The organism is Nostoc sp., from assembly GCF_036917515.1.
Classification (GTDB): Bacteria; Cyanobacteriota; Cyanobacteriia; order Cyanobacteriales; family Nostocaceae; genus Nostoc.
In genome coordinates, this window is the sequence record NZ_JBALDE010000176.1 from 1 (window position 1) to 57671 (window position 57671).

Here is a 57671-nt window from a genome sequence, read left to right on the forward strand (position 1 = left end):
TTCTTTTTCCATTTTTTCTAATCTCCGTAGACTTACAGTATGGACAATGCACAGTATGAACCCTCTCCTCATCCCTTTATTATGCAACACCGGAATTTGGATTATCGCTGCCCGACTTCTGAAAAACCAAAATGCGAACAGACACCAAAATATTTCGTAAAATACAGCTGCTCCGTAATCATTAAACCAGTGATGGGCAGGTCCATTATAATACTTAAACAAAAATCCTATCGGTACAACGATAAGCGCAGAAATAATAATAAATATTGTTTGGTTACGGTATCGAAGCATTTTCTATAAACTAAAGACTATGCAAGATTTTAGCAGCGGAACGACTATAAGTCTCGGCTAGGTACTAGAGCAGAAAATATAAGTAAGATTTGGTTGAGGTTTGAATCTCCATTCAAATTTTCAAGAGTCTCCAATTTACGCATTCTGGTTTGGCTTCAGTCCCCTTTCAATCCTACATGGGCTATTGCTCCAAATAGAGATTTGGGATGTATTGATCTATAGGGAAGCAATATATAACATATTTATCACCACATAGCTTGGTGCATAAGTTTTTATCTAAAATTAGTACTTTTCTATCACTTTCGTTAGTACACAATCTGAAATATGTCTTTGAGATCAGCTTTTCTCTATTGACATTTGTTTAGATGGTTTTTGTGAGTATGCATAGACTAGCAAAAACCGCAGAGATCGCTAATTTCCAAAAAAGTATATAAAATTTATGTAAAGCTCAAGTGTTATTAAGCATAAAAATCTTCCAGATATAAATTAATTTTACTTATCTATTTAAAATTATTTCTTTAATAGATAAATGGTTTCTTGTAATTAAACATAATAGTTCTTTAACAAAAGAAATGATTTTGAAACCTAACTTAATGACAAACCCTATCAAGCTAAAAAACTGGCAATATTAACCAAACAAATCAGTAAATTTTAAAAAATATTTAATTTAATGTTTACACACATATATCAATGTATTATGAATCAAATTTATTAAGTATTTTGAAGATTTAGTAAAGAAGTTTGTGTAACCTTGTACTTCATGATAATTAAATAATTACAGTATGAGTTTAAAAAGTTGAAAAAAAACCAAAATATTTGACCTAATTACTTAATCATTTGCGTAATCAATTTAATGGATTATTAGGAAATAAATTATCTGATTTTTTAGGTATGCGTTTCGCTTGCAACCAAGGGCTGGCTTTTCGGATCAGCCTACAGTAAGTAGTTGGATATTTTCTCTTGAAAAGCTCCTAATTAAATTGTTAATGTTTTTTAACATGGAATTACGCAAATGACAAAATCTACATGGAATTGATAAATAGTTATTTGATTGATGCTGAACTTACATATTTAGTAAGAAATTTAGGAGAGATAATATGGCTTTCGGTACTACAAATCCTGACACGATAAATGGGAGTTCGGGAAATGATACGATAGTAGGTTGGGCTAGTGGTGGTAATGCCAATAGTACCTCCGGTAACGATATCTTGAATGGTTTGGCTGGTAACGATTCCCTCGCAGGTGGGACGGCGAACGACAGTCTAAGCGGTGGAGATGGGAATGATACACTTAATGGGGGCACAGGAAACGACACTTTAAAAGGTGGTGCTGGCAGTGACATCTTCAAAGGCAGTCAGGGTAACGACAATATTGATGGTGGAGATGGCGTTGATACTGCAGACTACAGTCAACTAGGTCAAACTATTACCTTGTCAGGTGTTGGAACCATTCAAAAAGCTGGGGGATTGGGAAAAGATCTACTCTTTAAAGTAGAAAAGGTTATTGCTAATGCTAAGGTTGCTAACAACACCATAGATGCATCCCAATCTTTGGCTGGGGTATTTATCACCGCTAACCTGCAAACCCAAAGTTTGTCTGCTAATAAGGTTCCTGGTTTGGGAACATTGTCATTTACCGCAGTCAACTTTGATAATGTCAGCGGCACAAATGGAAATGACAGCATTGTTGGCGACAACCAAAATAACCGATTATCCGGTAATAATGGCAATGACACACTTAATGGTGGTTTAGGTATTGACACTTTGAATGGGGGGGCAGGTGATGATAGTTACGTCGTTGACAATACTCTTGATATTATTACAGAGGCTGCGAATTCAGGCATAGATACCGTCCGGTCTTCTTTCAACTACACACTAGGAGCCAATCTGGAGAACCTGAGGTTGAGAGAAGGTGGCAACATTACTGGGACAGGTAACAGTCTTAACAACTTCCTTTTTGGTAATACTTCTAATAACACTCTAAACGGAAGAGTAGGTGATGATACGCTAGACGGTAGTAATGGCGATGATATCCTCAATGGTGAGGACGGCAATGATAGCCTACAAGGCGGACCGGGTAATGAAATACTCAATGGAGGATCTGGAAACGATATCCTCATCGGTACTTTTCCTGGTAGTCCGCTTCCACCCGGATTAGGAGAAACTGATACCTTAACTGGCGGGATTGGGGCAGATAGATTTATCCTGGGAGACGCTGTAAATATTTTCTACGACGATAACAACAGCGTAAATCCTGGTTTTGGGGACTACGCTACTATTACTGACTTCGACTCTAGCCAAGATCGAATTGAACTCAAAGGATCTTTACAGGACTATCGCCTGCAAGTTGTTGGCAGCAACACACGAATATTCTCAGACAAACCGGGAACAGAACCAGATGAGTTCATCGGTATTGTGCAAGGGGTAGTGGGTCTCACACTTAATAGTAACAACTTCACTTTTCTATGAGCAGGAAAACACTGGATAAACTACAAACAATACACTTGCCAACCCTGAAGGATTAGGTTGCTTATCATTAGGCTCAAACGTTAATCATTTCAGTCCAGTTAGCAACAGTTCAACCGGAGGGCAATCCCGATTTCGAGTTTTTTACATTTTCTTTAGCAAATCCAGGAACTATCACTATTAAGACAGTGACATCAGGAGATACAGTTCTGGGACTGTTTGACGATATTAGGATTAGGAATTTACTGCAAACGAACGACTATAGTAGCGGTAGCAATTCGTCATTAATTACCAGTTCCCTGAGTGCAGGTACGTACTACATTTCAGTGAGTAAATATGCTTTCTTACCTGAAGATGGCGGAACTTTCTCTGTTAGCAGTTCTAATCCTGATTTTTCTTATACACTAGGAGTCAGTTTTGCATAAAAACATTGTCAACTTAAGTGCGATCGCCTAATCCTGACTTGGCAGTGGATAATGTGTAAGGCGATCGCGCTTTTTGGTCTTATATTAGTTCAAAAGCCTCGGTTCATCTGAGTTATAATTCTGACGGCTGGTTTAATTGCAATTCTATGAAAGCTATTAATGCAAGCATAAATTTATAGGATATGGTAACTGAAAATCATCAATTAGACAGCGAACTAACCCTACACGACTCCTCGCAATCTCCCTTAACCGTTTGCGCGATCGCCAAAATTGAAGGTTAGTTGGATATTTCTTTTTTTTGCTAGTCCCTAAGCAGAAGTCATAGTAACAATTGCCACTATGACTTCTGCTGCGTTTGAGTATTTATGAGTCTTGATTTAAATTCCCAACTAAACCTTTGCTTCCAAAGATTTGAGTAACTCGGTATTCACACCCGACTCACGAGTCAGGGCAATTTTGCCAGTGCGGGCGATTTCTTTCAAACCAAATTTTTGTAATACTTGCACGATCGCTACCATTTTACCTGGATCTCCCACAACTTCTAAGGTGAGAAAATCTTCCGCCACATCCACAACTCGCGCCCGGAAAATCTGAGACAATTCGATTACTTCTGAGCGATTGCTGGTACTAGCATTCACTTTCAAAAGCATCAATTCCCTCTCCACACAAGGGGTTTCAGTAATATCCTGGACTTTTAAGACATTGACTAACTTGTATAGTTGCTTGGTGAGTTGCTCGATCACGCGATCGTCACCAGGGACAACCATTGTAATTCGGGAGACTCCTCCTTGTTCAGCAGGACCAACAGCAAGGCTTTCAATATTAAAGCCGCGACGCGCAAATAAACTAGAAATGCGGGAAAGAACACCCGCCTCATCTTCTACGAGAACTGAAAGGGTATGTTTCATCTTCGCCAACAGAGGCTAGAGCAGGAATTGAGCAACGCAGACACTAGCAAAAAGCAACGCTAGACCTACTACCGCACTAAATTTTCAGTGCGACCTCCTATTGTAAACTTAAGCGTTGCACTCATTGCATTCTCAATTGAGAAATTGTTTAGAAATCCTACCGCAAGCAAAAATTTCGTTGAACGTATATCTTTTTGTTGACAGATGCAGCATTTGTTGCAAACCTTTTATACTCAGATTTGATAAGCCTCTAATAGGAGACAAGGTTTTATGGGTTGGTTACAAAGATTGTTTGGATTGGAAAAACCTCAAAATGCAGAAGTAAATCCGGCCCCACAGGCTGTACAGGAAGCTCCTAGTAGTGAGGTTGCTAGTGCTACGCAATCAATACCTCCAGAACGTCTAGGATTAAGCGGAGAATATGACCAAAGTGGTTTAGCAAAGCGGGTAGCGTTGGCATTTGATGAAGATCCCCAACTCGACGATGTTAATACCCTTTGGGTGGCTCAGACGGGTAGCACTGTAGTGTTAAAAGGTAAAGTCCCCAGTCAAGAAATTCTCAACAAAATGATTTCTGTGGCGCGTTCTGTAAATGGTGCTACAGATGTTGACACTGACCAGGCGACGATTGGCTAGGTGTTAAAGGATTTAAAAGTATTGCTGATGCGATCGCTCCCATTGCATAACATTTAAGGAACAACCAATGGTTGGCGATGCCTGCGGCGGGCTTCGCCTACGCCAACCCATCTTTCAATCCAATCTAAAATCGCTTGGTTAACTTGTTCTGGACATTCATCATGAGGACAATGCCCTACATCTTCCAGATTTAGTAGTTCCAACTTCTCGTTATATTGGGCAAATTGGCTAGCTAGAGCTGGCGGAACAAACCGATCTTTTTGTCCCCAAATTAAAAGCATGGGAATTGTTAAGGTTGGTAATACCGTCTTTACACTAGGACTAAAATTAATTCCGATCGCCGCTTTGAACAAAGCACTAAACGCCCTCGCAGAACCTCGGTCTTGGGGAGGTTCTGCTAAAATTTCAATCAGTTCATCGGTAATCGCTTCTGGGTTAGCGTAGGCGAGACTAGCCCAGCGACGCAGCACCCCAGGACGGCGCACGAAGTTAAACACAGGTTTAAGTATCAACGGTGAAGCGACAACATTTTTAATTGCTCTAACAAGTGGGCGCAGCACAACAGGAATTGCTTCTTGTTCTAATGACGGATCTGGTAAACTCATCATCACCATACCCAGCAGCATATCCGGGTGGGCGGCGGCGGTGGCCAGCGATATCAGTGAACCGTTGGAATTGCCTATTAATATCGCTGGTTGACGGATAAATGTTTTCCAGAAATCGTAAACCTGCTCAACCCAGAGTTCAATGCTGTAATTAGCTGCGGCTTTTTCAGAAGCGCCAAAACCTAACATATCTATGGCGTAAACTGTGTGATGCTCACCCAACACCTCTAAATTATGTCGCCAATGACCAATGGAAGCGCCAAAGCCATGTAACAGAATTAGGGGTGTTGTATTGTGGTGATTTTGGCTAGGGCGAATGTAAGTATAACGCGTTTGCCAGCCACGCCAAATCCAATCTCTTTGATTACCAACCCGTTCCTGCCAGTGTACCGTAGTGGTCACACTTACCTCCGATTTATCAGCACTGAAATACCATTATAAGAATTGGGGATTGGGCGGGATACAGAGGGGAAAACTCTTTTTCCTATTCGTCTTCCCCATTTTCTATTTCCCATGCCCCATGCCCCATGCCCCATGCCCTATTTACCTAACAAATTGAGGCATAATTTCGGCAGCGGTGAATATTCCATAGATGCCGCGTTGGTGCAATTGTCTGCCAGCTTTGAGATAACCGAAAGCAGGGCCACAGACATTGGCTGCCATGCTGGTTTCATCTCCCAGAGTAAATGTATGGGTAGAAATCTTTCCTTCAAAGGTACGTCCTGTTACCTTCACATTGGTGCTGAGGGGCTTTTTGGGATTGCGGGTATCAACTACGCCACCAACTGTAACGCGATCGCGCCCTACTATCCCGGCTATCTCTAACATTACATCATCAGCGTGTTCCATATTTGTCAAGGTCAGCACGCCATTTGTTTTATCTAGTAGTGCTTCTACTTGGGCGTCAGTCATCGCCCTCGCAATTTCCACGGTGTAACCAGGCATGTGGCCGATGTCCTCCCGGACAGTGGCGCGGTAAGCTTCCCAGTTAGCAATTCCCACCCCAAAAGTAATTTCAACATGATGAATTTCGGCGTAGCTTTGGGCGGCTAAAGCTGCTGCTGCTGTTAACAGTCCAGGTGTAGCACCACATCCTGTCATGTATGTAATGCCGGCTGCTTGCAGTTCATCTTTCATCGCTAGGAGTTGTTCTACAGCAGTGGTGCGTTTAATTGCATCTACTAATACCCCATGCCAACCAGATTTGATAAATTCCTTGGTGACAGTGGGAATAAAATCATTTGGTAGATTAGGTAAAGCCAAAAAATACCCATCTACTTCAGCTATTTCGATTAAATCTTCAATACTTTGATTTGTTAATGTACCAATTGGCTCTAAATAACCCACCGAACCTTGGGACTGATAGATTGCAATGGATTCTTCAGTATTTAAACCGTCAGCTGCATAAGCGTAGCCTTTATGATCTGCTGCTGCAACTAAAATCATTTCTCGTTTGCCAGCAACTACCTTAGCGGCTGCTTGTCCGAGTCCGCCGAAACCCAGTACTCCCACACGTATCGCTGGCGAAATATTTAGAGAATTTTTGATTTGTTCAGAATTCATAGTCAATTCGTTAAGTTGAATCAAAAGCCTTGATTATTCGGCATCTCAGCTTCCGGCTGGTAACTGGTGGCTGATGGCTGATAACTCAAAGCTATAGAGATTAATTATGATTCATTATCCTGGGTTCTTTGGCTGGATATTGCAGATATTTATCTGTGAGCGATCGCTTTTGAGTTTTTTGACTGAAAATATACCAGATTTACAGCAATTTTCAGGTAAATAGACCACAGTGACTGAACCAACTGAAGGCATGATCTTCGGTAATGTAATTTACAGCAAGAGCCATTGCTTGGTCAAGTGAATCAGGAGTACGTGCCTCACAGGAACAAAGGAATTGCTTCAGTTTCGATAAACATTGCTCAATAGGTGATAAATCAGGAGAATAAGGCGGCAAAAACTTGACTTTTGCACCGACGGACTCAATGGCAATTCTGACACGCTCGGCATGATGAACCTTGAGGTTATCCATGACTACAATTGCCCCTTTCCATAGCTGAGGCAGTAAGACCTGGGTCACATAAGTAAGAAACACTTCAGTATTTGTACTTCCTGGTACAGTCATCGACGCAATCAGTTCATCGATGTTCAAAGCGCCAATCAAAGAAACGTTGCCACTCTTGCTTCTGGGGATACTACCCACGGCTCGTTCGCCATCAACGGCTCTGGCGACCAAGCCGCGCAGCGATTGACAAATTTATTCCCGCTTCATCGACAAATATTAAATTTCTGACATCAATCTGATCTAACCAACGCTGATAGTCATGTCTTAACTCTTGCACTCTGGGCGTATCTTGCTCGCTGGCTAACGACGCTTTTTTTTACAGCGTAAGCTTAATTTTTCTATCGCACGATGCATTGTCGTGATACTCACCCTAATCCCTGTCCTTTCTTGATAGCGAACGCATAGTTCTCTCAACAACAAATCATTTTTCTCCTCAACCAGAGATTGGATAAGCGATAGATGCTCGGTTTGAATTGTTGGCTTTTGGTATCCTCCACGCCGTTTGGCTTCAATTTGTCCACTTTGGCGATAATGACGCAACAGATTTCGCACAAATGACAAACTGACCTTGAATCTTTGAGCCAATTGACGTTGAGACCCTTCCTTTGCTTCCCAAGCTTTAATCACGCGACGACGCAAATCACCTGAGTAAGATACTGGCATCGAATCTAACAATTACTTTACTCCCAGTTTACCCTAGTTTGTGGTTCAATTACCTGAAAATTGCTGTAAAGCAATGGTCGCAACTGGCAACCTAGAACGAAAGCTTAAGAATACTGACTAAACTTGACGCTTTGACAAAATAGAGTTTCTGGGGCGATGATGCAAACACTCATCAAAGCGATCGCTTAAAATAATTTGTAATTAATAATGACCCTCAATAGCGTCTCTTAGTTTTTATTCATATTTCTTTTCTCTTGCCTTCTCTTATAAATTATTGGCAACAGAACCATTTCAAGGTTTTAATTCACTTGGTTGTAGTAATAGTTTGGTTAATTGTTTTTGGAGGAATTAGAAAATTAGATAATAATCAAAAAATTCAGAACACTAAGGTTTAAGGAGGCAGGAGGCAGGAGGTAGGAGTAGGAGTCAATAATGCTTGGTTAAGGCTAAAACTTGATGCCTGTATTTAGCACCACTAAATCTGGGACAACCTTCCTCAGCCCCGTTTTTCCAACAACCGCAGAACTTTTTATTAGCGATCACACCACAAATCTACTAGTATAGAGTAACACACTCTAAGGCACAATCAGCACTGGGCAAGGTGAAAGGTTAATCACGCGACTTGTAACACTATCATCCGCTCCCTCTTCAGTCAAACCTAGTCCGCGACAGCCCATGATAATTAAATCTGCCCCGATTTCATCAGCAACATCGCAGATCGTAAAAGCTGGTTTGCCTCGCCTTTCCAGGATTTCAGACTGAATTCCTTGCCCAGAAAATAAAGATTGGGCATTTTCCAGCAGTTTAGCAACTACCTCTGGCGACACCATCGGATCATCGGCACTAGGCGCATCTGGAAGCGGTTCTTCTACCACAGACAGCAGCACCAAGCGACTGCTGTACTTTTTAACTACGTTGGTAACAACATCAGCAGCTTCTCGCGTTTCCCGGCTTTGATCGATAGGAAATAATACCGTCTTAAATATATCTGTCACTTGGGTACCCCTGACTCCGGTAAAATCTTGATGGTTCTACTTTCAAAACAATAACAAAAAGGCAATCAGGAGAGTTTGGTGTGTCCAAAAAAAGTTTAGCAAGTTTATCTTCGGCTGATATCTCTGGGAAACGTGCCTTAGTGCGGGTTGACTTTAATGTGCCTGTGGACGATCAAGGCAACATTACTGATGATACTCGCATTCGCGCTGCTCTACCAACCATCCAAGATTTGACGCAGAAGGGAGCTAAGGTCATTCTCACCAGCCATTTTGGCCGTCCCAAGGGTGTGGATGATAAATTACGCCTAACTCCCGTTGCCAAGCGTCTGTCTGAGTTACTCGGGCAAGAAGTCATTAAAACTGATGACTCCATTGGCGATGATGTTGCAGCGAAAGTTGGCGCGTTGCAAAATGGCCAAGTGCTGTTACTAGAAAATGTACGTTTTTACCCAGAAGAAGAGAAAAATGACCCAGAATTTGCGAAAAAATTGGCAGCTAATGCTGATTTTTATGTAAATGATGCTTTTGGTACTGCACACCGCGCTCATGCTTCTACAGAAGGCGTGACTAAATTCCTCAGCCCTTCTGTAGCTGGATATTTGGTTGAAAAGGAATTGGAATATCTGCAAAACGCCATTGAAAATCCCCAACGTCCTTTGGCGGCAATTATTGGTGGTTCCAAAGTTTCCAGCAAAATTGGCGTAATTGAAACGTTGCTGGAGAAGTGCGACAAGCTGATCATCGGCGGTGGGATGATTTTCACATTCTACAAAGCCCGTGGTTTGAATGTTGGTAAGTCATTGGTGGAAGAAGACAAGCTAGAACTAGCGAAATCTTTGGAAGCTAAAGCTAAGGAACGGGGCGTTACCTTCTTGTTACCCACGGATATCGTATCAGCAGATAAATTTGCTCCCGATGCTAATGCGACAACCGTCAGCATTGAGAACATCCCTGATGATGGTATGGGTTTGGATATTGGGCCAGACTCAGTAAAAGTTTTCCAAGAAGCCCTTGCAGATACCAAAACAGTAATTTGGAACGGACCAATGGGTGTGTTTGAGTTTGATAAGTTTGCGGCAGGTACAGAAGCGATCGCTCATACCCTCGCCGAAATCGGTAAAACTGGCACAACTACCATTATTGGCGGTGGCGACTCAGTAGCGGCTGTGGAAAAGGTTGGTTTAGCCGATCAAATGAGCCACATTTCCACTGGCGGCGGCGCTAGCTTGGAGTTACTTGAAGGCAAGGTATTGCCTGGAATTGCAGCTTTAGATGATGCTTAAGAAAATTAGCTCTTAAGCTACTGAAAAAAATCTAGTAGTTTTTGACAATTGTAGTAAGGGTGCGGTATACCGTACCCTTACTGTATTTATTAGCATTTTTGGCAACCATACCACCAAAATTGTGGAGGTGAAAGTGTAATGGCAAGAATTGAAGAAATTTCAGTCAAAAACTATAGGGTTTTGCAAAATATTACCCTAAAAGATATCAAACCTTTTTCCGTTTTTCTTGGCCCTAATGGTAGTGGTAAGACTACTTTTTTTGATGTGATAGGTTTTCTTTCAGATTGCCTTACTACTAATGTTCGCAAAGCCTTAGAAAAGCGAGGAAGATTTCAAGAAGTTATCTCCCGTGATTGTCAAGATCAAGAAATTGAAATTGTCATTAAGTATCGGGAAGATAATAAATCTCCTAAAATAACCTATACAGTTGCTATTGCTTTACAAAATGGAGCGCCAATTGTTTCAAGAGAAACTCTCAAATTGAAGCGCGGTTCTCATGGCAAACCATTTGATTTTCTGAAGTTTGAAAATGGTGGAGGTGAAGTAATTAGTGGTGAAGAGCCAGAAATTAATGACAAAAGAATTCACTATCAAATGGATGACCCTAGTTCCCTGGCTATTAAAACTATAGGTCAATTATCAGATAACCCACGCATTGCTAGTTTGCGCCGTTTTATTGAAGAATGGTTTCTTTCTTATTTCATACCAGATCAAGCTCGTCAGCTAGGGACTGCTGGTGCAATGGAACATCTTTCTCGTGAAGGAGACAATATTGCCAATGTAGTTCAATACCTTGCTGATGAACATCAAGAAACTTTATCCAAAATTTTGAAGTTACTGGCTAGCCGTGTTCCCCAGTTAGAAAAAGTGGAATCGGAGCAAACAATTGATGGCAGACTAGCTCTTTTATTTAAAGATGCACCTTTTAGTAAACCATTTTTAGCAAGGTTTTCTTCAGATGGCACACTAAAATTACTAGCATATTTGATATTATTAAATGATCCTAATCCTCCTCAGTTACTTTGCATTGAAGAACCAGAGAATGGACTGCACCATCAACTTCTTGATTCTTTGAGTGAGGAAGCTCAGGCTTACTCGCAACGCGCACAAGTATTTATTTCTACGCACTCCACATTTTTTGTTAACACAATAAAAGATGCTAAACAACTCTGGATTTTCCAACGTGATGATAATGGTTATGCAACTGTTAAAAGGGCTGATAAAATCCCTGATACTAAATATTTTATAGAATCCCAAGCAGGTTTAGGTGATCTTTGGTCTGAGGGGTATTTTAGAGAACTAGCTTAGTAGTAGTAGCAATTATGCATATAGAGTTTTTAGTAGAAGAACCTTCAACTGAAGTTGCTTTAAATTTTATTGTTCCGAAAATCATAGGTGATACTCATACGCTGAAAATTCATAACTTTCAAAATAAAGATAGACTTTTAAAAAGACTGCCTGAGCGGATGAAAGCTTATGCTAACTTTGTGCCTGATGACTGGCGGATCGTGATTATAGTAGATGAAGATAGATGTGATTGCCAAGAATTAAAAAGGAAACTTTGTGATGCTAGCAGTGTTGTGACTAAACACAAAGGAAATATTGTTCTCCATAGAATTGCTGTAGAAGAACTAGAGTCATGGTTTATAGGTGATGTGACAGCAATTAGGGCTGAATATGAAAAGATTCCTGTTTCTTTATCCCAGCAAGCCAAATTTCGGAATCCAGATACTATCAAAGGTGGTACATGGGAGCAACTAGATAAGATACTAAAAAAATATGGCTATGAGACAGGTTTACAAAAAATCGACTTTGCTGAGAAAGTTTCTCCGCACATGGATGTAGAAAACAACCTCTCTAAAAGTTTTCAGATTTTTCGAGATGGACTAAGAAATATCATAAAATAAAATTTATCCGCCAGGCACTTGCTTGCACTAAATTACACAAATTTAGAAAAAACTGTGGAAACTAAATGGCTGGAATGGGCACAAAAGTTACAAGCGATCGCTCAAAATGGTTTGACTTATTCTGAAAATCCTTTTGATATCGAACGTTACAAACAATTACGAGCGATCGCCACAGAAATCATGGCGAGTTGCTCAAATGTAGAACACAGCTATGTCCTCGATTTATTTAGCCGTGAACTAGGATATGCAACTCCCAAAGTTGATGTACGGGCAGCTATTTTTCGTGACGATACTATATTGTTAGTCAAAGAACGAATAGACGGCTGTTGGACTTTACCTGGTGGATGGGCTGATGTTGGCGAGTCACCCAGTGAAGCAGTTGTGAAAGAAGTATATGAAGAATCGGGATATCAGGCACGCACTATTAAACTTTTAGCAGTGTATGACAGAAACAAACAGGGACATCCACCATTACCGTTTTATGTCTACAAGCTGTTTTTTCACTGTGAACTTATTGGTGGTTCTCCATCATCAAGTATTGAGACTGAAGAAGTAGGTTTTTTCCCTGAAGGTGCGTTACCAGAACTTTCTCTCGGACGTGTGACACCAGTACAAATAAATCGACTTTTTCAACATTATCGCCAATCAGATTTACCGACAGACTTTGATTAGTAGCTACTTCGATATTTAATATACTTTGCTAAATTTTTTAGGTAAGATATTACTACATAAATTTCCTAGCTACACTAATTAACTAAGTAGGAAAATATAAATAAACTTAACTATATCAGTCAAGAGCACTATAGCTAAAAACCTCTTCCCTCCTGCCTCCTGCCTCCTGCCTTGTCTTAATTTATTTATGTCACTCTACTTATATAGTTTGCTGCCAAAATAAATGCATAGCAATGACTCAAATTACTCAACAACCACACCTAATCCAGCACCATCCAAGACTCGGAATTGAAGTCCTGCGCGGTTGCAATCTTAACTGCCTCACAAATCTAGAGTCGCGTGAATTAAAAGAATCACTTTGGAAACATGGCGTTGTAGTCGTCAGACAGCAACAGCTTACCGCAGAACAATTAAAAGAATTTGCCAAGCAGACTTTTGGCGATTTTATGTTTGGCGGCCCTCCAAAAACATTAGATCCCGATCTTAGTCCAGACTTACAAAGTCAATATGTTTATATATTGGGCAATCCTAAAGGGCCAGTTCCCGATCGCGTCGGGGAATATGCGTGGCAATGGCATCATGATAAAGATGGTCTCCCCAGTATAGAGGGACTAGATATGAACGCACTATATGTTGTGATGCTTTATGGAATACAAGTGCCGGAAGGTGTAGATGGCCAACCTCATACTACCGAGTTCCTCGATATGGTAGAAGCTTACAATAACCTAGATCCTCAACATCAGCAGCAATTAGAGCAGATGTCGATGTATCACTTGCCACCAATGTTTTCTAAAAAACCCAATGTAGAGACTGATATACCGAGGAAACTGCATCCGATTGTGTCCACTCACAAAGTCACTGGTAAAAAGGGATTATATTTAGGTTCGGACACTGCGATCGCAGTTGGTATGGAAGATCGACCAGAAGAAGCAAAACGTTTCTGGGAAGATTTGTTTGCGACTGTTCTAGACTGCACGCCAGTCTACTCCTATATTTGGCAGCCAGGAGATATTGTTTTTTGGGACAACTCACAGGTGATGCACAGAGGAAGACCCTACGATCCAATGAAGCACCAGCGAATTGCGTTGCGTTTAGGTGTAGTAGAGACAGGTTGAAAGACATTACTATAGCAAGGGACTGGGGGACTGAGGACTGGGTGAAAAGTCTTCGTCTTGAAAAGTTTAGATGCGTGCGGCGGGCTACGCCAACGGCAAAAGCCGCTGCTCCGACGCCAATACAAACTTCTGACTTCCGCCTTGCGGTACTATGGCGTTGTCTCAGGAGTTGGTATTGGTGTAGGTTCAGGTTCAGGTGTAGAAGTTTCTATAGGCGTGGGTATTGGCTTTGGTGTTGGCGTGGGAGCTGCTGTTGGCGTGGGAGTTTCCGTGGGAGTTGCTGTTGGAAATGGGAGAGGAGTGGGATTTTCTGCTGTAATAGTGAGTTGATAATCTACTGGTTTCGTTGCCGTGGAAACCACGACAAACTCATAAAATCCATTTTCTGGTAATTTAGTTGACAAACTACGCTTGGTAGAATCTTCTAAAAACCGAATTTTTCCAGAAGGTGAATAGACTGATAACAAAACTTGAGAATTTGCTTCTAGCTTCAAGTCTAGAGATTGGTCTTTGGCAAGTCCAGCAATGAATACTTTACCACCACCAGGTTGGAGAGTACCGTTGACTGTTTTGCCAGTAGCCCCCGGATCGAAGACAAGTTTCTGGAAAGCGCTACCGTCAAGGATTGCACTGAGTCGATCGCTAACAAATCCGTACCAAACTTGTCCAATGGGCTGACCTTTGAAATTTTTACCCCGCTGCTCAGGAAATACACTCAAAAAAGCCGCATCTCCTAAATCAGACAAAGAACGACTACCAACGTTGATATTGTTGACTTCCACTTTCCAGCGATCGCGTTCAGCAGTTGTGTAAGTTCCCAGTTTTTGGCGTGCATTATTACTCAATGGTGCAAGCTTTTCTAGTAATTCTGAAGCTGTTTTATCCCATTCTGCACGCAAACTTTCATCTTCAGGGCCATTACCGAGAGTACGTCCCCGTAAACTGGGATTTCTGTCCCAAAAAACTTGATTCACCAAGTTCACGTAGAAGTTAGAGTCGATACCCAACTGTTGACGGCGATCGCTTAATCTTTCTTTGCGTTCTCTTTCTGCTGGCGAATATTGTGCTAAAGGATCGGTTGGTTGTTCGCTAGTTGGAGTAGGGCTGGCTGTAGGATTAGGTTGGACTTGCCCGACATCGCGCCTGCCATTCAATCCCCACCAAATTAATCCCACACTACCAACTACTAGCGCCGTCACCAGGAAGGTTTTTGTTGGTGTCCACCAGGAGGAAGAGGGGGAAGATGAGGGATATGAGGGGGATGGAGAAGGTGGGGGAGGTGGGGAGACGGCAACGGTGGCGGATGTGGGTTGTGGCGGAGTGGGATATTGAGTTGGCGGATAGTTCGCTGGGGGTGAGTTGAGGGCTTGGAGTACTTGACGGGCTGATTGATAGCGATCGCTTGGTCTAGGAGATAGCATTTTATCTAATACCTGTGCCAAATTTTGACTCAGATTAACTTCCCGTCGCCATTGCCAACTGAGAGTATAGGTATCAATTAATTCTTGGGGTTGTTTCCCTGTCAGTAAAACCAACATTGTTGCTGCCAAAGCATACAAGTCGCTGTGGGGAGATACTAACCCTGTTTGCATTTGTTCTGGGGGCGCAAATCCGATTTTACCTAATAGAGTTGGTGCTGGTGGAGGTGCAACCATACCAGGTTGGTAATATTCGGAAGCCACGGTTGCTACTACTTGTTTGACACCGCCAAAATCAATTAAAACTGGCAGTTTGTCAACAGTGCGAAGCATTAAATTATCTGGGGAAATATCTCGATGAATTACTCCTAGAGAGTGAATGTATTCTAAAACTGGCAAAATTGAAAGCAGAAGAAAGCGTATTTCCGTCTCTGTAAAGCGCAGACCCTGTTGTATACGACTATTTAACAAAGAATTGTAAGTTTCCCCTTCTACATAATCTTGCACCAAAAACAGATATTCTTTGCCCCCTAAATTTAGCCGTAGCAGTTCCCGAAAGCGGGGAATTTGAGGATGTTGCAGTTTATAAAGAACACTCGCTTCTCTTTCAAAGAGTTCTTCAGCTTTTTGGACAACGTAATCGGTTTGAACTTGGGGTGAAAATTCTTTTAAAACACAAAGTTCTCGGAAACGGTTGACATCTTCAGCTAAATAAGTACGTCCGAAGCCACCTTGGCCAATTTGACGCACGATCGCATAACGATCGCCTAAAGTCTGTCCCGCTTGTATACTATAACTCATGGGCGCATCCAACAAATTTTCACCACACTGAAGACAAAAGCGACTAGCTGGGGAATTTTCATGTCCTTTAGAACAATATATTTTAGTCATTTGTCATTTGTCATTTGTCATTTGTTACTCTTCCCCAGTCCTCTTATTTGCCAGATTGTATTTTACTAACTCGATCGGCTGCGATCGCATACCAAATTTGACCAAAAGTCTGTTGATTGAGTTTCTTACGCTCTTGCTCGGGAAACAACCGATCAAATTTTTCATTTGTGTCTTTAGTCAATTGATCAATTGTATAGTTTCCAAACTGCCCCGATCGCGCTTGTCGTCTCCATGTATCGTAATCTTTTTGACTATAGTTCCCCAATTTCTGACGAGCTACTGTACTTAGGTTAGCCTGGTCTAATTTATCCAATAAATCATTAGCAATACCAGACCATTCATTTCGTAAACCAGCGTCTTCAGGTTTAGATGTCAGGCTACGTCCTTTTAATTCTGGTTTTTTTGTATAAAATAAATCATCTACTGTGCGAATAAAAAATCCTTCAGTAATTTCTAGCTCTTGACGACGACTGATAATTTTCTGGAGGTTGCCATTTTTTCCTTTGTCGCTACCTGGTTTACCACTGGGATTGGGAAACTGGGGAATTTGCGGTAATGAAATTGATGGGATAGTAATTGAAGTTACACTCTTAATCACTGCATTTACCACCGCCCAAGCACCTGCACCAGTTAAGACAATTAAAGCCGTTCCCCCTAAACTCATCATAAAAGGGCGAATCCAAACAGGGAAAGATGCTGGTTTAGCAATTGCTTGCGTTTGCCTTTGGAATCTACTCATCACCGCACTGGCGCGTTGTCTTCCGGGAGCAACTACCATTGTTTTAATCTTGGTGGTAATAGAATTACCTAGAGATTTAGTTGTAGTTGACAATGGTAAATCTCTGAGGATTTGCTCGGCTCGTTGGTAGCGATCGCTCGGTCTATAAGCCAGCATCTTTTTTAACACCGCTTCCAGTTGGGGACTAACTTGGATTTGCTTTCCCCACCCCCAAATTCCCTGATAGCTGTCGTATAATTTTTGTGGTTCTTCACCTGTGAGCAACACTAATGTTGTCACCGCCAAAGAATATAAATCACTACTAAAAAATGCCTTTCCCTGCCGTAGTTGTTCTTCTGGGGCGTAGCCTTTTTTACCCAACAAAGTATTATTTTCAGCCAACTTGGTACGCCAAAAACCTTGAGAAGCTGGCAATTGCTTAACGCCACCAAAATCAATTAGTACTGGCAAATTATCAGAACGCCGCCAGATTAGATTATCGGGAGAAATATCACGGTGAATTACATCTTGTGAGTGGATGTATGATAAAACAGGTAAAATTTGTTGCAGGAGAGTGATTACTTCCTCTTCACTAAAGTTTTTTCCTTGACTTTCACGTTGTTCTAATAACTGGTAGTAATTGTCACCATCCACATAATCTTGTACTAAAAAGAAAAAATCTTTAGTGCCTATCTTCACTTGTAGCGAGGCGTGAAAACGGGGAATCTGTGGATGTTGGAGTTTTTTTAGAACATTTGCTTCTCTCTCAAATAACTCTTTAGCTTTTTGTAAATCTTGATTTTCTTGTACTTGGGGTGCAAATTCCTTCAGCACACAGGTTTGATGGGATTTATTGATATCTTCCGCCAAATAGGTGCGTCCAAAGCCGCCCTGCCCTAAATGACGGATAATTTGATAGCGATTATCCACAACCTGTCCCACAGCAAGAGGTAATGGTTCACCACAATGAATACAAAAGCGGTTACTACCATTATTTGTGTGTTGTTTACTGCAATAAAGCTGCATGGTGCTGAAGGATAAATTAAGGTTTTATTGAAAGACTACAACGTGCATACCCTCATTTTCGGATATTCTACGAATTACGAATTATTTTAACGGTATTGATTTTACTTCAGGATCTACAACAAGCGTCATGAACGGCAAATCAAGACAACAGCAAGTAATTAAAGCATTTGAAGACTTTTTGTCTACCCCTCTAGAAACGATATTACAACGGCATCTCAACACTCAAATTCCGTCAGCTTTGAGTTTATTTCACGATGTGGTGGCGAATGTACCAGCCTACAAGGCGTTTTTAGAAGAAAGGGAAATTAATCCCGCGACTATTCAAACCTTAGAGGAATTTCAGAAATTACCAGCGATCGCTAAACAAAATTATATACTGCGTTATCCTCTGGCTAACTTATGCCGCAACGGACAACTCCAGGCGTGCGACATGATAGCTGCTTCATCAGGTTCCAGTGGGAAACCGACATTTTGGCCTCGTTTTTTCACAGATGAACTCCAAATTGCCACACGCTTTGAACAGATTTTTCACGATAGTTTCTATGCAGATACCAGACGTACCCTAGCAGTGATTTGTTTCTCTTTAGGCACTTGGGTAGGTGGGATGTTTACCACTAATTGCTGTCGTTATCTTGCTAGCAAAGGTTATCTGATTACTGTAATTACTCCTGGTAACAACAAAGAAGAAATCTTGCGAGTTGTGCAGGAACTAGGCTCAGGTTTTGAGCAAGTTGTGTTGTTGGGATACCCGCCATTTTTAAAAGATGTGATTGATACTGGTATCGCTCGTGGTATGGAGTGGCAGCAATATCAGATTAAATTAGTGATGGCGGGAGAAGTATTTAGTGAAGAATGGCGAAGTTTAGTTGGCGAAAGAGTTGGTTCGCGAAATCCTTGCTATGATTTTGCATCACTTTACGGCACTGCGGATGCGGGAGTTTTGGGTAATGAAACACCGTTAAGTATCTACATTCGCCGTTTTTTGGCAGAAAATCCCGATGCAGCAAGAGCTTTATTTGGGGAATCGCGTTTACCCACATTAGTACAATACGATCCTTTCACTCGCTTTTTTGAAGTTCAAGATGGCGGATTGCTGTTTTCGGGAGATAACGGTATTCCCTTAGTGCGTTATGACATCTTGGATACTGGCGGGATAATTAGTTATGATGCCATGCTGCAATTTTTAGCTGAATGGAGATTTAACCCGCTGGAAAATCTGCGTTCTGATACTCAAGAATCACCAAGAGGTATTCATCAGCTACCTTTTGTTTATGTCTTCGGGCGTTCTAACTTTACAATTTCTTACTTTGGGGCAAATATCTATCCCGAAAATGTAACGGTGGGATTAGAACAACCAGTAATTCAAGAATGGGTGACAGGTAAATTCGTGTTGCAGGTAAAGGAAGATGCTGACAAAAACCGATTTTTATCTGTAGTTGTGGAATTAGCACTAGGGGTAGAGGGTAGTGAAGCTCAAAGAGAAGCGATCACATCTTCGATTCTTTCACAATTGTTACGTCTCAATAGCGAGTTTGCTAATTATGTTCCGGTAGAATATCAAATACTACAGGTTACATTAGCACCGATGGGTGATTTTGAATATTTCCCGATTGGGGTGAAACATCGTTATACACGTCAATAGTACAAGACGCGATGAATCGCGTCTCTACAAGGGGGGTGGTTGTTCGCGATCGCGTTCCCAATTGATTGGGTTATTGATAATATATTGTCTAATTTTATCGAGGGCGAATTCATTACGAATTATATTGTCATGGAATCTTTCTTGCCATCCAAAACCTTGATAGATTTGATTAATTTCAAATGTACATCGTCCTTTGTACCATCTAACAATTTTAGAAAGGGAATTTTTAGACAACATCGGATTAAATAACCCAGTAACCCCACCCCGTTGACCATTCCCCCTTGTAGAGACGCGATTCATCGCGTCTTCTTGTTGTATTTGATTCGCGTCTCCTTCTCGTATTTGATTAACAACCAAAATCCCATGAATATGATTAGGCATGACGCAAAACGAATCTATCTGGCAATTAGAAAAATGATTAGGAATCTCATACCACAATTTCTGAGCAATTTCTCCCATTGGCGATCGCTGCATTTCACCATCCACAATCTCACCAAAAAAGCATTTCTTACCATCTGTGCAAATAGTAACGAAATATCCAGCATTACTGGTATAACTCCATGCTGGCAAACGCGTTGAATCTATTCGATATTTACCTTTGTATTTCGGCTTGTTGTCTTTTGGTTGAGGATTGTCATTATTCATAATTACATCTTTTGTTGAGGCAAAAACTTATGCTAGTATTGCCTTGCATTTATGTAATTGCCAACCCAAAAAATTCGGAATTATTCTCATTATGTAAATGGGGGAAATAAAGACGCGATGAATCGCGTCTCTACAAGGGGCGATCGCGAAAACGCTCGCATCTCCATGCTGTTTACAATATCTGTTTTAGTAGGGGCGATGTCTGCTACGGGCTACGCCTACGCATTCCCTGGATTGCAGAAAGATCGGACGCGATAGATTTACGAGACGCTTACGAGATGCGATGAATCGCGTCTTTACAAGGGATTGCTGCTTCCACATTTTGCTTATGTTTTGGCTGGAGGAAGTATTTTTCTTTCCTACTCTCCATTTTTCACTTTCTCTTGTTGATGCCAAGCTTGATAAAAAGCGGGGTAGGGCATACTTTGGGCGCACTTCCAGATAATTTCGTAACAATTATCAAATCGCTTAAAGTCATTTTTGTAAGTTTCAGGTGATAAGTAATGCTTCAATACAGTAACAACATTCGGCATCTGTTCCTCTAACAGAATTTGCCCTAAGCTATATGCTGCGTGGGATCGGGTATCATCATCCAGTTGTGGATTGCCGATTAACTCCACCAAAGCATCAATCACTTTTTCGTTGCCAGAGCTAATTTGCCCTAAGCTTTTTGCCGCTTGCAATCGGGTACCATCATCCAGTTGTAGTTTGGCGATTAACTCCACCAAAGCATTAATTGCTTTTTGGCTGCCAGAGCTAATTTCCCCTAAGCTAGATGCAGCTTGCCATCGGGTATGATCATCCAGTTGTGGTTTGCCGATTAATTCCACCAAAGCATCAATTGCTTTTTGGTTGCCAGAGTCAATTTGCCCTAAGCTAGATGCAGCTTGCCATCGGATATCATCATTCAGTTGTGGTTTGGCGATTAATTCCACCAAAGCATCAATTGCTTTTTGGCTGCCAAAGCTAATTTCCTTTAAGCTAGATGCAGCTTGCCATCGGATATAATCATCCAGTTGTGGTTTGGCGATTAACTCCACCAAAGCATCAATCGCTTTTTGGTTGCCAGAGTCAATTTGCCCTAAGCTAGATGCAGCTTGCCATCGGATATCATCATCCAGTTGTGGTTTGACGATTAACTCCACCAAAGCATCAATCGCTTTTTGGCTGCCACAGCCAATTTGCCCTAAGCTAGATGCAGCTCGCCGTCGGATATCATCATCCAGTTGTGGTTTGGCGATTAACTCCACCAAAGCATCAATCGCTTTTTGGTTGCCAGAGTCAATTTTCCCTAAGCTAGATACCGCTAGCCTTTGGGTAAAATCATCCAGTTGTGGTTTGGCGATTAACTCCACCAAAGCATCAATCGCTTTTTGATTGCCAGAGTCAATTCGCCCTAAGCTTTCTGCCGCTAGCCTTCGGGTAGAATCATCCAGTTGTGGTTTGGCGATTAACTCCACCAAAGCAGCGATCGCTTTTTGGTTGCCAGGGTCAATTCGCCCTAAGCTTTCTGCAGCTTGCCATCGGGTAAAATCATCCAGTTGTGGTTTGGCAATTAACTCCACCAAAGCATCAATCGCTTTTTGGTTGCCAGGGTCAATTTCCCCTAAGCTAGATGCAGCTTGCCATCGGATATCATCATCCAGTTGTGGTTTGGCGATTAACTCCACCAAAGCATCAATCGCTTTTTGGTTGCCAGAGCTAATTTTCCTTAAGCTTTCTGCCGCTAGCCATCGGGTAAAATCATCCAGTTGTGGTTTGGCGATTAACTCTACCAAAGCATCAATCACTAATGCTTCTACCAGACTAAGTACATTTTCTAAAACTGATTCATCTCCACGAATATTTCTTGACATCAGTCAAATATAAAGAAAATAAAAATAATTTTTAATTACCCAAACAAACAAGCTTCCCCAAACCGCAAAACCTGATGATACAAGCATTATAGACGCTGCGTGGGGGATGTGTATGGGGAAATACCCAAAAAAATAATTCACCTTGTCAACCTAAAAACAAGGTAAATTCAAATGTCAGCTAAAAAACCTAGTAAAAGTGTCAGTCAAACAGCGATCGCTTTCTTGCTAACTCTGCAAACAATATTAATTGGCGTAAATGCCGAAAACCGCCTTCAGCAAGGAGACTCACCAATTGAGGTTTTAATTTGGATGATTAACCAGTGTATTCCAGTCCTGAAACAAGCCAGCAGTTTGCAAGAAAAACAGAAAAAGAGCCTGTTACCCAGAGATCGCCGTTGTGAGGATAAATAATTTCATAATCAGTCCTTCGTAGAGACGGCGATTTATCGCGTCTTTCTCTAGATTTATCGCGTCTCTCTCTAATAGGTGTATTTCAAAATTAAAATATGAGTTTTATATGTTAGTTCAGAACACAAGTCCATTCGTTCAGAACACAAGTCCATTCGTTCAGAACACAAGTCTATTCGTTCAGAACACAAGTCCATTTGTTCAGAATACAAGTCCATTCGTTCACAACACAAGTCTATTCGTTCATAACACAAGTTCATTCGTTCAAAACACAAGTCCATTCATTCAGAACACAAGTTCATTCGTTCAAAACACAAGTCCATTCGTTCAGAACACAAATCTGTTCTCAACGATTTGTTATCGAGCGTTGTGTAATTACTGAGCTAGCAATTTAATCTTATTCAAAAAAACACCTTTTTTTGCAAGTTTTACTGAACCACTATATTGTTTCATTAAGACATTCTAGAAAGATAAAGTTTAGTAAAAAGTATGCATTGATGTCACGCAAAAAAAGAAGCTCTCCTGTGCTAGAAAAAACTGAACAGAGAGTAATCGGATTTAAATCGATTAATTCCAGCCTCGACTTTGGTGATTCCATCAGTTTAAACCATTTAACTGAGTTAACCGGGCAACTCCGCAACCAAATTGACCAGTATAATATGATGCTAACCGCCCTTGACTCCGCAAAGGCAGAAATAGAAACCCTTGAAAAGAGCATTCGGGAAACTTCAGAACGCTTAGTCAGTGGTGTGGCGTTGAAGTATGGCAAAGACAGCCGGGAATACGAAATGACAGGCGGAGTACGCAAAAGCGATCGCATTCGTAAAGCCACTATCACCCGGTTAAAATCGACCGCAGACTCAAAAGCAGCTTCTACACAGACAGCGTAACAAGCAACAAATAGGCATCATTCCACCGTGAATGATGCCGATTGCTTTGCGTAGGCGTAGCCCGCCGCAGGCATCGCATAATCACACCTTAGTAGTTAGGCTGACCAGCAAGTTTTATGGTGGGCTGTACTTAGTAAAAACAGCAAAGGAACTCTGCGGCTATAATATAGCTGGAAAGGCAAGCGATCGCATCTTCGATTCTTTCACAACTGCTGCGTCTAAATAGCGAATTTGCTTATGTTCCCGTAGAATATCAAACACCACAAGTTACATTAGCGCCAATGGGTGATTTTGAATATTTCCCCATTGGAGTAAAACATCGTTATACCCGTCAATAAGACAATAGTTTGATTCTTTCTGTGATCGCCTATCTCATTGCACATTGGACTTATCTCCATATTCAGTCTGCATCACCACCTGATTGGGGTCAAGCTGCACAAATAGCTCTTGAATCTATTTTTCCACATATAGTTGTGTATTTTATTTTACTTAATATTGAATGCCTTACTCACCTTACACTTAGTTGTGGTTTTGATATTCATCTTTCTAAGTGCAAGATATATATACATTTATTAACAAATAATGTGAAGAGTATGCAAAGATGTTTTTCAACTATAGACTTCTAAGTAATTTTTCAGTATATACTTATTATCAAGCTCTTTAGCTGTTCTTTATTTTCGAGTTACCTACTCACAGCAATAGTTCACAACAAAGGCATAAAAACCTCTTTCCCTATCAAGAGTCAACTATTCTCTATTTTCTAGATATTAAGTCTGACGCATTGGCTAAAAACTAAATATTAATTGTGAGTTCCAGGCATTTAAACTTGATTTTTTAACGCTTTTTAGTGATTGCTATTGAATTAAAGATAGTAAAAACAAGCCTGAAACTTCCAAATTTCCTCTTGTCGTTAACTGTTGTTATTAGTACTACTTGCAAGTTGATAACAGAGTGAATATTGAAATAAAAATTGCTTGCTCTCAAGGATAATGTAAAAGTATGCCGAAAACGTCAAATTTAAATGAGTTATTGTGCGATAAAACAGCACTAACTACAAATTGAAAACTGAAATTTACTGAAAAAATCGATTTAGGTAGGTAAAAAGGTTATGGCAAATATCATCAATGGCACTAACGGTAATGATACCCTCTATGGGACAACAAATAATGACTTGATTAATGGTTTAGCAGGTGACGATAAACTATATAGCAATAAAAGCTACGACATCCTTAACGGTGATGCTGGTAACGATTACTTGAATGTTTTCTATCCATCAGGCAATACTACCCTCAACGGTGGCACTGGTAATGATACCTTGAATGCTGAAGATTCACCAGGCAATAATAACTTGCTCTTGGGAGGGGATGGCAATGATATTCTCTTGACCTCTGCCGCGACCTCTGACTCTTATATTGGTGAGAACACCCTCAATGGTGGCAATGGAAACGACACTTTTTATATTAAAACACTTTTTGATTATGCTACTTATAGGGGTTTATACAATCAAATTTTAACTGGTGGCGGCGGCAAGGATAAATTTGTTTTCAAGCGGGATCGGTCTCAGACTGGTGTCTTTACCATCACGGATTTTGATGGCATTGGTCAAAACTCAAACCCATCAGCGGCGGTGATTGCTGAAGCGGATACCTTGCAATTTACAAGAGAGCATCCTGATATATATCCTCCTGACCTATTCACTGCAAGAAATCTACAATTAACTCAAAATGGTAGCAATACAGAAATCTCTTTTGAAAAGGCGCTTAATTTGAAAGTGGTCTTACAAAACTTTGCCCTGGAAAACCTAGACAATTTAGCCCAGGTCGGCAATATCGTGTTTGATGGGCAAACTAGCATCAAGGACAGCTTTGATGTCTTCAATGCTAACTCCACCCAAAGCACTATCTTCAACAAGAACACAGTCACCTTTCTTAACGACCTTAACAATAATGTCAACGGCTTTGACAACTCAGATGATGTTATTAATGGTCAGGCAGGTGATGACATCATTAACGGTAAGAGTGGCAACGACTTGCTGCGGGGTGGCGTGGGCAATGATACTCTCATTGGTGGTACTGGTGACGATGTTCTGTTGGATGATTATAATCGCAATGATTTAACAACTAATAATTTGCTCTCTGGGGACGATGGCAATGATTTTCTCTCTGCCTCTAGCATAATTATTAACGGAGACTTGTATGATGGCTATGAGTCTGGCAATAACACTCTCAACGGTGGTGCTGGTAGTGATACCTTGCTTGCTGACTATTCAACAGGCAATAATTTGCTCTCTGGGAACGATGGCAATGATTCTCTCTCTGCTTCTGGCTACTATCAGATTGAAATGGGAGCCGTTAAGGTTTATGGCAATAACACTCTCAACGGTGGTGCTGGTAACGATACCTTGCGTGCTGACTATTCAACAGGCGATAATCTACTCTCTGGGGACGATGGCAATGATTTTCTCTCTGCTTCGGTAGTTAGCAACGTCTCCTTAGAATACTCTTCTTTTAACTCTGCCTCTGGCAATAACACCCTCGATGGTGGCGTTGGGAACGATTATTTAAATATTGACTATTCAAAAGGCGATAATCTACTCTTTGGGGGCAATGGCAATGATTCTCTCTTTGCGTCTGGCTACAAGGATGACTATGAGGACAATGACGCTTCTGGCAATAACACCCTCAACGGTGGCGCTGGTAACGATTACTTAAATATTGACTATTCCAGAGGTAAAAACCTACTTTTTGGGGACGATGGCAATGATTTTCTCTCTGCGGTATCCGCCTCAGGGAAGAACACGCTTGATGGTGGTAATGGCAATGATACCATAAAGGGTGGCAACAGCAATGATAGCCTCTATGGAGGGGATGGTATAGATACCTTTGTTTTCAATAATTACAGTGAAGGTGTTGATACTATCTATGACTTCAACGCCACTAATGAACTGATTCAATTATCGGACAATGGTTTTGATAGCCAATTAAAACCTTCACTTTTAGATAATCAATTCACCATTGGAACATCTGCAACAACAAGCAATCAGCGATTGATCTACGACTTTGATACAGGTGCGCTGTATTTTGATCTTGATGGAAGTGCGAGTACGTTTACTCAGGTAAAATTTGCACAATTATCTGCTGGATTATCACTAACCAAAAACAATTTTGTGGTTGTTTAATCGTGATTAACGCTTTGCCATTATTCTAAATATGGGTTGCGAGGTGCTATTCTAAGCACTTCGCAAACGATAGTACTCAATACAAGTCATTTTGAGTACGCGATCGCCATTTTGTTGAGTAATTTAAATGTTACGCCATCGCCTTATCGTCCAAGTAATTGAGCCATTTGAAGACAAACTGCCGCGATCGTGTCTGCTAACTTTTGCCTACTATACTTTCACTAATCTCAGGCGATCGTAATTATCATGAAATTTATAGCAAGGGACTGGGGATTGAGTGAAAAATCTTGTAGTGTCTAAGTTTTATCACCTGTTGATGTCCTAACCACTTTGGCTGTTGCTATATCTTTGATAATTTAATATTGTCTATGTAACTAAATCTTGGATGCGCTGACGTTCAGCTTTATCCAGTTCTTTCAAAATACAAGTCTAATGCCGTGTGCAACTTTACTCTCAAACCTAACCCCCAAACCCTTACCTACAAGGGTTTGGGGAGAAAGAATCAAAGCCTCTCTTCGTTTCGGGGAGAGGTTTGGAGAAGGGTTTTAACAATATCTATTTTATTAGGGGCGATGTCTGCGATGGGCTACGCCTACGCATTCCCTGGATTGCGCAAAGATCGGAAGCGATAGATTTACCAGACGCTTACGAGATGGGATGAATCGCGTCTTTACAAGGGATTACTGCTTCTACATTTCGCTGATGTTTTGGCTGGAGGAAGTATTTTTCCTTCCTACTCTCCATTTTTCACTTTCTCTTGTTGATGCCAAGCTTGATAAAAAGCTGGGTAGGGCATACTTTGGGCGCACTTCCAGATAACTTTGTAGCAATTATCAAATCGCTCAAAGTCATTTTTGTAAGTTTCAGGTGATAAGTAATCCTTCAACAGGGTGACAACACTCGGCATCTGTTTTTCTAACATAATTTTCCCTAAGCTAGATGCCACTTGCCTTCGGGTATAATCATCCACTTGTGAATTGCCGATTAACTCCACCAAAACAGCGATCGCTTTTTGGTTGGCAGAGCCAATTTGTCCTAAGCTTTCTGCCGCTTGCCTTCGGGTTTGATCATCCAGTTATGGATTGCCGATTAACTCCACCAAAGCAGCGATCACTTTCTTGCTAATTTTGCAAACAATGTTAATTGGCGTAAATGCCGAAAACCGACGTCAGCAAGGAGACTCACTAATCAAGGTTTTAATATCGATGATTAATCAGTATATCCCAGTTCTGAAACAAGCCAGCAGTCTCCAAGAAAAACAGAAAAAGAGCCTGTTACCCACATATCGCCGTTCTGAGGATAAATAATATCACAAGCCCAATTACCCCCCTTATAAAGGCAGGGCTAATTTATTGTGATAAGAGAAAAATTAGAGCAGCCGAAGTTAGCGTAGACTAAATCTTTTAGCGGCTGATTTGATTTTTCCACTCTCCCCTATGAAAGCCAATCTCCTGGAAGCCTTAACCCAAGTGCAAGATTTTCGCGCAGCAAGAGGACAGCGTTATCCATTGTGGTTGCTGCTGCTGGTAGTGATTATGGGGACTATGAGTGGTTGTTTGGGTTATCGTGCCTTAGAAGATGGGAGCTCGTCGGCATCATGAGGCTTTAGTTGTCAATTTACAATTACCTCTAACTCGTTTTCCATCAGACTCGACGTTTCGACGCGTAATTATGGGTATTGATTTTACTGATTTAGCCAAGGTGTTCAATAACTGGGTAAATGATTGGATGCCAACCCAAGAGCTAGACTGGTTAGGAGTTGATGGCAAAAGCATCAAAGCTACTGTCAGCAATTATGACCAGGTAACCCAAGATTTTATCAATGTGGTTTCCATTTTCAATACTCGTTGTGGAGTAGCGATCGCAGTGCCGGAAAAGGGGCTACTTCTTGTATATGTCTTAATCGCCTTGGCGATTGCTATATTTACCACCCTATTCTCCTGACTTAAACAAAATTGAAAACTGTTGGTCTTGGCTTAAAAGCCGTATCCGCAAACAACTTGACAAGTTTGATTGTCTACGAGATGCAATCGAGTTTGTCTTGAACCTAGTGTCCTAATCACCTTGGCGATTGCTATATTTATAGATGAAGCTTGTCAATATCTTGCTCACTTGCTCAAATCGAAAACCTGCAAGTCACACCGAGGGGCTATCCTGGAAGTGCTGGAGTATCTGGTTTACAACACCAAGCTGGTAGTATTGGCTGATGCTCACCTGGATGATTTGACTATCGAGTTTTTCATGAATTTGCGTCCGGCTGGGGAAAAACCCTACATCAAAAATGAGTATTGCTCAGGGGGTCGTCAAGTCTATTGGTACGAGGGAAAACAGCAGTGCAATCGTTGCCGAGTTCCACGCTCAGTTGATGCTGGGTAAAAAGTTGATGATGGTTAGCGATAGCAAGCGATTTATCAAAAAGTTGGAACGGGCGCTCAATGATGGTTCAGCAATTGATGATAGCGATGATACACTCGAACCCAGCGAAGACCGTTAGCTACAAGTCTGGGCTATTCACTCCGAGAATAGCGGCTCTGAGGAGAATGTCATTTTTATCAGAGAGATTAACGTTGCCATTAAGGATATTGACGCTTTTTTAATTACTCCCAGCCTTGGCAGAGGGGTTGACATTTCCAATTATCATTTTAATGCCGTGTTTGGTGTGTTTCATGCTGTAAATCAGTCGGCTACAGAATGCACCCAGCAACTATGGCGGTATCGTCCCAATGTCCCCATCCATGTATGTTTGGGTGGCCCCACGTCCTCCCTTTGGTTACGCCGAAACCAATGCGCGACGCATCAAGGAAAAAATTCTCCAGAAGAACAAGATGACCGCGTTTTTAATTCGCATTAACCGCGAGACATGCATTTCTCACAAGCTTGAAATGCAGAGGTGCACAAAGGCTCCAGGGACGAATGGCACGCTTGTTTTCGGCAAATCCACTATTCATAAGGCTTTTGGGTGTGGGGTGTGGAGTGTAGTGACTTCGCGCCAGCGTTGCATAGCAAAGAAGTTTATTAATATTTACACTTGTTTTTAATTTTCTTGATTTTTTCCTACACCCACTTAGCCACTCCCTACACCCTGTCCTAACTAGGTTTCACGTTTACAAGCGTACTATTCACTACTGTTACAATCATGCTCACTATGAAAAAAGCTGTTGCGTAATTAAAGGTTTCAGTTGGCAAATTTGAGATCCCCTTAATTGGGATCATTGTTTTGAGTTAAAGATAATTCACTCTTGAAAAGTATGCTTCAATGTAGCATAAATCATCTGAATCTATCACCCTGCCATGAATGACGCGCCCTCTGCTACTCATTGCTACTAGTTTACCGCGCTGCTTACAGCACCCTTAAGGGCTGCAATTCCCTGTTCAATGCTAGCCCACAGACCCATGTCAGGTTCCTTACCAGCTATCTCTCGCGTTCCAACGAAGTAAAGAACGCCTTTAAGAATCTCTTGGTGAGCACGATTTTCAAAATTAACTCGGTTGAGCGGTTCCATCAAATCTTGAAGGTCATCATTCAAGGATTGGGCAACCTTGTGTAGAACCAGCCCGGTCATTGTCTGTTGATGCTTTAGCAACTCAAGCTGTAAGTACTTGTCATACAGAGTTAGCTCGGAACCGCTCATCATTTGGCTTACCTTCTGAGCATGTTGTTGAGTAATGTCGCGAGGTTCTGCTGCGTTGCCGTATCTAGAAATAACTGCTTCGATGACGCCGAGATTTTCGCGATCGCTGTTTATCATTCCTTCGAGACGCTGGCAAATCGTATTGTCGTCCGTCTGTGCTATTAACTTTTGCTCACTTTCCAACAGAACATTCTGAAAAAGCTTTAGATCAGCAAGCTTAGTCGCTATATTTGTCACATCGGCCATGATTATTAACTCCAGACTACAGGTTTTATCGGTTATGACAAGTAAACTCACTTTTTCCATATTCTCGTGAGGTTTGAGTAAGTCCGTCCCTCCTCAGAAAGATTTTTACCGATCAAATTCGTCGTTCATCTGGTTGTGTTTGTGCAAATCACAGCACTTTGGAGAAAACGTGGTTATGAAGCTGCTTTTATTGCAAAATTGAATTATTCAGAAGCTTCTGTTGCAGCAGAAACTTAGACCTGGCTGAAATTTGCTGTCAAATGTAGTTATTTAGACGAAGTTAAGAGGTATACCTAATGTTCAGGAGCAGCCTCACATAAAATTGGTATAAGCAAATATAACTACTACTTTTAATTGGGTATAACCCGTATGGTTTATGGTTTTAAGTCACTTTTGGAGATTTTATAATATAAATAAGATTTAAAAATTCGGCTTCAACTATATGAAAATACTTTCATCAGAGCTAGTCCATTTAGGATTTGGAAAATATGTGCGTTCTGACCAAGTTACAGCAGTTATCCCAATAGAAGAAGAACGAGGTCCTGGGCGACGAACCTTTGTTCACATTCAAGGGCAAAGCGATCCAATTATCGCCTCTCGTGCTGAAGATACCATTGTGCGTGATTTAGTACAGGAGCCACGCGAAGTTACCCAAGCACGTCAGCAGCAAGAAATTCTTCAAGATTTATTGGTAAATTTAGCTAATGTTAATTCGACTGTGCGTAGAATTAACCGTGATGAAGGCACTTTGGATCTTGACTTGTTAGAGCGACGAATTAAGCAAGTCCTTGAAAATTAATTGCACAAATCAGCAAACTAAATAACGGAGAAAGATATTGCTGAATACAATTACAGACCAGGTTTCAGTATCAGATACACAAATAAGATCACCAAGATTGTGGATACCTGAACGGGTACTGTTTACACCTGCTGCCTTAAATGAGGTTTGGGGGCAGCAGATTCTTACACGTGTACAGTCACTTAACTTACCAATCGAAGAACTATCACAGAATCGTCTCAAGGGACTGCGCGGTGAGTCCGAGCGGGATACTTACAACATCGCCAAGCGTACTTTAGCAGTGGTTACTGCACCACCCAGTTCTTTTAAACTGAGTCCCATTCCACCTTCTGCGGATTGGCAGTTTCACATTGCTGAAGGTTGTCTGGCTCATTGTCAATACTGCTACTTAGCTGGTAGCTTGTCAGGGCCACCTGTCATCCGTGTTTTTGCTAACTTACCGCAGATATTAGAGAACTTAGCTAACTACGAGCAACCAGGTAAAAACACGAGTTTTGAAGTTAGCTGTTACACAGATCCATTGGGTATTGAGCATCTAACTGGAAGTCTGGCTGAATGTATCCGTTACTTCGGCACTCGTAATAATGCACATTTACGTTGGGTATCGAAATTTGATGCTGTCGATGGGTTACTCGACTTACCACACAATGGGTATACGCGTTGTCGGATGAGTGTTAATGCAGCACCGATTTCTGGCAAGTTTGAAGGTGGCACAGCATCCGTAACATCCAGACTGAATGCATTGCGACGGTTAGCGCTACCATTAGAGCGTGGCGGTGGTGGTTATCCAGTAGGCTTAGTTATTGCGCCAATTATGCCGATAGACGATTGGCAGATGCACTATAGTTCTTTGTTTGACCAGATAAACGAGGCACTGGATTTTGAGTGTAACCTCACTTTTGAACTAATCTCGCATCGGTTTACAGCAGGATCAAAAGAAGTTTTACGAACTTGGTATCCGCAATCAAAATTAGAGATGGATGAGGCAAAACGCAGTGTCAAGCGTAATAAGTTTGGCGGAACTAAGTACGTTTACGACAAGCACACAATGAAGGCGTTGCGTTGCTTTTTTGAGACGGAGATTAGTAGGCGCTTTTCAAATGCAGAAATTCTTTATTGGACTTAACAGGCTACTTTGCTTAAATACAGTTTGAGCAAATTAATTATTGGATAATAGAGGAATCGCATAATATATCAATAAATGCAATCGTTTTCACTTTCTTTAAACACTCTGCGACATCGATCAAACTGACGAGAGTTAGCTCAATCGCTCTACAGATTTACTTAAAACATCTTTAAGTCAGTGAAATCAGCTTCCAAGGAATTATATGCTACCGAATGTTAGGCGTAGGCGTAGCCCGCCGTAGGCATCGCGGACTGTGTTGAAGTGTCTGATGCCAAACTCAAAAAACTGCAAGTCAGTTACCTCATACAAATGAGTGGAGATCAAGCGTAGAAACCTATTCTCTAGAAAAGTTTAGGGGAGCAAATTTTTATTTAAATCATGGTATCGACTATGTATTCTGTTATTCTTTTGACTAATTCTGGCGAATTACCTTATACTTTTTACTATCCCTTCCAATCTGAAGCTCAAAAAATTGTAGATAAAATTAATACTTTCATTAGTAATTCTCAAGAGGAATTGGTTACTGTCACTCAAGACAGATCCATTTCTCTCAATTTAGCTGCCGCTATTTGTTTTATATTTGGTATATTTGGTTTAGGTCTTACTCTTTACTCATATATTTCTACCCTGCCCTAATTGAATCAAGAAATCTTCTCCTATAGCTAACTCAGTTGCTTCAAAGAGCGATCGCCCCATCTTTCTTGTCTCACCACCGCAGCTCAATTGCTTTGACGATAGATTCTGATGCTTGCTCACCTTGCACCAGTTACAATTTATTTTCAAAAAGGGTTAAAGCGAATTATTGTAGAGGATAGGATGGTTTAGTTTATTCTGTGCGAGTGCCACCACAGCTTGAACTAACTCTTCTGGATCGAGGGGCTTGGTAACGTGCCGTTGATAGCCACTGCTTATAGCTCGCTGGTAATCCTCAATTCTGGCGTATGCAGTCAAAGCGATCGCGGGAATCTTTCCTCCTTTTTCAGCGGTTAAAGCACGGATCTGTTTGATCAGAGAATAGCCATCGATCTCAGGCATCCCAATATCACTGACTAAGACATCGGGTTTAAAGGACTCCAAGTTTGCTAATACTTCTGTCGCAGAGGCAACAGTCAGCACTTTTGCTCCGTATTGAGCAAGCAATACTGTTAATAGCTCACGAGCATCGGGATCGTCATCGACTGTGAGAACTCGAATCCCTGTGAGTTCGAGTGCTTGTTGTGGCAACTCATCTGGCTGGTTGATTTCCGGTTCCGCATTCAGCAGTGGCAACTGGACTGTAAAGGTGGCTCCCAAGCCTTCACCAGGACTATCAGCCTTGATGGTGCCGCCGTGCGCCTCAACTAACTGCCGGACGATCGCCAACCCCAATCCTAACCCCCCATACTTGCGAGTAATTGAGACATCTTCCTGACGGAATGATTCAAAAATATACGGGAGAAAGTCTGGATTAATGCCTTTGCCAGTGTCACTAACAATAATCTGTGCCCGATCGCCAACTCGCTCTAGCCTGGTTTCTACTCGTCCTCCCTTGGGGGTAAACTTGATAGCATTGGAAAGTAAATTCCAAACGATCTGTTGAAGGCGGTTGGAATCTCCAGAGACTTGCCCTATATTCGGCAGTACTGAATGCAACACAATTGACTTGGAAAGGGCTGCTGTATTTACCGTGTCGATTGCAGATTCAATCACAAATGCCAAATTTACAGGAGTTGCATCTATGCTGAGTTTGCCGCGCAGAATCTTGGCTATATCGAGCAAGTCATCAATCAGTTGAGTTTGCAGTTTCGCATTGCGTTCAATGGTGGCTAAAGCTTCAGCTGTTTTGGTTTCACTAAATTTGCGGGTTTGTAGCAGTTTTGTCCAGCCGAGAATGGGGTTGAGAGGCGATCGCAATTCATGGGAGAGAATTGCCAGAAACTCATCTTTGATACGATTGGCGCGTTCGGCTTCGGCTCTGGCTGCTTGCTCCAATTTCAACAAGCGATCGCGTTCGATTTCAGCTTGTTTGCGAGCAGTGATATCCTGCACGTTACCTACCATCCGTACTGCATTGCCCGTAGCATTATAAAAAACCTGACCTCTAGCCGCTAACCAGCGAATGCCATCAGGATGTAGAATGCGGTAATCATCTTCATAGTACTCTTGCTGTTGCTGGATGGTGTGACTGACTATTTCATTGGCTGAGGTGCGATCATCTGGGTGCAGGTGGCTTAACCACAGTTCATAGCTGATTTCCTCTATGGTTGGGTCAAGCCCGAACAGATTGTAGTACTCTTCAGATACATGTATACTTTTGTGGGTAATGTCCCAGTCCCATAGTCCCAATCCCGTAGCTTTGTACGCCAATTTCAACCGGGCTTCGCTCTCCTGCAAGAGGAGTTCTATCTTTTTGCGATCAGTGATGTCTCGCGAAATCAATAAGATTCGTTCCAACTGCCCGAAGCCATCCAGAATCGGGCTAACAACCACTTCCCACCATTTTGGAGTACCTTTTGCAGTTGGGCAGTATCCGCGAAAAATGTTGACTTCGCCTGCTTTAGCAGCAGCGAGTGCCTGCTCTGCCTGTTGCCGATAGCTGCCTTCCCAGAAACATAGCCATTCAGTATTGAGACAGGAATTTAAGTCGTCAATTTCCATCAAACACAGTCCACCTGTATTCATGTACAGGAGCCGCCCGTCGAGGCTTAATACCTTGATGCAGTCAGAACTGCTATCTAAAATACGGTTTTTAAATTCTTCACTCTCACGCAGAGCTTCGGCTGACCGTTTGCGTTCGGTGATATCTAAATCGATACCAGCCATCTGAATTGGTTGTCCGTGTTGGTCGTAAAATACCTTGCCCTGGCTCAATGCCCAGCGAATCTTACCATTGCCATATACTACTCGAAATTCAATATCATAGTCTTCTCCGTTGGTGACAGCACGATCAACGGCAGCCAACACGCGATCGCGATCGTCAGCGTGCAATCGCGCGGCAAACATCTCGAATGAGCCGTCAAACTCTCCTGCTTCCAGTCCAAATAAGGCTTCCAGGTTGTCCGACCAGGAAATTGTTCCCGTCTGGATATTCCAGTTCCATGTTCCCATCCGAGAAGCTGATAGTGCCAATTGCAGCCGTTCGTCACTCTGCCGTAATTCTGCTTCTACTCGTCTGCGATCAGTCAGTTCATTCTGTGCCTGCTGATAGAGTTCCGCCTGTCGAATTGCAATGCCAACTTGAATCGCCAGTTCTTTAAGCAAGTCAATCTCTAAGGGTTGCCATCTTTTTGGCGCAGCACAGTTGTGAGCAATTAGCAATCCCCAGAAGTGGTTATCATAAACAATCGGCACGACTAGATTAGCTTTTACTTGATACTGAGCCAACAATTCAACGTGGCATGGGTCAATGCTGCTATCTTGAATATCAAATATTGCTGTTATATAACCCTGACAATAGCGTTGGATATAATTTTCGACAAAGGCGGGATCGTTGCTGACAATTTCTTGTGGATTCGATGCAAGGTATTTCTCAGCAAGGCAGGGATCGTACACAGTGGAGTCAAGGAGTGATCGCCACTCTGTCCCAACCGATTCTGCTACTACTGTCCCATCTCCGTCAGGTTTTAACTGAAAAACCAAGACGCGATCGGTGTGCAGAAATTCTCGCACTTCGGTTACAGTTGTTTGAAGAATTTCATCTAGATTTAGCGACTGATGAATTTTTTGGGTAATATGTGAAACTACGCGCTCTCGTTCAATACGCTGTTGTAGTTGGGTGTGTAGCCGCACTGTTTCAATTGCCCCATTGACCGCTGTTTGCAGCTTTTCTGGGGTAATTTGCTCTTTGACAAGATAATCTTGTGCGCCCGCTTTGATCGCTTTAACTGCGATCGCTTCGTTGCCCTGCCCAGTGACAACAATTACAGGTAGGCAAGGCTGTTGCATTGAGGGTTGCAATTGTGCTATAAATTCCAGTCCGTCTAGGTCAGGTAGTCGATAATCAAGCAACACAACATCGGGCTGGTGTTGCTGCCAAAGTTTTAGTCCTTGCTGCCCCAGCGTTGCTTCTAAAAATGTATAGGAATATTCGCGATCGCGCAACAAATACCGCCGATAGAGTTCTCGATCTTCTGGCGAATCATCGACAAATAAGAGAGTGCGCTGTTGCTGAGACATCGTGAATTAATTAATCGAGTATGAGTTAACCCACATTTTGCAGGTTGGCATAGAAAAACTGGTATTTTTCAATCAATGCTAAAACCCCTATTATGCCAGTATTTTAACATACTTGATAGACTTTATTTTGTTGCTCTTTTCATCAGCTTTGCATTAACATCGTTCCTTGGTTTTTATGTAGTATATGTTGCTTATAACCTATTTATAATACTTATATCACTTTTGCTAGAGAACAAGCTATAAATATTCATTCAATAATACAAATTATTTATGAAGAGTATATTTGCTTTATTATTTATTAGAGAAATTTATGTAAACATCTTAAAATCCTTTTTCTCTCTACTTCATAAAGCTTACAATCTGAATGATAAGTTTTTACACAACATGATATTAGCTCCAATTATCCATTTTTACCTTAGGCAAACATATAAGCTGAAATTACTGTGGTCAGGTAGTTTTACTTTTTTAACTTCATCGATAATCTGTGACGTGGAAAAAATATTTGCCAAAAATCCAGGGTTTTTGCTGGATACAGAAAACCGAGTTATGATTTTGGATAAAGTTGAGATTAGACCAATAGCAGATTCCAAGCTTTTGGTGCGTTACGCTATTGCTAACATACCCTACGTGGATTTCAAAAATATAATACTAGTCCTATAGCAATAGTACTCTTAGTTAAGGCTAGAAAATAAAAATGTCTAGATTAGTTTTCATTCCTTAACCCAATCTATGAATATTCTTAACCGAGCAATATTGAGTTCTATAGAATTAATAAGCACAAAAAATAACATGATTCTTAGTATTTTTGCTATCAATACAGAAAACTCTGAAAAAGAAATAAGTACTCAACACGTTGTTAGATATCGTGAAAAAATATAAGCTTTTTTTACATATCTACGAAAGCGGTCAATCCACTAAGTTCAGTTAATTTCTTTGTTGGCAAAAACTCAGTTTTCAATATCTAACTGAAAAACGATGAGACAATTGCGCGAACTCTGACTCATGACTAATCCTTTGGATAATCAGGTAGCGTCGTCACTTGAAACCAATATTCCACGAGCATCTGAATATCTCGTTTGAGTTGAGCAAAATTAATTGGCTTAACAATATAACTGTTGACACCATATTGATAACATACTTCGATATCTTTGGGATTGTTAGAGGTAGTAAACACCACCACCGGAATCATCTTCAAGTTGTCATCCTGTTTAATCCGGCGTAACACTTCTCGTCCATCGGTTCCGGGCAGGTTCAAGTCAAGCACAATCAAGCCGGGTCGGGGCGCACTTTCGCGCTCCACATAACTGCCAGTTCGATAAAGAAACGCCAAGGCTTGTTCGCCATTCACACATCGCTGAATGGCGAACGCAATGGCAGAGCGTCCTAGAAATCGTTGCAGTGTCTCAAAGTCTTCGTTGCTATCCTCCACAATTAAAAGTAGTGGCATTTCCTGGATATGGGAGGCTGAAATCTGAGTCATGTATTTGCCTCCGCCGACAGGGTGAAGTAAAAGGTACTGCCTTCAGTGAGGGTAGATTCTACCCAAATTTTACCACCGTGACGTTCGACAATTTTGCGGGCAATGGTTAACCCTACCCCAGTCCCACCGCCAAAGTCATCCCGTCCATGTAAGCGGCGGAAGATTTGAAAGATTTTGTCGAGATACTCTTGGGCGATACCAATGCCGTTATCACGAACATAGAAAATCAAAGAAGTAGAAGCAACTTTTGTTTCTCCATTTCCTTCGATAAAACCAATTTCTACCCATTTTTCAGGTTTATCGTTGTATTTAATGGCGTTGCTAACTAGGTTGGTGAAGAGTTCATTAATCTGAGTGCGATCGCATTGAATGCTCTTAAAAGGTTGAGGAATGCGAAACTCAACTTTGCTCTGCGGTCGGGCAATAGTCAAGGTGGTGATTACCTGCGGGACTAACTCGTTTAAATTCACTGGTTGCCGGATCAGTTCGGCGCGTCCCAACCGGGAGAAATGGAGGAGTGAATTTATCAGGTCTTCCATCCGTTGGGTCAGCCGCACCAGGGTTTGGAGTTTGGCAATTCCTTCGTTATCCAGTACGTCTGCATAGTCCTCCATTAAGAAGTTAGCGTAGTTATGAATGCCCCGCAGCGGTTCTTTCAAGTCATGGGAGGCAACGTATGCGAAAGAATCAAGTTCTTCGTTACTCCGTTGTAATTCAAAATTCATTGATGCCAGTTTGTCCGCTTGCCGCAACACCACGCCGACAACCAGGCTTCGCAGTTCAATAACCGTTTCAACTTCACAGGGTTTCCAGGGTAAGGCAGACCCTTGCACCGTTTCTTGCCATAATTCAAAGGATTTGCGAGGAGACATTTTTAAACTGCCATCTGACAAAACTTCCACAGGCTTGTTGGGGTTGCCACCCCAATTTACAGTTTGAATTATCTCTGGACGAAACCAGAGAATGTAATTGTGATGAACTCTAGAAATTTCCAGGGCTAAAACGCCACTGGCGATCGCTTTATATGACTCGGCAGCAGGGTAATCTTTAATGAGCGATCGCGTCTCAAACAAATTATGAGACAGGTGAGGTTTAATCCAATCAAGTAAGGCGTGAACCTCCTCCTCTGATGGCGTTTTACCCAGTCTAATACACTGGTTGCCACTGCATATTACCGCTCCTGTGGCGCTGGTCAGATTGAGTAATTGAGATTTCAGTTGTACCATCCCATCCAGAAAATACTCAGCTTTAGACAACCCTTCCACAAATTGAGTTTGCAGTGATTTCAATTGCCTTTTATAATCAATGTCTTCACTCGCTTCTTTATTTGCCAGTTCCACAGACATCACCTGTCCAATGAACTCGCAGATAGTGCGGGTATTGTAAGGAACATATTTAGGCGAGGAATGATGACAGGCAATTAATCCCCAAAGCTTTTGATCCTGTATCAGGGAAATAGACATCGAGGCAGTCACGCCCATATTTTTCAGATATTCTAGATGTAACGGAGAAACACTGCGTAACACCGATAAACTCAAATCGAGCGGTTGATTTGTCAACGGATTATTTGCTGGAATTAAGGTAACAGGATGGTAGCTGGCATCTGGAATCAGCCGCAGCCAGTTGACGGTGTATAGGTGTCTGGCTCGCTTGGGAATATCAGAAGGCGGATAGTGTAAATCCAAATAGGGTGTTTCTTGATTAGTGTCTTCAGCAATTACCTTGCCTGCCCCTTCCCGATCAAATCGATAGACCATGACGCGTTCAAAACCAGTGATTCGCCGGACTTCTGTAACCACAATCTGGCACATTTCCAGCAGTGTGGGTGCTTTCTGAATGCAGGTAATGGTTCCTCTTACCTGTTGAGAAAAGTCAAAAAAGTTTGTTTTACCCTTTGTTTTTTTCGGTTCTAATTCCAGAATAATGATATTATTTAAACGATGTATAATGCCATCAAAGTAAATTGATTTATTCAGATATTTCATGGACAGGTTGAGGGGATTAACACTTTCAAAATCCTCTGCCAGACATTGTTGAATCAGCTTAATCTGCTTGACGTCGAGTAAATCTGACAACGACTTGCCCAACAACTCTTCAGGTTGACGACCAACAACTTCTTGGGTGTTGCTGCTCACCTGAAGGATTTCCAGAGTAGGATCTTGCATAACCAGTAAAACCCCGTGAGGCTGGATCAGGTTGGGAATGTGGATTGGTTCGCGATCGCAGTTTGTCAAATCAATGATCTCATTAGTCATTCTCAGTTTCTCAAACTCCTCATTAGAACTTTGGCAGAAATCAGAAATGTTGAATATGTAGTCAAAACGGAGATTTACTAAGTCAAATTATTTCTTTTTAGCTGTTTAGCTTTTTAATTATATTGAACTGACTAATAGAACTTTATCTAAAATATACACATTTTAAATAGATGCTTTAACTATAGCAATCCTAAATCAATTCGTGAGCAACAAGCCCCTGACTTTTCCAATAATTCGGGGATCTGCAGGTTAAAATTTGACTGTTTCAGCTTTAATAGCAGGCTCTAGCTTCTATTCTTGATTTAATGTTTCAATCAACAAATCTACCTGTTGTTGTCGCTGCTGCAAAAAACCTTCGCACTGACGCAAATACTCCACAGCAGTTGCAAATTGGTCAAACACAGCTTCCAATTCCAACTCACCCGCCTCAATGCGAGTAATAATTCCCTCTATCTCAGCAACCTTCGCTTCATAATTCCAACCCTCCTCAGAACTAGAAGCACCCTTACGTTTAATCATTCAACTTTTGGCGTCCTTGGCGTCTTGGCGGTTCGTTCACTTCCACAACCTTCACTTTAACCCCACCCTGCCCTAATTGAATCATTAACTCTTCCCCCACAGCCAACTCCGTTGCCGAACGAGCGATCGTTCCATCTTCTTGCCTCACCACCGCATAACCACGCTGTAACACCGCTTTCGGGTCAAGACTAGCCAACTTTTGCCGCAATAATTCTAAATGCTGCGTTGCTTGCTGCGATCGCCCCGTTATAATTTGTACCAAATGCTGACGCTTCCAAGCTAACTTTTCCACCTCCTGTTGCACTTGCCGATCTAACCGCAAACGTCGCAAACGGTTCCCTAATACTTGCAGTTCATTCTCAGCATTTTCTCTAAAGTCATGTACCGCCTCATGTAAAGCGACAACTCGCTGGCGATGCTCAGTATACAACTCTGAAAGTGCTGGTACAACTCTTTCCGCTGCCGCAGTGGGTGTATGCACACAGACATCTGCAACTAAATCTGCTAAAGATTCATCTCGTTGATGGCCGATACCAGTAATTACAGGAATAGAACAACTAGCAAGCGATCGCACCACTCGTTCATCATTAAAGCAAGCCAACTCTTCCACTGCGCCACCACCCCGCGATAAAATTAGCACTTCGGCGCGTCCATCTCTTTCCACCCGTTCAATTGCTTTAACGATAGATTCTGGCGCTTGCTCACCTTGTACTGTTGCTGGAGAAAATAAAACCTGTAAACCTGGATACCTTTGCTTCAGGGTTTTTTGAATATCACCCCAAGCAGCAGCCGTTGGTGAAGTGACGACAGCGATCGTTTGGGGGTGAGTAGGGAGCGATCGCTTTCTTTGCGCGTCGAACAACCCCTCAGCCAGCAAGCGATTTTTGAGTTGTTGATAGCGCAGTGCCTGTAAACCAACACCAGCAGGTAAAGTCTGCCAAACTGATAACTGATACTCTCCTCGTTGCGGATACAAGCGAATACTGCCCAAAATGATTATCTGCTCACCAGGAACAGGTATCTGAGCGAGTTTTGGCAATTGGCTATTCCATACTACACACTTAATTCCAGCAGTGCGATCGGGATCTTGCAGCGTAAAAAATAACCCACTACGATGGTGGTTAGCACTGGAAACTTCGCCAGTTACCCAAACTTGCCGTAATTGTTTATCTTGCTCTAACAGCAAGCGGATATAGTCAGTTAATCCAGATACTGAAAGCGCTGTATCGAGAATCAGAGAGTCGGAAAGGTCGATCATCAAAGATGCCTGAAAGCATTTGTGCTGGAGAGATTCTAGCATTTTAATCAAAACCAAAGGCTAACTCAGTAAACGCTTCAATCTTTTGTAAACATCATCATCATTACGCTTACCGACTAAAATCACTTCTATTAAATCTTGATCGGGAAAATACCTATAAATAATTCGATATTCACCACTATCAACTCGATATAAACCCTGATAACCAGATAGCTGCTCACTATCAGCGGGTAAAGGCTCAACATTCAAAGCCAAAACCTTTTTTGCAATCTGTGCTGCTATTTTCGGCTGTAAACCGTTCAGAAAATCAAGAACAGTTGCTAGACCATCAAGCTTCGCCATTAGCTAAATGCTCTAGTGCAGATGTAAAAGCCTCTGTACCAATCATTTTAGACTGACTCAGAGCAACTTCAGCGGCTTGACCAAAAACCATATCCTCTAATTCTTCCAGCCGATTAATTAATTTTTGGTAGCTTTCGGCTGAGATAATCACATGGCTAGGCCGTGATTGCTTAGTTAGTAGAACTGGCTCAGTAGCAGCCTTATCAAAAACCTCACCGTGTTTGTTACGAGCATCAGTCAAAGTGTAGGTCTGCATAGTAATTGTGACTATTTTAGACATTTTGACTATATTTTACAAGATAAATCTTCTCACCTCAATTCTGGATCAAGATAATACAGTGTTCATTATTGAATGTTAGATTTTCCAGTGGGTATTAAAGCAATAGGTGATTAGGCTATTTAGTTTAATCCTTCAAAGACTGGAGTAACTGGCTAGGACGTGCCATCTTTACAGCAAGATAAACATCGGGATAGTGAACAAATATATAGTGTTCATACTTGTACCAATGCATTTCACCCTTTTCTTTGTTACAAACCTCACAAATGACCCATAAATTCTTGAATTCCATTGATAACCAAGGATACTGTGACCGAGGTAGTTTGTGATCTATGTTCTTACCACCTTTATCAGAGTAGTGAGAGCCACAAATTGGACAGTACCAGTTGGAATTTTCTCTCACCCAATCTTTACTTTCTTGAGTTGTTCCACACTCAAAATGTCCATTAACATATCGCCAGTAATCGAATTTTCTATAATTTTCAAAATCTTGATTAGTTAGTCTGTTATATCGCTTGCTACCAATTTTATCCGCAAGCTCAAATAATTCTTTAAGTTCTTTATCTTTAAGGCTCATTGTCTTTCTCACTAAAATTTTACAGTTCTATATGACTTTTGATTAGATTTCTTCTGATATCTTTTGCTAGTCTCTTTACTGAAATCAATAAATTCTATTTCTGTATCAGGAAATTGCTTATCTATTTCGTCTGAAATCTCATTTACTTCTCTAGAGAAGTTTTGATTAAAATTTTCTATCTCTTTTATCGTGAGGTATTTATTTCCAATACGATCAACCTCTAAAAATAATTCCTCAAGTGTTAAATCTTCAACTTGATATCTATTTAAAATTTCCTCTATTTTTTGATAAAGATTAATAATATTATTCCATCCAATATTTTTATAAGATTTTTCTTTTAATAAAAATTGATCTTCTTTGTGAAGCTTACTTCGACTCTTTGAGTTAGCACGTTGAACATCACGATAACTCATTCCTTTAAAATTTCTTTTTTTCCCCTTTTTGTCAGTCATAGAGTCAGTCCTTTAGCCTAGCGTCCATTTAAAAAAAGTAATAACTGCTTTGCGAATCTCACTATCTTCATATTGGAGAATTTTTTTAGTATTCATAGCTAGCTGAAGCCTAATTTGATCAACTAAATTTTTCATAGCTTTATTGTCTTTTTGAAGTTGCTCATTTACTTCTGTTAAGTTTTTATTTTGAGAATATATTGTCTTGATTTCAACTTCTAAAATATTATTTCTCTGAGACAAGCCTTTAATTTCAGCTTCGTATTTTTCCCTTTCCTGTTTTTGATACTTTTTAACTTGGTCAATTTTGGCAGCATACTCCTGCTCCTTCAACTCAATCTTTTTAGTTTTTTTCGTTACCAGAGCTTTCTGAGCAGCTTGAAGACGCTGACGCTTAATTAGTTCAGAACCAGCAAAAAGCGAAATAGCTCTGCGAATGGTAATCTCATCAGGATTGGTACTAAAGTCAATTACTTCCAAAGCACGCATAGCATCTGCTTTTGTCCATGCCTCACTTTCAAGTAGCTTAATAGCCTGTGACTTATTCACGTTTGCTTAGAATAATAATTGTAATTTATATTACATTTATATCAGTATATAATTTCAATGCCAACAGGCTTTCTTCAACAAGGACGCTAACTTTACTAAACTTATCGATGCCGGAGAATACTGCGGTTTATGTTATAAGTGAGTAAGATTCAACGGTTTTATTGATTGATCGCGCCACCTTATACTAAGCTTTATATCTCTCCAAAATCAAGCAGTCTAACTATGTACACTGCGTAAGGTGAGTTTTTTAGGTAATTTTTTCTTTGAAAACCCTTGCTTACCCAGCTAAAAAAAGCTATCTCTGAATGCAAGTTGGTATCATTGTGCAAGACTACCCTAATCTGGTAGCGATCGAGTTACGATCTTGTCACACCCTTTTTTTGATTTGAGAAGTCCTATTCCAGAATTTTCTGGTTAAAATAGTATATCTGTTCTACTCAAACTCCAAAACCAACACTCCTTAAAACCATATATTTAGAGGCATTAGAGACAGGAATGGCTATCAACACCGATACTTCAGGCAAGCAAAAAGCGCTGACTATGGTGCTCAACCAGATTGAGCGCAGCTTTGGTAAAGGAGCAATCATGCGCTTGGGCGATGCCACCCGGATGCGGGTGGAAACGATTTCCAGTGGGGCGCTCACCCTAGATTTAGCATTGGGTGGTGGTTTACCCAAGGGGCGGGTAATAGAAATTTATGGCCCAGAAAGTTCTGGTAAGACTACAGTAGCACTACATGCGCTCGCCGAAGTGCAAAGAAATGGCGGTATTGCTGCCTTTGTTGATGCTGAACACGCCCTAGACCCTACTTATGCTGCGGCATTAGGTGTAGATATTGACAATCTGCTGATTTCCCAACCTGACACAGGCGAATCAGCTTTGGAAATTGTCGATCAGCTCGTTCGTTCTGCTGCGGTTGATATTGTAGTTATAGACTCAGTAGCAGCGTTGGTTCCCCGTGCTGAAATTGAGGGCGATATGGGTGATGCTCACGTTGGTCTGCAAGCACGGTTAATGAGCCAAGCTCTACGTAAGATTACTGGTAATATTGGTAAATCCGGTTGTACAGTAATTTTCATCAACCAGTTGCGGCAAAAAATCGGTGTTACTTACGGTAGCCCAGAAACCACAACTGGTGGTAATGCATTGAAGTTTTACGCTTCGGTGCGCTTGGACATTCGCCGAATTCAAACCTTGAAAAAAGGTACAGATGAATTTGGTAATCGTGTAAAAGTCAAAGTCGCCAAAAATAAAGTAGCGCCGCCTTTTAGAATAGCGGAATTTGACATTATTTTTGGTAAAGGTATTTCTACCTTGGGTTGTCTTGTTGACTTAGCAGAAGAAACTGGCATTATTGTCCGCAAAGGAGCTTGGTATAGTTACAATGGCGATAATATCTCCCAAGGACGAGATAACGCCATTAAGTATTTAGAAGAAAAGCCTGAATTTGCTGAAGAAATTAAGAAACTAGTGCGTGAAAAGCTAGATAAAGGCGCTGTTGTTTCTGCTAACTCCGTAGCTAAAGCCAGTGACGAAGATGAAGAGGAAGAAGTAGATTTAGAGCCAGAAGAATAAGGAATTTGGATTTATTAATCTGCAATTGCTAATAGATGGTGCGTTACAAAGACAGCTAACGCACCTTATTTTTTTGAATCGAGATTTGGATATTGTTAAATACAAGCTCAAATCCAGATAGTGAATAGCTTTCAACTGACCTTCACATCCTACTTGATATTTGGACGTAGGAGTAGCTCGCACTTCTCTACGAGAGGCTGCACGTAGCTTGCTTCCACGTTCGCGTAGCGTGCCGTAGGCAAGTGGTACGACTTGACTCAGTAACCATCGTAGACATCACACTGGTTTGTCACCAATGAACCTATGAATTAAAACTTGACAGACTACTATTAGAGAAAAATGAAAAATACTGGATCGGGGTTTCAGCCTTAGATTGACACTAATGACCAGCTATATGGTAATATTTCATGGCATTATGCTAAAAAACTTTGTTTATAATCAAAGAGTAGCCAACCCATGAGTTTAGCTGTAATTAAGTTCTCTTCAGAAGAGTGCGGCATCTGCCATAAAATGTCTTTTTATGACAAAAAAGTGGCTGAAGAACTGGGTTTAGAGTTTATCGATGTAAAGATGCAAGATACAACTGCTTACCGCAAGTATCGCAAGGTTTTATTGACTCAATATCCCGATAAATCAGAAATGGGATGGCCTACTTACATTATCTGCAATTCTCCAGAGGGGGAATTTCAAATTGTTGGTGAAGTAAAAGGAGGTCATCCCAAAGGGGAGTTTAGAAGCCGTCTGCAAGAAGTTCTGGCGTTGCATAACAAAGGGATGAATTGAGGTGTTCTACTGTGCAGTGTCCATACTGTGAGTCTACGGAGATCAGAAAAAACGAAAAGCGGCGAGGTAACACAATTAGATATGTGTTAAGTGTGGTCGTCAATTTATTGATGTTTATAGTCCACCAAGAGGTCCTCAAATCAGGTAAAACAAGAATGCCTAAAAGCCGACGTTAATGGTATGGGGCTGCGAGCCATTGAGCATGACAAAGGTGTTGATCATACAACTGTAATTTACTAGCTAAAACAAATCAATGAGCAACTTCCAGATACACCACTAACACCCGAGATACCAACGGTTGGCGAGTTAGATGAACTGGAAACTTTTACCAGTTCAAAAAAACAAAATTTGGTTGTCGACGGCTGTAAATCACTTTCGTGTTGGCGAAGCCTCTCGAAGAGAAGGTATTCTAACTTGGGTTTTAGGAGATCATAGTGCCGAAACATTTCAACCTTTGTGGTCGGAAAGTTTGCTGTTGGCAATATTATTTCTACGTCACAGATGGATGGAAAGTTTATGCCAGTTTTATTCCACCAGCAGACCATATGATCAGCAAGATATATATTTTACTCAACTCACGATCGCACCCGACACCCCATTCATAGATCCATTTACAGAAGAATGCTGAACAGAATCGGCTGCTAAAGAATTGGTAACTTTGGAATTGTCTAGTACGCTTCGCTTTTTCTTGGTATTACCTCGTCTAGCACCACCCGCCATCTCATATTCTGGGCTGGTTTTACCGTAACGGCTGCCAACTCCTAGTAACATTTTTTCTGACATCGTTATTACAGCCTGTTCGGCGTTATTCACATCATCTGTGAGTTTGTCAATAGTAGATAATGCAGTGTTGTAGGCAGCAAGCTTAGACCGGAGATCGTTAATTGTCATGGTGTAAGCTTGTATAGTCAATCCTTCCCCAAAGTCAAGTTCTACACTGATAGATTGTAAACTTTCAATCCGGCGATCAGCTCGTTCTAAAACGCTGGAATTTCTTTTACGACGTGCCATAATGCATCTTTGCTATTAATTTATTAGTACTGTTTTATACCAAAGTATTTCTGATTGTCATGGGAAAATATAACAAATCAGTCACGATCACATCTTTAATAGTTTAGTTAATTTCACTTAGACTATATTTTCTCCCAGGTATTAAATAGATTCATAATTTAATTACAACAATTGCTGCAATAAAACTTAAGCCTTTCTTATATATGGAAGAACATTTGTTGCAAAGTATTAAACAATTGCTGCAACGATTTATACATTTGCAAGAAAACTTAAGCCTTTCTTATATATGGAAAAGCATTTGTTGCAAAGTATTAAGCCTTTGCAGCAACGACTTATACATTTGCAAGAAAAACTTAAGCCTTTCTTATACATGAAGTAATCTTAGCTGCAAAGGTTTAAATTTTCACAGTCTCAAGCGTAGGAGCGTAGGCGTAGCCCGTCGTAGACATCGCTTTTGCTTGTTGTCTGAGATAATACCTCTGAATCAATTCACATCTTTTCACTATAATTTGACAGTAATCTGTTCACAGACGACATCTTTACCGGAGAGTTGTTGCTCTACGAGTTCCCGATTTGATATTAGAATTAACTCTATCGCTTCCCGTAGACTTTCTCTAGCTTCTTCCAAAGTTATCTCTTGGACATTTGCACCAGGTAACTCTTGAACGTAGCCAATATACCAATCATTTAACTGTTCATATACAGCAGTAAAAGAATTTTCCATACCTAACCTCAAAGACCTCAATTAAAATCTATAACTAGATTAGCTTTTGCATTCCAGCCACAACAATTTCTACCAGGTTATCTGATAAAGTTAGAAGCGGCTTTTGGAGTCCCCATTCTTTAACTTTACTTGCTGAAACGCCATGAAGCGTTGCATTCTGCAGAACTTTTGCGAGTCTTACAACTTCAACCCAGTTAGAAATAGGTTGAGATTTAACTATCCAATGTTCGATGATTTCTTGATCTCCATTTCCAAGACTGAGAAAATCTGCAAGTGCGCTCTTTCCTTCAATTGATGGATAATATGAAAAGCTTATGAGATAAAGTTTGAAGAGCTTTATGGTAAAAAAAGATAAGTTTATGAGGCTTATTCTAACAGCTTAATAGCTGTTTATATCGCCCAGTCAGAATTACTAAACTGCAAGTTTTTTTAAATTATATTGCTCAATTGAGACCAGGTTACGTCCGAGATTTATAGTTTTCAAAACAGCGAACTTGAATTAGCGCCATATTTAGAGAAACTTTAATCTTGGAGGAAAATACAGTTATGGTTACAAACGCCTACAGTTACAACGGAAATCTTAGTGATTTTGCAACTGCTATTCAGGGCAGGTACAATGAAGGATACGACTTAGTTGATGTTGAATACGGCAATGGTACTTGGTTTGGGGTTTTTCAAGACAAACCAGATGGTAACGCTTATAACTACACAGGTAAGTTTGGTGATTTTACAACTGCTATTCAGAGCAGGTACAATCAAGGATACGATTTAGTTGATGTTGACTACGGCAATGGTACTTGGTTTGGGGTTTTTCAAGACACACCAAGTAATAGTGCTTATAACTACAATGGAAATCTTGGTGATTTTACAACTGCTATTCAGGGCAGGTACAATCAAGGATATGACTTAGTTGATGTTGAATACGGCAATGGTACTTGGTTTGGGGTTTTTCAAGACAAACCAGGTGGTAACGCTTATAACTACACAAGTAGTCTTAGTGATTTGACAACTGCTATTCAGAGCAGGTGGGATCAAGGATACGACTTAGTTGATGTAGAATACGGTAATGGTACTTGGTTTGGGATTTTTCAAGACACACCAGGTACTAGTGCTTATAACTACGCAAGTAATTTTAGTGATTTTACAGCTGCTATTCAGAGCAGGTGGAATCAAGGATACGACTTAGTTAATGTAGGATACGGCAATGGTACTTGGTTTGGGGTTTTTGAGCAATAAATAGCTTTAGTTTTATATCACTGTGTGATATTTATAGCAGTTTTCAATTGAACGGAATACACCCTTTGAAAATTAAAGTTAGAGTAGGGTAGCACAGTTAGTTGTACTACCCTTGCAAATTGCTGTAAGCCTGGTATGTAGCAGGGCGCTGGTTAAAAAGAATCGCATTTTTGATGTTTTATTAAACTGTCACTCCCTCCAACTCTTCATCTGTCAACTCATACAATTGCCGCAACTTATCTAACTTCTCATCATCAGCTTCCCAGAAACCCCGCCCATGCGCTTCCAACATTCTCCCTAAAATATTGCGAAAAGCTTCAGGATTTGCTTTGCGTAATTTATCCGCCATCTCTGCATCTAATGCATAAGTATCAGCGGCTTGGTCATAAACCCAATCATCGCTAAAATCGGCAGTACCACCCCAACCAATCAACGCTGTCATCCGTTGGGAAATTTCAAAAGCACCACCAGAACCTTGATTCACCATCGCTTGCGCCCATTTGGGATTTACCAACTTAGTGCGGTATTCCATTCGCAGCAAATCATCTAACTTGCGCGGTGTAGTATCCTTCGAGAAACTTTCCACAAAACTGGTTGTAACCTTCTTACCACCTTGTTTTTCTGCTGCCTTTTTCAAACCGCCGGTATTAGCGTAATATTCTTGAATATCAGTTAAACCATATTCTACCGAATCGATTTCTTGAACAATGCGATCGCTAGTTTTTAACAACGTATTCAACACTTCTGGTCTAGCTTGACCTTTATCTTCTCTCCCGTAGCTAAATACATTGCGACTTTGCCAAGTATTACCTAACTCCTCGCCAGATTCCCAGTTACCATCCACAACTTGATCATTCACCAAAGAACCAAAATCACCCGCCGGATTAGAAAACAATCTCGCCGATGCATTTTCCACACCTTGGGCTTTTAAAGCTAAAGCGTGTTTCCTAATAAAATTCTGATCATCCGCTTCATCAGCATCAGCCGCCCGTTGAAATAAATCATCCAACAATTCGATAATATTGACAAAACTATCCCGGAAAATCCCAGACAAATTACCTAACACATCAATGCGGGGATGTCCAACCTCCGCCAACGGCTTCAATTCATAACGAACAACTCTACCAGTTCCTTCCTTAACAGGTTCAGCTCCCACCAATTCCAACAAAATCCCCAAAGATTCACCCTTAGTTTTAATCGCATCTAATCCCCACAACATCACCGCCACCGTTTCTGGATATTTCCCATGTTCATCCAAATGCTGGGCGATAATTTTTTGAGCAATTTCCCGTCCCCGTTCATAAGCAGCAGGTGAAGGCATCCGATAAGGATCTAAAGCATGAATATTTCTCCCAGTCGGTAAAACACCAGCCCCATCCCGCAACAAATCCCCACCAGGCATAGGCGGAATATATTCCCCATTCAATCCCCTTAACAAATTCGTTAACTCATCCGTAGATTGCATTAACAAATCCCTTATTAGTTTTTCCTCTTCTTCTCTTTCTTGGTTTATTCCTTCCTCCTCCCCAAAATATGCCTCCAAATAAGAAGCCAATTCCTCTTCATTCGGTGCTTCCCCCAAAGTATGCAACCCAGCAGAAAACAACCGATTTTCTAAAACCTGCAAATATTCATACAACTCCACTAAATAATCATCAAAAGCATGACCGCTAAACATCCGCACATTTTCTGGAGTAAACGCAATCCCCAACCGTTTAGCATCCTCAAACGGACAATCTGCATCTAAACCAGAGTCCACAATTTTTTTACAAATCCCTTCCTTCAAAACATAATTCTTTTGTGGATCTTCGCGATACTCCGAAATCAAATCACGCAATGCCACCAATTCCTTATACAAACCTGCACGACCATAAGGCGGTACATTGTGAGAAATCAACACACCATAACCGCGACGTTTTGCCAATATTGATTCAGACGGATTATTCGCCGCATATATATATAGATTAGGCAAATTTCCTAACAAAATATCCGACCAAGAATAACCCGTATTACCCAACGGAGAACCAGGCAACCATTCTACCGTCCCATGCATTCCAAAGTGAACTACAGCATCAGCTTGAAACTCATTTTGTAACCATTTATAATAAGCAGCATATTGCGGATGTGGTGTTAAATCTCGTTCAAACATTAAGCGCATCGGGTCGCCTTGTATTCCCAAAGGTGGTTGTACACCTATCCAGACATTTCCTAATTGCACACCGCCAATTTGAAATTCATCGCCATAAGTTTTAATACCAGTTCCCGTGAGAGATTTCCATTGTTTCTCGATGCGGGAGGTTTGCAGATATCCCAGCCATTTTTCTAAAGTACGGGCATTAACAGACGTAGGGATATTTTTTGTATCATCAATTTCATCCGCCTCTTTCAAAGAGTGAATCAATTCTTCCCCATCATCAGGTAAATCTCCCACGGTATAACCTTGTTCTTTGAGTGCATGGAGAAACTTCAGCAGACTACGCGGCACATTTAATAATGCAGCTGTACCGACAGCACCATAACCTGGGGGAAACCCATATAAAATAATGGTAATCTTGCGTTCTGATGCAGGTTTTTGCCGTAAAGCTACCCAACTTTTCACCCTACCAATTAATCGCTCCACCCGTTCGGGAACCAGATAAATATTTTCGCCCACCAAGCCACCAAGGGGAACAGTATCAATAGCGCCATCCAATTCTGGTAATGCGTACAACACGACACTTTGCAATCCGCCGACACCTTGGCGCGTCCACGAGGAAATATCTTGAATTAATAATGGCGCAGCAACAATATAAGGTACATTCTTGGCAGTGAGGATGCGCTTTGCTACTTCTATTTGACGCCCAGCTTCCATTGAACCAGCCGGGCCACCCACTAGAGGAAAGCCAATTGTGGAAACGATCGCATCTACTTTTACTGCTTCACTTGATAGTGAGGGAGTTTCTATATTACCTAATTGTCGTTGCTGAATTTCATAGTCGGTTGTCATCAAATCTCGTACCGCCACGTGTCCTTCTACGCCGTTGATGAAAATGGGTAAAGGAGTTAACCCAGCTTTTTCAAAACTGCGAATTAGTTGGGGAATGTAAGGTTGTTTGGTGATGACGTGTTTTCGGTAGAGGAGAATTCCGATAACTGGGGGGACGGGATTAGGGGAGGAGACGCGATGAATCGCGTCTCTACAATGGGTTTTATACCATTCCAAATACTCGCGGGGCGATTCAAAAAACCCTGGATAGTCGGGATGGAGTAATCCAATGTTGGGGGTTTCGACTATCGGGGGAATGTCGCCGACTTTTAAACCTAAGTATTTTTCTGCTAGTGTCCAGAATAATGAAGCGACGTTTTCTGAACCGCCAGCATTCCAGTAACCGTAGATAATTAACCAGTTGCGTAAGTCTTGGACTTTTTGCACTGGCACATATTTCAGTAGTTTGGGGCCAATTTTTAAGAAGCTGATGTAACCAGCGAGTTTGTCTTCTTCTCGTCCATTACTAAATTTGTCGAGGATGAATTTAACTGGTTTGGGCATTCCTTTGGGTTTGTCGCCAATGGCAAAATCACCCACTTTGGTTAAACTTATCAATTCCAAGGCTGACTCAAAGACTAGACGGATGGGAATTTGGGAAATGCGATCGCGCAACCACACAACCTGGTCATAATCAAATAGTAGGCTACCAAAAAACACATCAGCGCCATCAAGTGCCGCTTCTACCTCAGTGCGTTTGTTGGTAAGATCGCGATCGCTAAATACCCGAATATCCAACTCAGGACAGCGAGAGTTAGCCAAAAAGGCTGCTTTTCTGTACAAGTCAGCGTTGAATGATTCAAACCCAGCAATCAAGACGATGCGTTTCATGCCTGTAAGCTACGAAATATTTCTTTACTTAAATTTTAAACGTGCTTTCAGGCTGATTGTTAAATATCTACCCACAGATTCCGGTCAGTAATTCCTTGAAGGGGTTAGAACTTCACTATCACCACTGCCTTTTAGATATTTTGATTTTAAAAAAGTTGTGATATGTTGAGTCAAATTAAGTGCTTCATTGAACTCTTTTGACTGCTGTAGCGCTTCGTATAGCAAACGAATTTTTTGTGCTGACAAGTTTGTGAATGTACGCAACTCGGTAATATCTAATCTCCGGTTAAACTCATTAGCAGTATGCCGCCATTGATGTAGAAGCGAAAACAACTCTCTATCTTGACGCTCTGCAAAAACATCAGATGCAATCGCGGTTTCCGTCACTGATATAATTAATCGCGGAAAGACTATTGGTCGTCCCGGCTTATGTGAGTTGGGATTGAAGCGGCTATCAGATAGAATTACCTCATTTGATCTGCACTCATTCAGTAAGGCACGCAGAAATTCTATCCTCTTTTCGTTCGCTGATGCCCATCGTTCGCCAAAAATCCCAGTAATTGTTGCTAATAATCCCAGACCTGTTAGTATTGGTTCCAAATTTTTTTCATCTCTAGTCCACCAGAAGGCAGCTAGAATAAATCCCAGAAGTAAAGGGAAAAACGTGATAAAGGTCACTAGGTTTTTCATACTCATCTCACATCTTACCGTTTAGACCATATATCATTCGCTACAGAAGAATTATTGTTAATTCCTGAAGAGTCAGGGGCAAGTAAGATTAAATCCATGCCAAATCCATTCTTTAAACGTGGTTCCAATACTGTGTGTAGCCTATCAACCAGCACCAGATTACTGTCTGATATAGTTTGCTCGATGCCATTAGAAGTATATTTCCGAGTTAAATATAAACGAATGGTATCTTGGTCTTCAAAATTTATTACCGATCGGTCAGGTAACATGACCTCAATTTTATTTCCAGTTAGGTTACGATACAGGATTTTTATCAAAATTCCTCTATTAGTTTCTACGGTACCATCAAAAAATACACTATTTAAGTCGATATGTAAGTCAGTATTTTGTAGCAATGCACTGGTGACAAACTCTTTAAACGATCTAGTCTTCGCGTATTCTTTCGCCGCATTTTGTGCCGCTTCTTCGCTTAATTCTTCAGTGATAGCTACTTCTAATAGTAGCCTATCTTTACTTCGCATTAGTTTAGAAAGAGTTTGCAAAAGTTCTGTATCTTGTTGGAAATTAGCTAATGTGTTCCCCAATAGCGAAAATAGCACGGGACTGTTATTGATAACTCTATCTAGTAGTTTTCGTAACTCGTCAACATTTCTCTCAATTGAGAAGTCAACTTGAATTGGCAACACATGGCTACCTTGCAATTGCGAGCCTCTCGTTGCCCGTTGTACACCTAACCTTAACATCTCCGAACTCATATCAACTGGAAAGTAAAAGAGATCGGGATTTGCGTTAAACAATAAACTTAAAATATGTTGGTCTTTTTCACCCGTGCCTACGCCTAAACTTACATAATGATATTTCTGATCTTTGATATTATTAGCATTAATTTGATGCCATCGATATCTAAAAGACTCTATACTCTCTTTCATCACGAGATAGAATCGATCGTTACAGGCATGATCCCAGGCGATCGTTGGGCCTATTCCCCAATAGGAAAAACCTGACAAAATCTCTTTTCCATCGCCTGTTGCAGAAAATTCTCCTCTCAATTCCTGCGTGAGTTCTGCAAGTTTGTTAGATTGATCTTCCCCTATAAAGCAGAGAGTCCACCCTAAGCCGGGTTCATTGATGGAATTCTCCAGTAGCTTCACAAAATTTAAAGATCCCATGTTGAGCCTTGTTTCTTGAGCAGTTTATTTGATAAATCTCGCACAGGTGTATAGAAGCGATCGCGTATTTATTAATACTGTAAAGCATTATGTGTTAAGCTGCTCTGGGTTAACAGGAAGCCAAGGGTAGAGTCTGTCAAGGGTTTACGACCTTATAAACCCAGGTTCACATCAGGGAGTGCGTTTGATTTCGGGATTTGGGCATCTAACTAAGTACTTTTGTCATGGCTTTCCACTTTTACAAAGCGTTATTATCTAAAGAATGGAGGCAATTACTAAATTTCAATTTATTGCAAAAATTTACTGGTTACTCTCGATATTGATAACTTATAATAGTTGTGTTTTTAGTTACAATATAACTTTGAATTAGTGGGTTTTACCAAATTAAAGTTCCTGTTCAAGTTTGCACAAAAACTTATTTGATATAATAGTGTAGTAATGCTGAAAAGAATGCAGCCATTGCTAACAAGTATTTAAACAAAGCTATTAACCAAAATTTGTCTATATAATTATAAGAGTTTTGAACTAGTGTAAAAACAAGTAAATTGAGGATTAAATAATGAAATTTGGAATTGATAGCGGGCACAATTGTCCACCAGATACAGGAGCTAGAGGAATCAAAGTTGAGGATAATTTAACTCTAGATGTAGGTAATAGAGTTATAGCCAAGTTAAGAGCTTTAGGAAATGAAGTCGTAGTATGTAAACCAAGTAGTGCTAGTACAGTACGTGAATCACTCTCAAAAAGATGTTCTACAGCTAATGCGAGTAAAGTAGATATTTACGTCTCAATTCATTTTAACTCTTTTAACGGGCAAGCTAATGGCACAGAAGTATTTGCAACTAGCGATACAGGTAGAAAAATTGCTAAACCTGTATTAGATGAAATCGTCAAGTTAGGATTTTTTAATCGTGGTGTTAAGAGTGGTTCCCACTTGTTTGTTCTAAAAAATACGGATATGCCTGCGATTCTTGTAGAAGGTTGCTTTGTGGATTCGCAAAAAGATATGAATCTTTTTAATCCTGAAGCAATGGCTAATGCAATTGTCAAAGGCTTAACTGGTAAGGTGGCAAGTGTTCCTGTTAACCCTGTACCAGATGAAGAAGATAATGTAGATACTACGATTCTCAGACTGCAAAAAGTCTTAAATCGACTAAAAATAACTGATAAAAATGGTAAGGCGTTAGTGGAAGATGGCTTCACAGGAGCTAACACCAAATCTGCTGTAGAAAAATTTCAGACTATTGTTGGGGTTCAGTCAACTGGAATTGCTAACGAAGCTACATGGAATGCCATAAATCAAATTTTGGCAAAACGAATACTTAGACCAAACCATGCCGGTAATGCAGTTGTCAAATACTTACAATACCGTTTAGGTGTTGATAATGATGGTGTCTACGGCCCGCAAACAGAGGTTGTAGTTAAGAACTTTCAAAAGCAAAATGGTTTAGATGCTGATGGAATTATCGGACCTGCTAGCTGGCAGAAATTAATTGGTTAGGCTGATGGGAACTAGAAACTAGAGACTGGGGTAGTAGTAGTGCTGAGTAAAGAAGTTGGGAATCTGACTTTTTTACTCAGAACTGTGGTATACCCAAAATCCCAAAACTTTCAGTTACCCTGAACTGGGAACCTGACTTTTCCCGTTAAGTCTCTTTTGCAAGCTTCCAACCCTCACAGAGGTCGTGTAATTTTAACCAGCCTCGCCACAGTACCTGGATGCCAATAAGTGTTTTGTTTCGATGTTCAAGGTAGCCGCCAAGACGAGCAATAGCTTCCACAGCCCAGCTAACTGTTAGCACCTTGGGTAGTTTAGGAGATTTAGCTTTCAAAATCCGAAACTCAAGGGGATTAAGAATTTCGATGGCGGGGGCTGAGGGCTGGGTACGGTGTAGATAAGTTAATTGCAGCAGTTCGACAGCAATCACACTCAAGAAACCAATTAAGGTTTTTATACCATCGGCAGTGAGTCTGTATCGTTCCACCTGACACCCCGACTTCAAAATTTTATGATATTCTTCCAGACGCCAACGATATGTATACCAGCGTAAAATCGTAGAAGCTGTTTGGATATCTGCGATAACTTCCGTGGTTAATAACATCCAATCTACGGGTGTTTCATCTTCTGGACAATCAACTTCTGTGGTATACACAGCATATACAGGTAGAGGATTACGGTTGTCAAAACGATAAGGGGTACGAAGATTAACCGGACAAAATCGTACAGCAAGCTTGGTTTTACGGGCAGGACGCTGTTTAGT

The 57671-nt window shown here is 41.0% G+C and carries 51 protein-coding genes and 6 pseudogenes (1 of these 57 running past the window's edge); 28 read left to right on the forward strand and 29 right to left on the reverse strand.

Annotation, left to right across the window (positions count from 1 at the left end; translation table 11 throughout):
* Positions 1–87: 87 nt before the first annotated feature.
* Positions 88–291, reverse strand: a pseudogene (locus tag V7K89_RS23455) (DUF2809 domain-containing protein); the annotation flags it as partial.
* Positions 292–1388: 1097 nt separating this feature from the next.
* Between V7K89_RS23455 and V7K89_RS23460 the strand changes: the two are divergent.
* Positions 1389–2759 carry a calcium-binding protein gene (locus V7K89_RS23460; protein ID WP_335191421.1) on the forward strand — a complete coding sequence of 457 codons (1371 nt, stop codon included), beginning with the start codon at positions 1389–1391 and terminating at the stop codon, positions 2757–2759.
* An 86-nt stretch (positions 2760–2845) separates the two neighbouring features.
* On the forward strand, positions 2846–3181 hold the full coding sequence (locus V7K89_RS23465; protein WP_335191520.1) for a DVUA0089 family protein: 336 nt from the start codon (positions 2846–2848) through the stop codon (positions 3179–3181).
* 389 nt (positions 3182–3570) lie between these two features.
* Here V7K89_RS23465 and ilvN read toward each other — a convergent pair whose 3' ends face one another.
* Complete coding sequence (gene ilvN, locus V7K89_RS23470; RefSeq protein WP_292867303.1) at positions 3571–4089, reverse strand: acetolactate synthase small subunit; 519 nt, start codon at positions 4087–4089, stop codon at positions 3571–3573.
* A gap of 270 nt (positions 4090–4359) precedes the next feature.
* Here ilvN and V7K89_RS23475 point away from each other — a divergent pair, with 270 nt between their 5' ends.
* Complete coding sequence (locus V7K89_RS23475; protein ID WP_335191423.1) at positions 4360–4725, forward strand: BON domain-containing protein; 366 nt, start codon at positions 4360–4362, stop codon at positions 4723–4725.
* 53 nt (positions 4726–4778) lie between these two features.
* Here V7K89_RS23475 and V7K89_RS23480 read toward each other — a convergent pair whose 3' ends face one another.
* From V7K89_RS23480 to V7K89_RS23500, 5 genes are all read right to left on the reverse strand, one after another.
* The gene (locus V7K89_RS23480; RefSeq protein WP_335191425.1) at positions 4779–5732 is read right to left on the reverse strand and encodes an alpha/beta fold hydrolase; all 954 of its coding nucleotides are present in this window, start codon (positions 5730–5732) and stop codon (positions 4779–4781) included.
* Between the two features lie 141 nt (positions 5733–5873).
* Positions 5874–6893 (reverse strand): (S)-8-amino-7-oxononanoate synthase BioU, encoded by a 1020-nt coding sequence (bioU, locus tag V7K89_RS23485; RefSeq protein ID WP_335191427.1) that lies wholly within the window; start codon positions 6891–6893, stop codon positions 5874–5876.
* Between the two features lie 211 nt (positions 6894–7104).
* Positions 7105–7566 carry a transposase gene (locus V7K89_RS23490; RefSeq protein ID WP_335191429.1) on the reverse strand — a complete coding sequence of 154 codons (462 nt, stop codon included), beginning with the start codon at positions 7564–7566 and terminating at the stop codon, positions 7105–7107.
* A gap of 129 nt (positions 7567–7695) precedes the next feature.
* A complete protein-coding gene (locus V7K89_RS23495) occupies positions 7696–8058 on the reverse strand; it encodes a transposase (protein ID WP_335191431.1) in 363 nt (120 codons plus the stop codon).
* A gap of 575 nt (positions 8059–8633) precedes the next feature.
* Positions 8634–9044: a universal stress protein gene (locus V7K89_RS23500; RefSeq protein WP_335191522.1), complete on the reverse strand. Its 411-nt coding sequence runs from the start codon at positions 9042–9044 to the stop codon at positions 8634–8636.
* 89 nt (positions 9045–9133) lie between these two features.
* On the opposite strand from V7K89_RS23500, the gene V7K89_RS23505 reads away from it, so the two are divergent.
* The 5 genes from V7K89_RS23505 to V7K89_RS23525 all read left to right on the forward strand — a co-directional run bounded on the left by V7K89_RS23505 (position 9134) and on the right by V7K89_RS23525 (position 14030).
* A complete protein-coding gene (locus V7K89_RS23505) occupies positions 9134–10336 on the forward strand; it encodes a phosphoglycerate kinase (protein WP_335191433.1) in 1203 nt (400 codons plus the stop codon).
* Positions 10337–10474: 138 nt separating this feature from the next.
* Positions 10475–11644 (forward strand): AAA family ATPase, encoded by a 1170-nt coding sequence (locus tag V7K89_RS23510; protein ID WP_335191435.1) that lies wholly within the window; start codon positions 10475–10477, stop codon positions 11642–11644.
* Positions 11645–11658: 14 nt separating this feature from the next.
* The gene (locus tag V7K89_RS23515; protein ID WP_335191437.1) at positions 11659–12243 is read left to right on the forward strand and encodes a DUF4276 family protein; all 585 of its coding nucleotides are present in this window, start codon (positions 11659–11661) and stop codon (positions 12241–12243) included.
* Positions 12244–12297: 54 nt separating this feature from the next.
* Positions 12298–12915 (forward strand): NUDIX hydrolase, encoded by a 618-nt coding sequence (locus V7K89_RS23520; protein WP_335191439.1) that lies wholly within the window; start codon positions 12298–12300, stop codon positions 12913–12915.
* A gap of 233 nt (positions 12916–13148) precedes the next feature.
* Positions 13149–14030, forward strand: coding sequence for a TauD/TfdA dioxygenase family protein (locus tag V7K89_RS23525; RefSeq protein WP_335191441.1), 882 nt, complete (start codon positions 13149–13151; stop codon positions 14028–14030).
* A gap of 149 nt (positions 14031–14179) precedes the next feature.
* Here the strand turns inward: V7K89_RS23525 and V7K89_RS23530 are convergent, their stop codons facing one another.
* On the reverse strand, positions 14180–16339 hold the full coding sequence (locus V7K89_RS23530) for a serine/threonine-protein kinase (protein WP_335191442.1): 2160 nt from the start codon (positions 16337–16339) through the stop codon (positions 14180–14182).
* A gap of 43 nt (positions 16340–16382) precedes the next feature.
* The gene (locus V7K89_RS23535) at positions 16383–18083 is read right to left on the reverse strand and encodes a serine/threonine-protein kinase (RefSeq protein ID WP_335191443.1); all 1701 of its coding nucleotides are present in this window, start codon (positions 18081–18083) and stop codon (positions 16383–16385) included.
* A 127-nt stretch (positions 18084–18210) separates the two neighbouring features.
* Here V7K89_RS23535 and V7K89_RS23540 point away from each other — a divergent pair, with 127 nt between their 5' ends.
* Positions 18211–19725: a phenylacetate--CoA ligase family protein gene (locus tag V7K89_RS23540; protein WP_335191445.1), complete on the forward strand. Its 1515-nt coding sequence runs from the start codon at positions 18211–18213 to the stop codon at positions 19723–19725.
* A 24-nt stretch (positions 19726–19749) separates the two neighbouring features.
* On the opposite strand, the gene V7K89_RS23545 is transcribed toward V7K89_RS23540, so the two are convergent.
* Positions 19750–20370 carry a transposase gene (locus V7K89_RS23545; RefSeq protein WP_335191447.1) on the reverse strand — a complete coding sequence of 207 codons (621 nt, stop codon included), beginning with the start codon at positions 20368–20370 and terminating at the stop codon, positions 19750–19752.
* A 57-nt stretch (positions 20371–20427) separates the two neighbouring features.
* Here V7K89_RS23545 and V7K89_RS23550 point away from each other — a divergent pair, with 57 nt between their 5' ends.
* The gene (locus V7K89_RS23550) at positions 20428–20628 is read left to right on the forward strand and encodes a hypothetical protein (RefSeq protein WP_335191449.1); all 201 of its coding nucleotides are present in this window, start codon (positions 20428–20430) and stop codon (positions 20626–20628) included.
* 101 nt (positions 20629–20729) lie between these two features.
* Here V7K89_RS23550 and V7K89_RS23555 read toward each other — a convergent pair whose 3' ends face one another.
* Complete coding sequence (locus V7K89_RS23555) at positions 20730–22226, reverse strand: HEAT repeat domain-containing protein (protein WP_335191452.1); 1497 nt, start codon at positions 22224–22226, stop codon at positions 20730–20732.
* A 171-nt stretch (positions 22227–22397) separates the two neighbouring features.
* On the opposite strand from V7K89_RS23555, the gene V7K89_RS23560 reads away from it, so the two are divergent.
* From V7K89_RS23560 to V7K89_RS23580, 5 genes and pseudogenes are all read left to right on the forward strand, one after another.
* Entirely contained in the window at positions 22398–22637 is a 240-nt protein-coding gene (locus V7K89_RS23560; RefSeq protein WP_335191454.1) for a hypothetical protein, read from the forward strand.
* Between the two features lie 494 nt (positions 22638–23131).
* Complete coding sequence (locus tag V7K89_RS23565) at positions 23132–23524, forward strand: hypothetical protein (protein WP_335191456.1); 393 nt, start codon at positions 23132–23134, stop codon at positions 23522–23524.
* A gap of 31 nt (positions 23525–23555) precedes the next feature.
* Positions 23556–23750 carry a hypothetical protein gene (locus V7K89_RS23570; protein ID WP_335191458.1) on the forward strand — a complete coding sequence of 65 codons (195 nt, stop codon included), beginning with the start codon at positions 23556–23558 and terminating at the stop codon, positions 23748–23750.
* Positions 23698–23862: pseudogene (locus tag V7K89_RS23575) on the forward strand (phenylacetate--CoA ligase family protein); the annotation flags it as partial. The gene V7K89_RS23570 and the pseudogene V7K89_RS23575, both read left to right, overlap by 53 nt.
* Positions 23863–24632: 770 nt before the next feature.
* Complete coding sequence (locus tag V7K89_RS23580) at positions 24633–26702, forward strand: calcium-binding protein (RefSeq protein WP_335191460.1); 2070 nt, start codon at positions 24633–24635, stop codon at positions 26700–26702.
* 733 nt (positions 26703–27435) lie between these two features.
* Here V7K89_RS23580 and V7K89_RS23585 read toward each other — a convergent pair.
* The gene (locus tag V7K89_RS23585; RefSeq protein ID WP_335191524.1) at positions 27436–27777 is read right to left on the reverse strand and encodes a HEAT repeat domain-containing protein; all 342 of its coding nucleotides are present in this window, start codon (positions 27775–27777) and stop codon (positions 27436–27438) included.
* Between the two features lie 7 nt (positions 27778–27784).
* Here V7K89_RS23585 and V7K89_RS23590 point away from each other — a divergent pair, with 7 nt between their 5' ends.
* The 5 genes and pseudogenes from V7K89_RS23590 to V7K89_RS36035 form a co-directional block, all read left to right on the forward strand.
* The gene (locus V7K89_RS23590) at positions 27785–28009 is read left to right on the forward strand and encodes a hypothetical protein (RefSeq protein WP_335191462.1); all 225 of its coding nucleotides are present in this window, start codon (positions 27785–27787) and stop codon (positions 28007–28009) included.
* A gap of 129 nt (positions 28010–28138) precedes the next feature.
* The gene (locus V7K89_RS23595; RefSeq protein ID WP_335191464.1) at positions 28139–28303 is read left to right on the forward strand and encodes a transposase family protein; all 165 of its coding nucleotides are present in this window, start codon (positions 28139–28141) and stop codon (positions 28301–28303) included.
* Complete coding sequence (locus V7K89_RS23600) at positions 28281–28646, forward strand: hypothetical protein (protein WP_335191466.1); 366 nt, start codon at positions 28281–28283, stop codon at positions 28644–28646. The genes V7K89_RS23595 and V7K89_RS23600 overlap by 23 nt, the downstream gene beginning before the upstream one ends.
* Positions 28624–28761 (forward strand): annotated as a pseudogene (locus V7K89_RS23605) (transposase); the annotation flags it as partial. The gene V7K89_RS23600 and the pseudogene V7K89_RS23605, both read left to right, overlap by 23 nt.
* Before the next feature lie 17 nt (positions 28762–28778).
* Positions 28779–29563 (forward strand): annotated as a pseudogene (locus V7K89_RS36035) (bifunctional DNA primase/helicase); the annotation flags it as partial.
* 462 nt (positions 29564–30025) lie between these two features.
* On the opposite strand, the gene V7K89_RS23625 reads toward V7K89_RS36035, so the two are convergent.
* Positions 30026–30580 carry a hemerythrin HHE cation-binding protein gene (locus V7K89_RS23625; RefSeq protein ID WP_335191473.1) on the reverse strand — a complete coding sequence of 185 codons (555 nt, stop codon included), beginning with the start codon at positions 30578–30580 and terminating at the stop codon, positions 30026–30028.
* A gap of 442 nt (positions 30581–31022) precedes the next feature.
* On the opposite strand from V7K89_RS23625, the gene V7K89_RS23630 reads away from it, so the two are divergent.
* From V7K89_RS23630 to V7K89_RS23640, 3 genes are all read left to right on the forward strand, one after another.
* On the forward strand, positions 31023–31379 hold the full coding sequence (locus tag V7K89_RS23630) for a hypothetical protein (protein WP_335086187.1): 357 nt from the start codon (positions 31023–31025) through the stop codon (positions 31377–31379).
* 103 nt (positions 31380–31482) lie between these two features.
* Positions 31483–32505, forward strand: coding sequence for a spore photoproduct lyase family protein (locus V7K89_RS23635; RefSeq protein ID WP_335191527.1), 1023 nt, complete (start codon positions 31483–31485; stop codon positions 32503–32505).
* Between the two features lie 390 nt (positions 32506–32895).
* Entirely contained in the window at positions 32896–33141 is a 246-nt protein-coding gene (locus V7K89_RS23640) for a hypothetical protein (RefSeq protein WP_335191475.1), read from the forward strand.
* 153 nt (positions 33142–33294) lie between these two features.
* Here V7K89_RS23640 and V7K89_RS23645 read toward each other — a convergent pair whose 3' ends face one another.
* From V7K89_RS23645 to V7K89_RS23690, 10 genes are all read right to left on the reverse strand, one after another.
* Positions 33295–36660, reverse strand: a complete 3366-nt coding sequence (locus V7K89_RS23645; protein ID WP_335191477.1) for a response regulator — start codon at positions 36658–36660, stop codon at positions 33295–33297.
* Between the two features lie 1006 nt (positions 36661–37666).
* The gene (locus V7K89_RS23650) at positions 37667–38140 is read right to left on the reverse strand and encodes a response regulator (protein WP_335191479.1); all 474 of its coding nucleotides are present in this window, start codon (positions 38138–38140) and stop codon (positions 37667–37669) included.
* On the reverse strand, positions 38137–40395 hold the full coding sequence (locus V7K89_RS23655) for an ATP-binding protein (RefSeq protein ID WP_335191481.1): 2259 nt from the start codon (positions 40393–40395) through the stop codon (positions 38137–38139). The genes V7K89_RS23650 and V7K89_RS23655 overlap by 4 nt, the downstream gene beginning before the upstream one ends.
* A 291-nt stretch (positions 40396–40686) precedes the next feature.
* A complete protein-coding gene (xseB, locus tag V7K89_RS23660; protein ID WP_335191484.1) occupies positions 40687–40914 on the reverse strand; it encodes an exodeoxyribonuclease VII small subunit in 228 nt (75 codons plus the stop codon).
* A complete protein-coding gene (gene xseA / locus V7K89_RS23665; RefSeq protein ID WP_335191487.1) occupies positions 40907–42214 on the reverse strand; it encodes an exodeoxyribonuclease VII large subunit in 1308 nt (435 codons plus the stop codon). The genes xseB and xseA overlap by 8 nt, the downstream gene beginning before the upstream one ends.
* Before the next feature lie 18 nt (positions 42215–42232).
* Entirely contained in the window at positions 42233–42514 is a 282-nt protein-coding gene (locus tag V7K89_RS23670; protein ID WP_335191489.1) for a type II toxin-antitoxin system RelE family toxin, read from the reverse strand.
* Entirely contained in the window at positions 42501–42794 is a 294-nt protein-coding gene (locus V7K89_RS23675; RefSeq protein ID WP_322656201.1) for a type II toxin-antitoxin system Phd/YefM family antitoxin, read from the reverse strand. Before V7K89_RS23675 ends, V7K89_RS23670 begins: the two co-directional genes overlap by 14 nt.
* A gap of 124 nt (positions 42795–42918) precedes the next feature.
* Entirely contained in the window at positions 42919–43368 is a 450-nt protein-coding gene (locus V7K89_RS23680; protein WP_335191491.1) for an HNH endonuclease, read from the reverse strand.
* An 11-nt stretch (positions 43369–43379) separates the two neighbouring features.
* The gene (locus V7K89_RS23685; RefSeq protein WP_335191493.1) at positions 43380–43820 is read right to left on the reverse strand and encodes a hypothetical protein; all 441 of its coding nucleotides are present in this window, start codon (positions 43818–43820) and stop codon (positions 43380–43382) included.
* Between the two features lie 12 nt (positions 43821–43832).
* A complete protein-coding gene (locus tag V7K89_RS23690; RefSeq protein WP_335191496.1) occupies positions 43833–44366 on the reverse strand; it encodes a hypothetical protein in 534 nt (177 codons plus the stop codon).
* 495 nt (positions 44367–44861) lie between these two features.
* On the opposite strand from V7K89_RS23690, the gene recA reads away from it, so the two are divergent.
* The 3 genes and pseudogenes from recA to V7K89_RS23705 form a co-directional block, all read left to right on the forward strand.
* On the forward strand, positions 44862–45941 hold the full coding sequence (gene recA, locus V7K89_RS23695) for a recombinase RecA (RefSeq protein ID WP_292865143.1): 1080 nt from the start codon (positions 44862–44864) through the stop codon (positions 45939–45941).
* A gap of 456 nt (positions 45942–46397) precedes the next feature.
* Positions 46398–46724 (forward strand): thioredoxin family protein, encoded by a 327-nt coding sequence (locus V7K89_RS23700; protein ID WP_335191498.1) that lies wholly within the window; start codon positions 46398–46400, stop codon positions 46722–46724.
* A gap of 11 nt (positions 46725–46735) precedes the next feature.
* Positions 46736–47290 (forward strand): annotated as a pseudogene (locus V7K89_RS23705) (IS1 family transposase); the annotation flags it as partial.
* A 4-nt stretch (positions 47291–47294) separates the two neighbouring features.
* Here the strand turns inward: V7K89_RS23705 and V7K89_RS23710 are convergent.
* The gene (locus tag V7K89_RS23710) at positions 47295–47735 is read right to left on the reverse strand and encodes a hypothetical protein (RefSeq protein WP_335191500.1); all 441 of its coding nucleotides are present in this window, start codon (positions 47733–47735) and stop codon (positions 47295–47297) included.
* A gap of 502 nt (positions 47736–48237) precedes the next feature.
* Positions 48238–48459, reverse strand: coding sequence for a type II toxin-antitoxin system HicB family antitoxin (locus V7K89_RS23715; RefSeq protein WP_335191502.1), 222 nt, complete (start codon positions 48457–48459; stop codon positions 48238–48240).
* Positions 48460–49005: 546 nt separating this feature from the next.
* Between V7K89_RS23715 and V7K89_RS23720 the strand changes: the two genes are divergently transcribed.
* Positions 49006–49695, forward strand: a complete 690-nt coding sequence (locus tag V7K89_RS23720) for a hypothetical protein (RefSeq protein WP_335191504.1) — start codon at positions 49006–49008, stop codon at positions 49693–49695.
* Between the two features lie 181 nt (positions 49696–49876).
* On the opposite strand, the gene bchH is transcribed toward V7K89_RS23720, so the two are convergent.
* From bchH to V7K89_RS23735, 3 genes are all read right to left on the reverse strand, one after another.
* The gene (gene bchH, locus V7K89_RS23725) at positions 49877–53551 is read right to left on the reverse strand and encodes a magnesium chelatase subunit H (RefSeq protein ID WP_335191505.1); all 3675 of its coding nucleotides are present in this window, start codon (positions 53549–53551) and stop codon (positions 49877–49879) included.
* 84 nt (positions 53552–53635) lie between these two features.
* Positions 53636–54241 (reverse strand): hypothetical protein, encoded by a 606-nt coding sequence (locus tag V7K89_RS23730; protein ID WP_335191507.1) that lies wholly within the window; start codon positions 54239–54241, stop codon positions 53636–53638.
* Positions 54242–54255: 14 nt separating this feature from the next.
* Complete coding sequence (locus V7K89_RS23735) at positions 54256–55410, reverse strand: L-histidine N(alpha)-methyltransferase (RefSeq protein ID WP_335191509.1); 1155 nt, start codon at positions 55408–55410, stop codon at positions 54256–54258.
* 559 nt (positions 55411–55969) lie between these two features.
* Between V7K89_RS23735 and V7K89_RS23740 the strand changes: the two genes are divergently transcribed.
* Complete coding sequence (locus V7K89_RS23740) at positions 55970–56911, forward strand: N-acetylmuramoyl-L-alanine amidase (protein WP_335191511.1); 942 nt, start codon at positions 55970–55972, stop codon at positions 56909–56911.
* 145 nt (positions 56912–57056) lie between these two features.
* Here V7K89_RS23740 and V7K89_RS23745 read toward each other — a convergent pair.
* Positions 57057–57671 (reverse strand): annotated as a pseudogene (locus V7K89_RS23745) (IS4 family transposase) (its annotated part continues 81 nt past the right edge of the window); the annotation flags it as partial.

Coding starts and splice junctions, on each gene's coding strand:
- V7K89_RS23460 (WP_335191421.1), top strand. CDS start 1,389: ATGGCTTTCGGTACTACAAATCCTGACACGATAAATGGGAGTTCGGGA.
- ilvN (WP_292867303.1), bottom strand. CDS start 4,089: ATGAAACATACCCTTTCAGTTCTCGTAGAAGATGAGGCGGGTGTTCTT.
- V7K89_RS23475 (WP_335191423.1), top strand. CDS start 4,360: ATGGGTTGGTTACAAAGATTGTTTGGATTGGAAAAACCTCAAAATGCA.
- bioU (WP_335191427.1), bottom strand. CDS start 6,893: ATGAATTCTGAACAAATCAAAAATTCTCTAAATATTTCGCCAGCGATA.
- V7K89_RS23495 (WP_335191431.1), bottom strand. CDS start 8,058: ATGCCAGTATCTTACTCAGGTGATTTGCGTCGTCGCGTGATTAAAGCT.
- V7K89_RS23510 (WP_335191435.1), top strand. CDS start 10,475: ATGGCAAGAATTGAAGAAATTTCAGTCAAAAACTATAGGGTTTTGCAA.
- V7K89_RS23515 (WP_335191437.1), top strand. CDS start 11,659: ATGCATATAGAGTTTTTAGTAGAAGAACCTTCAACTGAAGTTGCTTTA.
- V7K89_RS23525 (WP_335191441.1), top strand. CDS start 13,149: ATGACTCAAATTACTCAACAACCACACCTAATCCAGCACCATCCAAGA.
- V7K89_RS23530 (WP_335191442.1), bottom strand. CDS start 16,339: ATGACTAAAATATATTGTTCTAAAGGACATGAAAATTCCCCAGCTAGT.
- V7K89_RS23535 (WP_335191443.1), bottom strand. CDS start 18,083: ATGCAGCTTTATTGCAGTAAACAACACACAAATAATGGTAGTAACCGC.
- V7K89_RS23540 (WP_335191445.1), top strand. CDS start 18,211: ATGAACGGCAAATCAAGACAACAGCAAGTAATTAAAGCATTTGAAGAC.
- V7K89_RS23545 (WP_335191447.1), bottom strand. CDS start 20,370: ATGAATAATGACAATCCTCAACCAAAAGACAACAAGCCGAAATACAAA.
- V7K89_RS23555 (WP_335191452.1), bottom strand. CDS start 22,226: ATGTCAAGAAATATTCGTGGAGATGAATCAGTTTTAGAAAATGTACTT.
- V7K89_RS23560 (WP_335191454.1), top strand. CDS start 22,398: ATGTCAGCTAAAAAACCTAGTAAAAGTGTCAGTCAAACAGCGATCGCT.
- V7K89_RS23565 (WP_335191456.1), top strand. CDS start 23,132: ATGTCACGCAAAAAAAGAAGCTCTCCTGTGCTAGAAAAAACTGAACAG.
- V7K89_RS23570 (WP_335191458.1), top strand. CDS start 23,556: ATGATGCCGATTGCTTTGCGTAGGCGTAGCCCGCCGCAGGCATCGCAT.
- V7K89_RS23580 (WP_335191460.1), top strand. CDS start 24,633: ATGGCAAATATCATCAATGGCACTAACGGTAATGATACCCTCTATGGG.
- V7K89_RS23595 (WP_335191464.1), top strand. CDS start 28,139: ATGAAAGCCAATCTCCTGGAAGCCTTAACCCAAGTGCAAGATTTTCGC.
- V7K89_RS23600 (WP_335191466.1), top strand. CDS start 28,281: ATGGGAGCTCGTCGGCATCATGAGGCTTTAGTTGTCAATTTACAATTA.
- V7K89_RS23625 (WP_335191473.1), bottom strand. CDS start 30,580: ATGGCCGATGTGACAAATATAGCGACTAAGCTTGCTGATCTAAAGCTT.
- V7K89_RS23630 (WP_335086187.1), top strand. CDS start 31,023: ATGAAAATACTTTCATCAGAGCTAGTCCATTTAGGATTTGGAAAATAT.
- V7K89_RS23640 (WP_335191475.1), top strand. CDS start 32,896: ATGTATTCTGTTATTCTTTTGACTAATTCTGGCGAATTACCTTATACT.
- V7K89_RS23645 (WP_335191477.1), bottom strand. CDS start 36,660: ATGTCTCAGCAACAGCGCACTCTCTTATTTGTCGATGATTCGCCAGAA.
- V7K89_RS23650 (WP_335191479.1), bottom strand. CDS start 38,140: ATGACTCAGATTTCAGCCTCCCATATCCAGGAAATGCCACTACTTTTA.
- V7K89_RS23655 (WP_335191481.1), bottom strand. CDS start 40,395: ATGACTAATGAGATCATTGATTTGACAAACTGCGATCGCGAACCAATC.
- xseB (WP_335191484.1), bottom strand. CDS start 40,914: ATGATTAAACGTAAGGGTGCTTCTAGTTCTGAGGAGGGTTGGAATTAT.
- xseA (WP_335191487.1), bottom strand. CDS start 42,214: ATGCTAGAATCTCTCCAGCACAAATGCTTTCAGGCATCTTTGATGATC.
- V7K89_RS23670 (WP_335191489.1), bottom strand. CDS start 42,514: ATGGCGAAGCTTGATGGTCTAGCAACTGTTCTTGATTTTCTGAACGGT.
- V7K89_RS23675 (WP_322656201.1), bottom strand. CDS start 42,794: ATGTCTAAAATAGTCACAATTACTATGCAGACCTACACTTTGACTGAT.
- V7K89_RS23680 (WP_335191491.1), bottom strand. CDS start 43,368: ATGAGCCTTAAAGATAAAGAACTTAAAGAATTATTTGAGCTTGCGGAT.
- V7K89_RS23685 (WP_335191493.1), bottom strand. CDS start 43,820: ATGACTGACAAAAAGGGGAAAAAAAGAAATTTTAAAGGAATGAGTTAT.
- recA (WP_292865143.1), top strand. CDS start 44,862: ATGGCTATCAACACCGATACTTCAGGCAAGCAAAAAGCGCTGACTATG.
- V7K89_RS23700 (WP_335191498.1), top strand. CDS start 46,398: ATGAGTTTAGCTGTAATTAAGTTCTCTTCAGAAGAGTGCGGCATCTGC.
- V7K89_RS23710 (WP_335191500.1), bottom strand. CDS start 47,735: ATGGCACGTCGTAAAAGAAATTCCAGCGTTTTAGAACGAGCTGATCGC.
- V7K89_RS23715 (WP_335191502.1), bottom strand. CDS start 48,459: ATGGAAAATTCTTTTACTGCTGTATATGAACAGTTAAATGATTGGTAT.
- V7K89_RS23720 (WP_335191504.1), top strand. CDS start 49,006: ATGGTTACAAACGCCTACAGTTACAACGGAAATCTTAGTGATTTTGCA.
- bchH (WP_335191505.1), bottom strand. CDS start 53,551: ATGAAACGCATCGTCTTGATTGCTGGGTTTGAATCATTCAACGCTGAC.
- V7K89_RS23730 (WP_335191507.1), bottom strand. CDS start 54,241: ATGAAAAACCTAGTGACCTTTATCACGTTTTTCCCTTTACTTCTGGGA.
- V7K89_RS23735 (WP_335191509.1), bottom strand. CDS start 55,410: ATGGGATCTTTAAATTTTGTGAAGCTACTGGAGAATTCCATCAATGAA.
- V7K89_RS23740 (WP_335191511.1), top strand. CDS start 55,970: ATGAAATTTGGAATTGATAGCGGGCACAATTGTCCACCAGATACAGGA.